The organism is Acinetobacter sp. AHP123 (assembly GCF_023757925.1).
Classification (GTDB): Bacteria; Pseudomonadota; Gammaproteobacteria; order Pseudomonadales; family Moraxellaceae; genus Acinetobacter; species Acinetobacter oleivorans.
This window is the reverse complement of sequence record NZ_CP092454.1, coordinates 3285967-3343637: the sequence shown is the minus strand read 5'-3', so window position 1 is coordinate 3343637 and position 57671 is coordinate 3285967. Positions and strand designations below refer to the sequence as shown.

The 57671-nt window shown below is 37.4% G+C and carries 56 protein-coding genes (2 of these 56 only partly in view); 32 read left to right on the top strand and 24 right to left on the bottom strand.

Translation table 11 applies throughout. The annotated features are described in order from the left end of the window. From MJX77_RS15885 to MJX77_RS15865, 5 genes are all read left to right on the top strand, one after another. A protein-coding gene (locus tag MJX77_RS15885) for a M3 family metallopeptidase (protein WP_252061349.1) crosses the window boundary here: on the top strand, window positions 1-1039 show its 3' portion. Its footprint begins 974 nt before the window's first position; the window shows 1039 of its 2013 coding nt (coding positions 975-2013); its start codon lies beyond the left edge, outside the window; it ends in the stop codon at window positions 1037-1039. Between the two features lie 12 nt (window positions 1040-1051). Further along, a complete protein-coding gene (locus MJX77_RS15880; protein ID WP_005304778.1) occupies window positions 1052-1990 on the top strand; it encodes an ABC transporter permease in 939 nt (312 codons plus the stop codon). A 7-nt stretch (window positions 1991-1997) separates the two neighbouring features. Next, a complete protein-coding gene (locus MJX77_RS15875; protein ID WP_107880070.1) occupies window positions 1998-3140 on the top strand; it encodes an ABC transporter permease in 1143 nt (380 codons plus the stop codon). 12 nt (window positions 3141-3152) lie between these two features. Next, on the top strand, window positions 3153-4886 hold the full coding sequence (locus MJX77_RS15870) for an ABC transporter ATP-binding protein (RefSeq protein WP_252059621.1): 1734 nt from the start codon (window positions 3153-3155) through the stop codon (window positions 4884-4886). A gap of 107 nt (window positions 4887-4993) precedes the next feature. Next, on the top strand, window positions 4994-5653 hold the full coding sequence (locus MJX77_RS15865) for an SOS response-associated peptidase family protein (RefSeq protein ID WP_252061348.1): 660 nt from the start codon (window positions 4994-4996) through the stop codon (window positions 5651-5653). Between the two features lie 58 nt (window positions 5654-5711). Here the strand turns inward: MJX77_RS15865 and MJX77_RS15860 are convergent, their stop codons facing one another. Continuing rightward, window positions 5712-6080, bottom strand: coding sequence for a hypothetical protein (locus MJX77_RS15860; RefSeq protein WP_252059620.1), 369 nt, complete (start codon window positions 6078-6080; stop codon window positions 5712-5714). Between the two features lie 296 nt (window positions 6081-6376). On the opposite strand from MJX77_RS15860, the gene MJX77_RS15855 reads away from it, so the two are divergent. Continuing rightward, a complete protein-coding gene (locus MJX77_RS15855) occupies window positions 6377-7234 on the top strand; it encodes a 3'(2'),5'-bisphosphate nucleotidase CysQ family protein (protein WP_252059619.1) in 858 nt (285 codons plus the stop codon). A gap of 57 nt (window positions 7235-7291) precedes the next feature. Further along, entirely contained in the window at window positions 7292-8026 is a 735-nt protein-coding gene (locus MJX77_RS15850) for a histidine phosphatase family protein (RefSeq protein ID WP_004792672.1), read from the top strand. 57 nt (window positions 8027-8083) lie between these two features. On the opposite strand, the gene rpsT is transcribed toward MJX77_RS15850, so the two are convergent. Further along, window positions 8084-8350, bottom strand: coding sequence for a 30S ribosomal protein S20 (gene rpsT / locus MJX77_RS15845; protein ID WP_004792670.1), 267 nt, complete (start codon window positions 8348-8350; stop codon window positions 8084-8086). A gap of 212 nt (window positions 8351-8562) precedes the next feature. Between rpsT and MJX77_RS15840 the strand changes: the two genes are divergently transcribed. The 8 genes from MJX77_RS15840 (at window position 8563) to MJX77_RS15805 (ending at window position 17823) form a co-directional block, all read left to right on the top strand. Next, complete coding sequence (locus MJX77_RS15840; protein ID WP_252059618.1) at window positions 8563-9228, top strand: NAD(P)H-binding protein; 666 nt, start codon at window positions 8563-8565, stop codon at window positions 9226-9228. Between the two features lie 12 nt (window positions 9229-9240). Then, window positions 9241-9747 carry a ribonuclease E activity regulator RraA gene (rraA, locus tag MJX77_RS15835; protein WP_252059617.1) on the top strand — a complete coding sequence of 169 codons (507 nt, stop codon included), beginning with the start codon at window positions 9241-9243 and terminating at the stop codon, window positions 9745-9747. Window positions 9748-9768: 21 nt separating this feature from the next. Continuing rightward, window positions 9769-10551 (top strand): glutathione S-transferase N-terminal domain-containing protein, encoded by a 783-nt coding sequence (locus MJX77_RS15830; protein ID WP_252059616.1) that lies wholly within the window; start codon window positions 9769-9771, stop codon window positions 10549-10551. 145 nt (window positions 10552-10696) lie between these two features. After that, window positions 10697-11629: a Dyp-type peroxidase gene (locus MJX77_RS15825; RefSeq protein ID WP_252059615.1), complete on the top strand. Its 933-nt coding sequence runs from the start codon at window positions 10697-10699 to the stop codon at window positions 11627-11629. A gap of 82 nt (window positions 11630-11711) precedes the next feature. Further along, window positions 11712-12068, top strand: a complete 357-nt coding sequence (locus tag MJX77_RS15820) for a hypothetical protein (RefSeq protein ID WP_252059614.1) — start codon at window positions 11712-11714, stop codon at window positions 12066-12068. Window positions 12069-12202: 134 nt separating this feature from the next. Further along, window positions 12203-15664: a transcription-repair coupling factor gene (gene mfd / locus MJX77_RS15815; RefSeq protein ID WP_252059613.1), complete on the top strand. Its 3462-nt coding sequence runs from the start codon at window positions 12203-12205 to the stop codon at window positions 15662-15664. A gap of 201 nt (window positions 15665-15865) precedes the next feature. Further along, window positions 15866-16300 (top strand): HIT domain-containing protein, encoded by a 435-nt coding sequence (locus tag MJX77_RS15810; protein ID WP_004792657.1) that lies wholly within the window; start codon window positions 15866-15868, stop codon window positions 16298-16300. A gap of 56 nt (window positions 16301-16356) precedes the next feature. Next, window positions 16357-17823, top strand: coding sequence for an adenylate/guanylate cyclase domain-containing protein (locus MJX77_RS15805; RefSeq protein ID WP_252059612.1), 1467 nt, complete (start codon window positions 16357-16359; stop codon window positions 17821-17823). A gap of 52 nt (window positions 17824-17875) precedes the next feature. Here MJX77_RS15805 and fdx read toward each other — a convergent pair whose 3' ends face one another. The 8 genes from fdx to MJX77_RS15765 all read right to left on the bottom strand — a co-directional run bounded on the left by fdx (window position 17876) and on the right by MJX77_RS15765 (window position 23985). Further along, window positions 17876-18214 carry an ISC system 2Fe-2S type ferredoxin gene (fdx, locus tag MJX77_RS15800; RefSeq protein WP_004792653.1) on the bottom strand — a complete coding sequence of 113 codons (339 nt, stop codon included), beginning with the start codon at window positions 18212-18214 and terminating at the stop codon, window positions 17876-17878. Between the two features lie 17 nt (window positions 18215-18231). Beyond that, the gene (hscA, locus tag MJX77_RS15795; protein ID WP_252059611.1) at window positions 18232-20091 is read right to left on the bottom strand and encodes a Fe-S protein assembly chaperone HscA; all 1860 of its coding nucleotides are present in this window, start codon (window positions 20089-20091) and stop codon (window positions 18232-18234) included. 38 nt (window positions 20092-20129) lie between these two features. Continuing rightward, complete coding sequence (hscB, locus tag MJX77_RS15790; RefSeq protein WP_252059610.1) at window positions 20130-20648, bottom strand: Fe-S protein assembly co-chaperone HscB; 519 nt, start codon at window positions 20646-20648, stop codon at window positions 20130-20132. An 82-nt stretch (window positions 20649-20730) separates the two neighbouring features. Beyond that, window positions 20731-21051: an iron-sulfur cluster assembly protein IscA gene (iscA, locus tag MJX77_RS15785; protein WP_004792648.1), complete on the bottom strand. Its 321-nt coding sequence runs from the start codon at window positions 21049-21051 to the stop codon at window positions 20731-20733. Between the two features lie 30 nt (window positions 21052-21081). Beyond that, window positions 21082-21468, bottom strand: coding sequence for a Fe-S cluster assembly scaffold IscU (gene iscU / locus MJX77_RS15780; RefSeq protein ID WP_004792646.1), 387 nt, complete (start codon window positions 21466-21468; stop codon window positions 21082-21084). A gap of 67 nt (window positions 21469-21535) precedes the next feature. Then, window positions 21536-22753, bottom strand: coding sequence for an IscS subfamily cysteine desulfurase (locus tag MJX77_RS15775; RefSeq protein WP_005304823.1), 1218 nt, complete (start codon window positions 22751-22753; stop codon window positions 21536-21538). A 1-nt stretch (window position 22754) separates the two neighbouring features. Further along, window positions 22755-23228, bottom strand: coding sequence for an Rrf2 family transcriptional regulator (locus MJX77_RS15770; RefSeq protein WP_004792640.1), 474 nt, complete (start codon window positions 23226-23228; stop codon window positions 22755-22757). A gap of 109 nt (window positions 23229-23337) precedes the next feature. Further along, window positions 23338-23985, bottom strand: a complete 648-nt coding sequence (locus tag MJX77_RS15765; RefSeq protein ID WP_013198050.1) for a hypothetical protein — start codon at window positions 23983-23985, stop codon at window positions 23338-23340. Window positions 23986-24193: 208 nt separating this feature from the next. Between MJX77_RS15765 and MJX77_RS15760 the strand changes: the two genes are divergently transcribed. The 3 genes from MJX77_RS15760 (at window position 24194) to MJX77_RS15750 (ending at window position 27087) form a co-directional block, all read left to right on the top strand. After that, window positions 24194-24649 (top strand): phasin family protein, encoded by a 456-nt coding sequence (locus MJX77_RS15760; RefSeq protein ID WP_252059609.1) that lies wholly within the window; start codon window positions 24194-24196, stop codon window positions 24647-24649. A gap of 168 nt (window positions 24650-24817) precedes the next feature. Next, window positions 24818-25090, top strand: coding sequence for a non-specific DNA-binding protein Hbs (gene hbs, locus MJX77_RS15755; protein ID WP_001043034.1), 273 nt, complete (start codon window positions 24818-24820; stop codon window positions 25088-25090). Window positions 25091-25221: 131 nt separating this feature from the next. After that, complete coding sequence (locus tag MJX77_RS15750) at window positions 25222-27087, top strand: SurA N-terminal domain-containing protein (RefSeq protein ID WP_107880057.1); 1866 nt, start codon at window positions 25222-25224, stop codon at window positions 27085-27087. A 48-nt stretch (window positions 27088-27135) separates the two neighbouring features. Here MJX77_RS15750 and MJX77_RS15745 read toward each other — a convergent pair whose 3' ends face one another. Beyond that, the gene (locus MJX77_RS15745) at window positions 27136-28080 is read right to left on the bottom strand and encodes a cupin domain-containing protein (protein WP_416662256.1); all 945 of its coding nucleotides are present in this window, start codon (window positions 28078-28080) and stop codon (window positions 27136-27138) included. Window positions 28081-28269: 189 nt separating this feature from the next. Here MJX77_RS15745 and MJX77_RS15740 point away from each other — a divergent pair, with 189 nt between their 5' ends. After that, a complete protein-coding gene (locus tag MJX77_RS15740; protein ID WP_252059607.1) occupies window positions 28270-29493 on the top strand; it encodes an alkane 1-monooxygenase in 1224 nt (407 codons plus the stop codon). Between the two features lie 108 nt (window positions 29494-29601). Here MJX77_RS15740 and MJX77_RS15735 read toward each other — a convergent pair whose 3' ends face one another. From MJX77_RS15735 to MJX77_RS15720, 4 genes are all read right to left on the bottom strand, one after another. Then, on the bottom strand, window positions 29602-30807 hold the full coding sequence (locus MJX77_RS15735) for an acyl-CoA dehydrogenase family protein (RefSeq protein WP_252059606.1): 1206 nt from the start codon (window positions 30805-30807) through the stop codon (window positions 29602-29604). 23 nt (window positions 30808-30830) lie between these two features. Then, window positions 30831-32114, bottom strand: a complete 1284-nt coding sequence (locus MJX77_RS15730; protein ID WP_252061347.1) for an acyl-CoA dehydrogenase family protein — start codon at window positions 32112-32114, stop codon at window positions 30831-30833. 229 nt (window positions 32115-32343) lie between these two features. Continuing rightward, window positions 32344-33717 carry an ABC1 kinase family protein gene (locus MJX77_RS15725; protein ID WP_005304840.1) on the bottom strand — a complete coding sequence of 458 codons (1374 nt, stop codon included), beginning with the start codon at window positions 33715-33717 and terminating at the stop codon, window positions 32344-32346. Between the two features lie 233 nt (window positions 33718-33950). Beyond that, a complete protein-coding gene (locus MJX77_RS15720; protein ID WP_004792622.1) occupies window positions 33951-34253 on the bottom strand; it encodes a hypothetical protein in 303 nt (100 codons plus the stop codon). 190 nt (window positions 34254-34443) lie between these two features. Between MJX77_RS15720 and ybaK the strand changes: the two genes are divergently transcribed. The 8 genes from ybaK to MJX77_RS15680 all read left to right on the top strand — a co-directional run bounded on the left by ybaK (window position 34444) and on the right by MJX77_RS15680 (window position 43116). Further along, window positions 34444-34911: a Cys-tRNA(Pro) deacylase gene (ybaK, locus tag MJX77_RS15715; protein WP_004792620.1), complete on the top strand. Its 468-nt coding sequence runs from the start codon at window positions 34444-34446 to the stop codon at window positions 34909-34911. A 630-nt stretch (window positions 34912-35541) separates the two neighbouring features. Then, complete coding sequence (mtlD, locus tag MJX77_RS15710) at window positions 35542-37689, top strand: bifunctional mannitol-1-phosphate dehydrogenase/phosphatase (protein ID WP_252059605.1); 2148 nt, start codon at window positions 35542-35544, stop codon at window positions 37687-37689. Between the two features lie 105 nt (window positions 37690-37794). Beyond that, the gene (locus MJX77_RS15705) at window positions 37795-38421 is read left to right on the top strand and encodes a 2'-5' RNA ligase family protein (protein WP_252059604.1); all 627 of its coding nucleotides are present in this window, start codon (window positions 37795-37797) and stop codon (window positions 38419-38421) included. Continuing rightward, window positions 38409-38927, top strand: a complete 519-nt coding sequence (gene cobU / locus MJX77_RS15700; protein WP_151822708.1) for a bifunctional adenosylcobinamide kinase/adenosylcobinamide-phosphate guanylyltransferase — start codon at window positions 38409-38411, stop codon at window positions 38925-38927. Before MJX77_RS15705 ends, cobU begins: the two co-directional genes overlap by 13 nt. A 1-nt stretch (window position 38928) precedes the next feature. Continuing rightward, window positions 38929-39984, top strand: a complete 1056-nt coding sequence (gene cobT / locus MJX77_RS15695; RefSeq protein WP_151822707.1) for a nicotinate-nucleotide--dimethylbenzimidazole phosphoribosyltransferase — start codon at window positions 38929-38931, stop codon at window positions 39982-39984. Beyond that, window positions 39977-40576, top strand: coding sequence for a histidine phosphatase family protein (locus tag MJX77_RS15690; RefSeq protein ID WP_252059603.1), 600 nt, complete (start codon window positions 39977-39979; stop codon window positions 40574-40576). Before cobT ends, MJX77_RS15690 begins: the two co-directional genes overlap by 8 nt. Window positions 40577-40700: 124 nt before the next feature. Then, on the top strand, window positions 40701-42269 hold the full coding sequence (locus MJX77_RS15685) for a histidine-type phosphatase (protein ID WP_252059602.1): 1569 nt from the start codon (window positions 40701-40703) through the stop codon (window positions 42267-42269). Window positions 42270-42375: 106 nt separating this feature from the next. After that, window positions 42376-43116 (top strand): adenosylcobinamide-GDP ribazoletransferase, encoded by a 741-nt coding sequence (locus MJX77_RS15680; RefSeq protein ID WP_252059601.1) that lies wholly within the window; start codon window positions 42376-42378, stop codon window positions 43114-43116. A gap of 48 nt (window positions 43117-43164) precedes the next feature. Here MJX77_RS15680 and MJX77_RS15675 read toward each other — a convergent pair whose 3' ends face one another. The 4 genes from MJX77_RS15675 to MJX77_RS15660 all read right to left on the bottom strand — a co-directional run bounded on the left by MJX77_RS15675 (window position 43165) and on the right by MJX77_RS15660 (window position 48073). Beyond that, entirely contained in the window at window positions 43165-45285 is a 2121-nt protein-coding gene (locus tag MJX77_RS15675; RefSeq protein ID WP_252059600.1) for a TonB-dependent receptor, read from the bottom strand. Between the two features lie 67 nt (window positions 45286-45352). Next, window positions 45353-45844, bottom strand: coding sequence for a hypothetical protein (locus tag MJX77_RS15670; protein WP_198307949.1), 492 nt, complete (start codon window positions 45842-45844; stop codon window positions 45353-45355). 135 nt (window positions 45845-45979) lie between these two features. Next, the gene (locus MJX77_RS15665) at window positions 45980-47089 is read right to left on the bottom strand and encodes a 3-deoxy-7-phosphoheptulonate synthase (protein WP_151826400.1); all 1110 of its coding nucleotides are present in this window, start codon (window positions 47087-47089) and stop codon (window positions 45980-45982) included. A 96-nt stretch (window positions 47090-47185) separates the two neighbouring features. Beyond that, on the bottom strand, window positions 47186-48073 hold the full coding sequence (locus MJX77_RS15660) for a sulfite exporter TauE/SafE family protein (protein WP_049836553.1): 888 nt from the start codon (window positions 48071-48073) through the stop codon (window positions 47186-47188). A 61-nt stretch (window positions 48074-48134) separates the two neighbouring features. Between MJX77_RS15660 and MJX77_RS15655 the strand changes: the two genes are divergently transcribed. Then, window positions 48135-48251, top strand: a complete 117-nt coding sequence (locus tag MJX77_RS15655) for a hypothetical protein (protein ID WP_252059599.1) — start codon at window positions 48135-48137, stop codon at window positions 48249-48251. Here the strand turns inward: MJX77_RS15655 and MJX77_RS15650 are convergent. The 4 genes from MJX77_RS15650 to MJX77_RS15635 form a co-directional block, all read right to left on the bottom strand. Further along, a complete protein-coding gene (locus MJX77_RS15650; protein WP_013198031.1) occupies window positions 48226-48507 on the bottom strand; it encodes a hypothetical protein in 282 nt (93 codons plus the stop codon). The two genes, MJX77_RS15655 and MJX77_RS15650, sit on opposite strands and share 26 nt — an antisense overlap. Next, window positions 48504-50060 (bottom strand): PepSY-associated TM helix domain-containing protein, encoded by a 1557-nt coding sequence (locus tag MJX77_RS15645; RefSeq protein WP_252059598.1) that lies wholly within the window; start codon window positions 50058-50060, stop codon window positions 48504-48506. The genes MJX77_RS15650 and MJX77_RS15645 overlap by 4 nt, the downstream gene beginning before the upstream one ends. After that, the gene (locus MJX77_RS15640; protein WP_004792597.1) at window positions 50053-50352 is read right to left on the bottom strand and encodes a hypothetical protein; all 300 of its coding nucleotides are present in this window, start codon (window positions 50350-50352) and stop codon (window positions 50053-50055) included. Before MJX77_RS15640 ends, MJX77_RS15645 begins: the two co-directional genes overlap by 8 nt. Window positions 50353-50418: 66 nt before the next feature. Continuing rightward, window positions 50419-52554, bottom strand: a complete 2136-nt coding sequence (locus MJX77_RS15635; RefSeq protein ID WP_252059597.1) for a TonB-dependent siderophore receptor — start codon at window positions 52552-52554, stop codon at window positions 50419-50421. Between the two features lie 220 nt (window positions 52555-52774). Between MJX77_RS15635 and lpxB the strand changes: the two genes are divergently transcribed. After that, window positions 52775-53950 (top strand): lipid-A-disaccharide synthase, encoded by a 1176-nt coding sequence (lpxB, locus tag MJX77_RS15630; RefSeq protein WP_252059596.1) that lies wholly within the window; start codon window positions 52775-52777, stop codon window positions 53948-53950. On the opposite strand, the gene eppR is transcribed toward lpxB, so the two are convergent. Further along, window positions 53947-54594 (bottom strand): error-prone polymerase regulator EppR, encoded by a 648-nt coding sequence (gene eppR, locus MJX77_RS15625; RefSeq protein ID WP_252059595.1) that lies wholly within the window; start codon window positions 54592-54594, stop codon window positions 53947-53949. The two genes, lpxB and eppR, sit on opposite strands and share 4 nt — an antisense overlap. A gap of 118 nt (window positions 54595-54712) precedes the next feature. Here eppR and MJX77_RS15620 point away from each other — a divergent pair, with 118 nt between their 5' ends. The 3 genes in view from MJX77_RS15620 to MJX77_RS15610 are tightly spaced (at most 10 nt apart) and all read left to right on the top strand, a layout consistent with a single transcriptional unit that may run on beyond the window. Beyond that, window positions 54713-55732: an HlyD family secretion protein gene (locus MJX77_RS15620; protein ID WP_252059594.1), complete on the top strand. Its 1020-nt coding sequence runs from the start codon at window positions 54713-54715 to the stop codon at window positions 55730-55732. Further along, on the top strand, window positions 55725-57488 hold the full coding sequence (locus MJX77_RS15615; protein ID WP_252059593.1) for an ATP-binding cassette domain-containing protein: 1764 nt from the start codon (window positions 55725-55727) through the stop codon (window positions 57486-57488). Before MJX77_RS15620 ends, MJX77_RS15615 begins: the two co-directional genes overlap by 8 nt. 10 nt (window positions 57489-57498) lie before the next feature. Next, window positions 57499-57671: the 5' portion of an ABC transporter permease gene (locus MJX77_RS15610; RefSeq protein WP_252059592.1), read on the top strand. It continues 952 nt past the right edge of the window; only the first 173 of its 1125 coding nucleotides appear in the window; its start codon is at window positions 57499-57501; its stop codon lies off the right edge, out of view.

The following is a 57671-nucleotide window of genomic DNA, read 5'->3' as shown; positions in this document are numbered from 1 at the left end:
CTTAGAGAAAACCGAGATCACACGTTGGAGTGAAGCTTACTGGAGTGAAAAACTTCGTAAGAATAAATATCAGATTGACCAGGAAAAACTTCGTGATTATTTCCCCACTTTAGCTTCTCAAAAATGGTTATTTGCTATTTCAGCTGACCTTTATGGCATTGATTTTAAACCTGTCAAAGTTAAAGCATGGCAGGATGAAGTTGAATATTACGATGTAGTTGACAAAAAAACAGGAAAGCTTCTTGGCGGCTTATATATGGATAAATTTCCTCGTGAAGGGAAGTATGGCCATGCCGCCGTTTGGGGAGTATACGGTGGCAGCACTTTAACCAATCGATTACCAGTTTCAGCATTAGTCACCAATTTTAACCGTAAAGGTTTAAATAGTGACGAGCTTGAAACTTTTGTTCATGAGTTTGGCCACGCTTTACATGGCATTTTATCAAATACACGTTATGCCAGCCAGTCAGGAACATCCGTAGAACGTGATTTTGTAGAAGCGCCATCTCAAATGTATGAAGAATGGGCACGCCGTAAAGAGACTTTATCTAAAGTGGCCGATTATTGTGATCCAGCATGTCCACGTGTTGATGACGAACTAATTGCCCGTTTAAAAGCTGTACATAACTATGGTCGTGGCTTGCGCTATGCGCGTCAGACTCTTTATGCACAGTACGATATGTCATTGCATACTGCTGATGCCTTAAAAGTAAAACCTTTAGAAAATTGGCAAAAAATGGAAGCTGCTACAGCCTTAGGTTATGTACCAACAACAGAATTTCCTGGACAGTTTGGGCATTTGATGGGCGGTTATCAAGCAGGTTATTACGGCTATATGTGGTCTGAGGTTTTAGCTTTAGACATGCTTTCTGCCTATGGGGACAACCTTAATAATCCGCAAGTTGGACAGCGTTACCGTCAAACTATTTTGTCGCAAGGTAGCCAAAAGCCGGCAGCTGAATTAGTTAAAGATTTCCTTGGCCGTGAACCTGATAACAAAGCGTTCTTTAATGAAATTACCGGACAACGGGTTAAATAAGGAATTATCACTATGCTGGCATATGTTATTCGGCGTTTATGGCAGATGATTCCAACTATGTTGGGGGTAGTCTTACTTATTTTTATTCTTTTTAACTGGGTAGGGGGCGATCCTGCTTATATTTTAGCGGGCAAGATGTCTAATCCTGAGCAGATTGAAAACATTCGTAAGCAGCTAGGTGTCGATCAGCCTTATTACGTTCAGCTCTGGATTTTTATTAAGCAGATTCTCACTTTTGACTATGGGGCGAGTTGGAGTACTGGTGAACCTGTTTCTCAAATTATTTTAACCCGATTGGGACCATCGCTCACGCTTTTAATTCCACTGACTATTTTACAGACGGTTATTTCAATTATTTTGGCATTGGCTGTTGCAGCTGTACGTGGTTCTCTAACCGACCGTATGGTCATGATGTTATGTACCATCGGCATGTCGATCAGTATCCTAGTTTACATTATTGTTTTTCAATATGTTCTGGCGTATCAGCTAAGTTGGTTCCCTGTACAAGGTTGGAGCGATAGCTTTACTGATAATTTATTTAAGTTTGCCTTACTGCCGATTCTAATCATGCTGGTGGTGAGTATTGCACCGACTTTACGTTTATATCGTAGCTTTGTACTTGATGAAATTAATCAGGACTATGTTCGAACAGCACGTGCTAAAGGTGTAGGTGAAAGCCGAATCTTAGGCGTACATGTACTGCGGAACGCTTCAATTCCTATTATTACCGATGTGATGTCAACTTTACCTGCATTGCTCATAGGCGCATTTTTAATTGAACGTTTTTTTGGTATTCCCGGGATTGGTCGAGAGGTGATTATTGCAGTTGAGCGGAGTGATTTTCCTGTTATTAAAGCAATTACAGTTTACATTGCAGCTGCAACCATGATTTTTAACCTGATTGCCGATTTGGTCTACAAAGTGGTTGATCCACGTGTACAGTTGAAGTAGGTGGACTATGCTGAGCGTTTTATCAAAAAGAAAACAACAAACAAAAGCCGAAGCTCATTCATCTGGCCTGTGGAAACTTGCCATGCGTCGTCTTCGGGCCGACAAGATCGCGATGTCATCGCTAGTGATTGTATTGCTTTATTTTATTATCTTGGTTCTATCAATGACGGGTGTGATTGCATCCGACTGGAATAAAGAGGTTGCAGTAAGTTATGCACCACCTACATTTATAGGCGCAGATAAGACAACCGGTGCAGGGCAAAATGCAGCAGCGATTGAAGAAGAGTTACCGATAAATCCTGTTGATCCTTTAAAAGATGTAATTCACCAACTCAAGGCTGAAATTAAACAAGAAAAGAGTGCGGGAAGTGCAATTGATTATTATGGTGTAGTTGACCCTTTAGCTGATGATATGAAGGCCATTGATCAGCAACTTGGTGGACATTTACTTGATCAGCAAAGTGAACTTAAAAGCACACTTATATTTGGAGCTGATAAATGGGGACAAGACGTCCTTAAAAAGACCATTAAAGGTGCTGAAACATCAATTATTGTTGGGGTGATATCGGCTTTACTTGCAGTAGGGATTGGTACACTTTTAGGTGCAATTTCTGGATATTTTGGTGGTTGGGTTGATGACATTCTCAACTGGTTTTATAACATTTTTACTTCAATTCCCTATTTATTATTAGTGCTTGCTATTGCTGCCGTACTTCAACAAAAAGGCATTTTATCCATTGTTCTGATTTTAGGTTTAACGGGCTGGACGGGTGTTTATCGTTTAATTCGTGCCGAATATATGAAACATACTGCACGTGAGTACGTTCTTGCTGCTAAAGCAATTGGCGTTGGACACTTTCGCCGTATGTTCATTCATATTTTCCCTAATGTCAGCCATATCGCTTTGGTCCAAATGTCAATTTTGGTGGTGTCTTTCATTAAATCTGAGGTCATCTTGAGTTTCTTAGGTTTTGGTGTGCCAGTAGGCGTAGTGTCTTGGGGGAGCATGTTAAATGAAGCACAAAGTGAACTTCTTTTAGGTAAGTGGTGGCAGCTTGTCGCAGCCTCTGTCGCGATGGCTGTTTTGGTAACGGCATTTTCAATGTTTACTGATGCACTTCGTGATGCATTAGATCCAAAACTAAAATAAGAGGAAATCCTAATGTCAGAACATGAAAATAAGAGTGCGCCGTTGCTTCATGTTAAAAATTTACGAGTAAGTTTTAAAGGTGAAGATAAACAATATATTGAAACCGTAAAAGGAATTAGCTTTGATATTCCTGAGAATACAACAGTTGCTTTAGTAGGTGAGTCGGGTAGCGGCAAATCGGTTACTTCTTTGGCAACTATGGGATTACTGCCTGTAGGTCAGAGTAAAATTGATGAGCAAAGTAAAATTATATTTGAAGGCAAAGATTTACTGTGCTTATCTCGTACAGAGATGCGTAAAATTTGTGGCAAAGATATTGCGATGATTTTTCAGGAGCCGATGTCATCATTAAATCCTGTTTTTACGGTTGGCAATCAAATTGCAGAAGTGTTGTGTTTGCATATGGGATTGAGCCGTAAACAGGCCCGACAACGCGTTTTAGAGTTGCTTAAAGAAGTCGGTATTCCTTCACCTGAAACTAAAATTGACGCCTATCCAAATCAACTTTCGGGTGGTCAACAACAACGTGTCATGATCGCTATGGCGATTGCTTGTGAGCCTAAATTACTCATTGCCGATGAGCCAACCACTGCACTTGATGTCACGATCCAAAAACAGATTATTGATTTACTTGAGTCATTGCGTAAACGCCGTCAAATGTCGATGCTTTTTATTACTCACGATTTAGCATTGGTTGGTGAAATTGCAGATAAAGTTATTGTGATGCGTCATGGTGAGATTAGAGAGCAAGGCGCTGCTAAAGAAGTTCTTGAACAGCCTAAAGATGTATATACGAGAGCTTTGCTCTATTGCCGCCCACAAATGTCACAACGACCTTATCGTTTGCCTGTGACTAGCGATTTTATGCGTCAAGAAGACAACATTTTGGTCGAACAAAGTTTTGATGCTTCAGAAATTCCCGAGCGCAAACGTGGCTTAAATGGTGATGAGCAAATCATCTTGGAAGTAAAAGACCTGAAAAAAAGCTTTTATAGCCGTAAAGGTCTATTTGGCAAAGAAGAGTTTCAGGCCGTTAAAGGAGTTTCTTTTAAACTCGCTAAAGGAAAAACCTTAGGTTTAGTCGGTGAGTCAGGTTCAGGTAAAACGACTGTTGGGCTATTACTCATGCGCTTACATCAGGCATCTGGTGGGCAGGCTTTCATCGAAGGTAAAGATATTCTTTCATTAACTGAAAAAGAGTTTGCAAAATATCAGCGAAAGATTCAGATCATTTTTCAAAATCCCTATGCCTCTCTTAATCCACGTTTTACCATTGGACAGATATTATTAGAGCCTATGCAAATTCATGGTATTGGTAAAGATGATGCTGAGCGCAAACAAATTGCGCTTGGTTTACTTGATAGAGTGAATTTACCTGAACAAGCTTATTATCGATACCCGCATGAGTTTTCAGGTGGACAACGCCAACGTATTGCGATTGCACGCTGTTTAACGCTAAAGCCTGAAATTTTGATTTGTGATGAATCTGTTTCAGCGCTTGATGTTTCAGTCCAAGCGCAGGTACTTAACTTATTACAAGATTTACAAGATGAGTTTGGGCTGAGTTATATCTTTATTTCACATGACTTATCGGTTGTGAAGTATATCTCTGATCAGGTGATGGTCATGAATCATGGTGAAGTTGTGGAAATTGCCAATTCAGATGAGCTCTATGCACATCCTCAACATGATTACACTAAACGTCTATTGCAGGCGATTCCTCAAGGGATTCAACACATTTCATAAGCGTAAAGTTATGTCGTTAAGGGCACTTTCGAGTGCCTTTTTATTTGGTTTATTGCCTAAATGCTTATAAAATAACAGAAGTAAATATAGAGTATTTTATTCTTGCTATGTGTGCCAACTTTAAACCTTTAACTCTTGCTCAATTACAGCAACTTCAGTTGCCTGTGGTTGGCTTTAGCTATGCCGAAGAGGTTTATCCTGCGGGAACAATGCCACTATTATTCAAATCACCACAAGGTCTTGAATGGCGTGAAGTCATGTTCGGCTTGGTTCCAAAGTGGGCTGAAGATACCAACATAGCGAAACATACTTACAATGCCCGTCAAGAAACGATTTTCCAAAAACCGAGTTTTCAAGAAGCTGCTCTTAAATGTAAGTTTGGGGTAATTCCAGTGACCGAGTTTTATGAAAGTAAATATATAAATGATAAGCCGGAACGATGGGGTGTACGCCGTAAAGATGGGCAAGCTTTTTTCATTGCAGCGATTTATGAAATTTGCAAAATTAATGAGACGGTTATTCGTTCTGCAAGCATGTTAACTATGGATGCCATCGACCATCCCATGATGAAAGACTTTCACGAACCAGGCGATGTCAAAAGATCAGTGATTGTGATTCCACATGACCGACTAGAAGAGTGGTTAAGTTTAGAATCACCTGATATTTCCAGCTTTATCGAAGGCTTTCCGGTTGAAGAATTTGAATGTTCTCATGTGCCAAAAGAAAAAGTTATAAAACCGACACCACAGTTAAGCATGTTTGACTAATCTATCTAAAATAAGATGAGGTTATTGATATCAACTCTGAATCAATAACCTATACTATTTATTCAATATTTTTACTGAATGTTTGTACTTCAGAATCCTGAGCTAGATAACTCAATTCAATGGGTGAAATAACAAAAATTGTATTATCTGAGGTTTGCTTAAATACAAAACCATATTCAAAAGACTGGCTACTTTTGTTTGGTAACCAGAATAGATAAGGACACCCTGTATAACTACCATCCCAACCCATTTCTCTTGCTAAAGCTAAAGCTGTATCTGATTTTGCAATGATTTCTTTAAGAGATTCTTTATCTCTTGTTGAAACATCACCATCATCATCTGCAAATGTTTGTAGGAACTCATTTAAGGGCGTAAGTTCTTCCCAGTTACGTTCTATTGTCGAGAAATGATATCCATATAGCATCATGTGCGCTTTCTTCCATCTTGTTATTGTGTGATTGAACATAACAAGAAATACATGAAAAGGAAATGGATGAATCTGATTTAAGTTGTTTATTTTTCATAACTTATAGATTGTTTTTTGTACATAATAATGGTTTTTTTAACATCATCATTTTTCATATTAACTATATAGTGTGCACACAAAGTTTTGTTCATCTAATCATTAAGATAAATTACTTTTTTAGTAAATCAAACTGTTGGCGAATATTGAATTGTTCATAATTCACCTATAATAGAAATGAAACTATGTAGAGCATATTTATGTTTATAACAACTACACGTCCACAAGATACTTTGATTAATCAGCTTCTTCCAGTCTTGGAACAAGCGAGCCAGATTCTATTACAAGAATATCAAAATTATTCTGCGGGTTATGAGTTTACTATTCATGAAAAACAAGATGATTCACCTGTAACTCAAGCAGATTTAAAAGTGAATCTTTTCTTATTAAAGCACTTGGCAGAGATTACCCCAGACTTGCCTGTTTTGTCTGAAGAAAGCGATTATAGTGCTCGCCATGACTGGTCTACGTGTTGGATGTTAGATCCGCTTGACGGAACTAAAGAGTTTATTCATGAGCGTGATGAATTCACGATAAACCTAAGTTTGATTAAGGGTAAAGAGACAATCTTTTCAGTTATTGCTGTGCCATGTGAACAAGTCGTGTATTTAGGATATCTGCAAGATTTACCTTTTAAATATAGTTTCAGTCAAAAGCAGTGGTATCAATATCAGATAACTTCGCCTTCGCTAGATGCACCTATACAAATAGGACTTAGTCATGGCAGTAAAAATCCGAAATATCAAAAATTTATTCAACCTATCGAAAAAGAACATAATATTATTCGAAGAGAAGCTGGGAGTGCCTATAAATTTTGCATGATGTTGGAAGGTGAAATAGATATTTACCCGCGATTCCATCCAACTTCTGAATGGGACACAAGTTCTGGTCAAGGTCTATTAGAGAGTATAGGCGGTGGTTTACTTACTCTTGATGGAAAACCTTTTGAATATAACCAGAGACACACGGTTTTAAATAAGGGCTTTATCGCATTTCGTGATCAGGAAAGCAAAAAAATAGCATTTGAAGCATTAGCCCAATCAGGTGTTATAGATTGAGAGTTATGCCAGACATGTTATAGTGGCAAAGTATTGAAAAAAGATGACAAGATAACAATGGCACTCGATTTATTGCCTAAAAGTATGTTTGAAGCAATTGATTTATTGCCCGATGCTTCAACTCCCGTGACCTTATTTACGCGCCATTCTCTAAGAGAACTTGTGGATGGGCAGGGTTTAGCAGGATATGACCTCCAACTTACTCCTCAAGGGCGTGAGCTTGCGCAGGCATGGGGTAATTATTTAATTAAAAATACAGATCGTGTTATCCAGCATTGTATTTCAAGTCCAATACAACGTTGTGTCGATACGGCTGCGCTCATGATTGAAGGGGCTGATGATGTAAGTCCCGAATCTAATACGCATACTATTGAAATTATTGAGCAAGGACTATTGGTTGAACCCGGTAGCTTTGTACTAGATATACAGCAAGCTGCTCCTTATTTTAAAAAACAAGGCGCTTTGGGTTTTATTAATAGTTTTGTTAATAATGCATTACCTGGCATGAAACACCCCATTACTGGTGTTCTAGACGTGCTAGAGCTTATTTACCGTACTCATCCCAAAACTCAAGGTGGACTTAGTTTAGCTGTCAGCCATGACACTATTATTGCTGCGATTGTTGCGGTAATTTCTGGTGAAAATAAAATTAAGAAAGAAGATTGGCCTGAAATGATGGAAGGCTTATTTGTATGGTTTGAAGGTGAAGAGTTTCCAAATTGCAAATTAAAATGGATTTGGAGAGGTAAGGCCTATGAGCTGAATGTAGCCAAATTTAACACAGGGTTATAAGCTCAAAAACGATAGGTAATAAAAAAAGCCCTATTGGGCTTTTTTTACATGCTTCAATTAGTTAGCTAACGCTTTAACTTGAGCATTTAAACGGCTCTTATGACGAGCAGCTTTATTTTTGTGGATGATGCCTTTATCAGCCATACGGTCGATTACAGGAACAGCTTTTTTGTAAGCTTCTGTAGCAACAGCATGATCACCACCAGCAATTGCACTTAAAGTACGTTTGATGTATGTACGAACCATAGAACGCAAGCTTGCGTTGTGTTTACGTGCAGTAACGTTTTGACGCGCACGTTTTTTAGCTTGAGCAGAGTTTGCCACTCTTGCACTCCTTGAAAATAAGTTGGTCTGGGCGGGCTGTGGTCAATCCAGTAAACTGGTGCAACCATCACCAGCCCGTAAACAAGTGCCATATTGTGATGAATAGACACCGTGAAGTCAAGCCTTGAGAGCATTTTAAGCGGTTTTAGGGGCTGCTAAAACCGTAAGAAAAGGTTAAATTTGATACAAACTTAAAGAGGGTTGGATAAAAAATGACTATAAGTACGAAAAAAGCAATTTTGATAGGTGCTACAGGACTTGTGGGTTTAGCTCTTGTCGAACAGCTTGAGCAAACACCAGAATTTGAAGTGATTACTGTTGTGGTAAGAAAAGAATCACAACTACTTAATACATATAAAAAAGTTAATCAGCTGGTTATAGAAGATTTCTTAATGTTGAATGATGAAGATGTGAACGGTCATACTCATGCATTTAGCTGTTTGGGAACAACATTAAAAAATGCAGGCTCAAAACAGGCCTTTTACGCTGTTGATTATGAAATCAATGCTCATTTGGCAGATTTGGTACAAGATAAACATATTCATTTATTGTTAGTGAGTGCACTTGGTGCAAATGCCAATTCACCGTTTTTTTATAATAAAGTGAAAGGACAACTAGAAGATTATATTGAAAGTCTACAACTCGAGAAATTGTCTATCTTTAGACCATCTTTACTTATTGGTAAACGCAGTGACGTACGATTTATTGAAGATTTAGGGCAAAGTCTATTTAAGTTTATTGAGAATAAATTACAAAAACCATTCAAATATAAACCTGTAACTGCGGAGCAATTGGCTCATACGATGGTCGTAGCGGCGCTAACGCAAATTGAAGCCTTTAAACGATATGATAATCTGAGCATACAGAAAACTCGATAAGGGAGAATAAAAGTGTCGACAGTGCCATTTGTAACATGTGATTTATTAGATGATAACCCTGAAAAAGAATTACAGGTTGTAATTCCTTCAATGGATGGAAAGTTCTTTCAAAGCTATGGTGCACGTAAAACTTTTGGGGGTCAGGTTGTAACAGTAAAGTGCTTTGAAGATAACTCACGTGTAAAAGAGTTATTGGCAACAGATGGTACAGATAAAGTATTAGTGGTAGATGGCGGTGCATCTATGCGCTGTGCACTCATGGGTGATTTGATTGCTGAGTCAGCAGTTAAAAATAACTGGAATGGTGTCGTGATTTACGGTTGTGTACGAGATGTAGATGCGCTTGCAACTTTGGATTTAGGCGTACATGCATTGGCTGCAATTCCGCAAAAAAGTAATCGTAAAGGCATTGGTGAAGTAGATATTAATTTGTATTTTGGTGGTGTCACAATTCAATCAGGTGATTTTATCTATGCTGATAATAATGGAATTGTGATTGCAAAAGAAAAATTAGTCTAATTCTCTAATATAAAGGAACGCATGATGGTGATTCATCAAATTAAAGTACTTCAAGCAGTTGTATCTGCAATTGCTGAAGGCGGTAGGGGCGTAACAGGCACTGCTTTTCCTCAGCAACCTGTAAAAGCTTTGAAACTATATGAATTTGAAGGTTCACCATTTTGCCGCCGCGTTCGTGAAGTGATTACACTTTTGAATCTGGATGTCGAAATTTATCCATGTCCTAAAGGCGGAACAAAGTATCGTTCAGTTGTAAAAGAAAAAGGCGGGAAATTACAATTTCCTTTTTTAATTGATGAAAATACTGGTGATGAGCTATATGAATCACAAGATATTATTCATCATTTATTTAAACACTACGGTAAGACTGGAAAGACACCTCAGAAATTTTCGAGTTACCCGAACATGCCGTATGTGGCATTTGCAGGGACCATATTAAATGGTGCTCGTGGAGTTTGGATAAATAAAAAAATTGTTGATAGAGCTGCGCCTGAGCAAAAACTTGAGTTATGGAGTTTTGAGGCAAGTCCTTATTCAAGAGTCGTAAGAGGTTTGCTCTGTGAACTTGAGCTTCCATATATTTTGCATAATGTGGCAAAAGAAAGATGGCAAGATCAGGGTCCAGCTATTCTTCGTTTAAAACCGGGTAAATATGTACCTTTAAAAGGTGGAAAAAGAGAAAAAATATTGCCTGTCATGCAAGGTAAAATGCAGGTCCCTTATTTGGTAGATCCAAATACTGGAGTGAAGATGTTTGAGTCTGCTCAAATCGTAAAATATTTAGAGAAACAATATGCTCGTTGATTAATTAAGATAACGTCTCGGAGTTTAATACAATTTACTTAGGCTCTGAGAAAGATCTGATTTTATAAGAGTATGTATGAAAAGAATATGAATATGCTAAATTAATAAAGATAAATACCTAAATAAGGCATATTTTATGGAATGTATGAGAATTCAGCCTGTAACGAGCGCTCCTGGTGAAAATGCATTATTTATTGTATTGGGACTGGCTCAAGGTGATTCTGTAATAGAAAAAGTAAAAGATTTTGCGGCTAATTTTTCAGCGCTAACCAGAAGTCTGTCTAATCGTTACCCAGAAAGTAAATTTAATGCGACGTTGGGTTTTAGTTCAAATGCATGGGATATTTTATTCCCAGAGCAAGCGAAGCCTCAAGAGTTACAACCATTTCAAGAAATTAGAGGCCCGAAATATACGGCTGTCTCAACTCCAGGTGATTTATTTTTTCATATTCGTGCCGATCGTCAGGCTTTATGTTACGAGCTGGGCAATATAATTAATCAACAGCTTGGTAAAGTAACGTATCCAATTGATGAAGTTCATGGTTTTCGTTATTTTGACGGACGTGCAATTATTGGCTTTGTTGATGGGACTGAAAACCCAGAACCCGTTATTGCAGCGCAGTGGGCATTAGTAGGTAATGAAGATCCTGATTTTGTCGGGGGAAGCTATGCTTTTATTCAAAAATATACACATGACATGGAAAAATGGCGTTCATTAACCGATGAAGAGCAAGAAAAAGTCATTGGGCGCAAAAAGTTCAATGATGTTGAACTCGGTGATGATGAAAAGCCTTTAACTGCTCATAATGTTGTAAGTAAAGCTCATGATGCAGAAGGCAATGAGCTTAAAATTATGCGAGCTAATATGCCTTTTTCAAATCCTTCTAGAAATGAATATGGCACATTCTTTATTGGTTACTCGCGTAAATTTAGTACAACCCGACAAATGCTTGAAAACATGTTTTTAGGTAATGAGGATGGTAATCTTGATCGGTTGCTTGACTTTAGTACTGCTCAGACTGGTACCTTGTTTTTTGTACCAACTGTCGATTTTCTCGATGATTTAGGCGATGAATAGTCGTTAAATTAGAAGGATTAAGTCATGGAAGTAGTTAGATTGCTTCCATGACATAAATTTAAAATTAATATGATGTGATGAAATGTTTAAGAAGATAACTCAGCTTTTTCAAGGCTCAAAAGAAACGCCAGAACAACTTTACTTACAAGAGAATCAATTAAAATTTGATTCTGAACGAAGACCTATCATTAACGATGTAGTAATCAATGAGAAATGGTCGGAACATCTTGAGTATTTCTCAAACCGCAAATTACAAAATTTTGATAATCTTCAGAAGTTGTTCCTCATTACTCCACAAATTAATGAAAAAATTGATCTGGAAATCGCAACCCAACGTTATGTAGAAAGATTAGGAAATACACAAGAAAAGCTACTTCAGCTTAAAGCGATTATACAAATATTAAATCAATATTACGTTTTGTTTTTGCGTGATAAATAATCATAGTTAATTGATTAAAAAATATAAAAAGTAGGGTTAACTAGTAGTTTGATTTTCAAAAAAATAACTCAATTCACTAAAAACATCATGCTACTATTAGGCCTATATCTTCTTAGCTGATAAAAGCCATATACATGTTTCAACAAGAAATCTCTCAATTGAATTTACAACAGCTCAAGGCCGGTGAAAAGCGTTGGGTGGGGTCGTTATTAGGTTCATCTGCTGCATTACTATTTAAGGAAATTGCTGTTCAGCATTCGTCTTTACTTGTTGTGGTTGCAAGAAATAACCAGCATGTAGCTCAATTAGAAAGTGAACTTGAATTTTATGGCATAAAACCAACAATTTTTCCTGATTGGGAAATCTTACCGTATGATCGTTTGTCACCTCATCAAGATATTGTCTCAGAACGCCTCGCAATTTTATCTAATATGCCTCAGAAGGGTGTATTGCTCCTTTCAGCAAGCACTTTAGCCCAAAGAGTTGCACCATATTCATGGGTTTTAGGTGAGCATTTTGATATTCGTGTAGGTCAAAAATTTGATTTAGAGCAACAGAAATTACGTTTGGTACAAGCCGGTTATCATTTGGTAGATACTGTTTATGACCACGGTGAGTTTGCTGTCCGTGGCAGTATTATGGATATTTTTGCGTCAGGACAAGAAGCACCTATCCGTATTGATCTGTTTGATGATGAAATTGATACGTTAAAATTCTTTGATCCAGAAACTCAAAGAACGACTACAGCTTTAAAAAGTTTTACAGTTTTACCTGCAAAAGAATTCCCGTTAAAAGAAGCTCGCTCAATTTTTAGAGATCGATATTCTGAACTTTTTCCTACTGCTAATCCTAAGAAAAACCCGATTTATCAAGATGTCTTAGAGGGAATTGCTTCACCAGGAATTGAATTTTATTTACCATTATTTTTTGATAAAGCACAAATGCAATCGCAAAGCACACTTACAACGTACTTACCAAAGAATTGCATTGTAATTACAACTACTGATTTGGATACCGATTTAACTAATTTTTGGAAAGAAGTTTTCCGTCGCTACGAAGACAGACGTCATAATGTAGATCAGCCAATTCTTCCTCCTGAAGAACTATTTATTGCTCCAAACCATTTGCTCAGTGCTTTAAACCAGTTTCCTCGTATGCTTGTAAGTGCCGAATTGGTTGAAGAAAAAGCTGGCGCATTAAATCTTAAGGCAGAACAGCCGCCAAAATTAGCAGTCGATCCGAAAAAGGAAAAACCGTTTACCGTCGTTAAAAAATATATTGATGAAGCAAATCATCCCGTTTTATTGGTTGCAGAAAGTGCAGGCCGACGTGAAAGCTTAAGAGATGGTTTACGTGCTAGTCTGGGAGATATCCCTAGTGTAGACAGTTTTGAACAATTTCAAACGAGTCAGTTTGCGATTGCTATTACAAATGCACCGCTCGACCGTGGCTTACTTTTAACAGACCAATTAACTGTTATTTCAGAAAATCAGTTATATGAACATCGGGTAGTTCAGCGTCGTCGTAAACGTCAGCAAGAAGTTTCAGAAGAGTTTTTAATTCGCAGTTTGACTGAACTCAGTATTGATGCCCCAGTTGTTCATATTGATCATGGTGTGGGACGTTATGCAGGATTAGTTACTTTAGCAATTGAAGGGCAAGATTATGAATTCTTGCAACTCAATTATGCTGAAGGGGCAAAAGTTTATGTTCCTGTGACTAATTTACATCTGATCAGTCGCTATAGTGGTGGAGATCCAGATTTAGCGCCACTTCATAAAATTGGTAGTGATGCATGGAGTAAAGCTAAACGCAAAGCTTTAGAGCAAATTCATGATGTTGCAGCCGAATTATTACATATACAAGCACGTCGTCAGTCAAAACCTGGTTTTGGTTTCGAACTCGATCAATCGCTTTATATGCAATTTACCAGTGGATTTGCCTACGAAGAAACACTCGATCAGGCGAATGCTATTGAAGCGACGCTTCACGATATGCAGCAAGCTAGACCTATGGATCGACTTGTTTGTGGTGATGTTGGTTTTGGTAAAACTGAAGTGGCAATGCGAGCCGCGTTTGTTGCTGTACAAAATGGCAAGCAGGTTGCTGTTTTAGTACCTACGACTTTACTTGCACAACAACATTATGAGTCTTTTAAAGATCGTTTTGCTGATTGGCCTGTGCGTATAGAAGTGCTATCACGCTTTGGCTCAAGTAAAACCCATACAAAAAATATTGAAGATTTAATTGCTGGTAAGGTCGATATTGTGGTGGGAACACATAAACTTTTACAAGAAAATGTGCAATTTAAAGATTTGGGCCTAATGGTTGTCGATGAAGAACATCGATTTGGTGTACGTGATAAAGAGCGTATCAAAGCGTTACGAGCAGATGTAGACATGTTGACGCTTACAGCAACACCAATCCCGCGAACTTTAAATATGGCTTTTTCGGGAATGCGTGATCTATCTATCATTGCTACACCGCCAGCCCGTCGTTTAGCTGTTAAAACCTTTGTGCAAGAGCATACAGAAGCCTCTGTGAAAGAGGCGATTTTGCGTGAGTTACTACGTGGTGGCCAAGTATATTTCTTACACAATGAAGTCGATACGATTGAAAGAGCTGCTGAAAACATCCGTGTTCTTGTACCGGAAGCTCGTGTGGCCGTTGCACATGGGCAAATGAGAGAAAGAGAGCTCGAACAAGTGATGCAGCAGTTCTATCACAAAGAGTTTAATGTATTGGTATGCTCAACCATTATTGAAACTGGAATTGATGTTCCAAATGCCAATACAATTTTGATAGAAAGGGCTGACAAACTCGGTTTGGCTCAATTACATCAATTACGTGGACGTGTAGGGCGTTCACATCACCAAGCGTATGCTTATTTGTTAGTTCCTTCTATAAAGCACTTGAAGGGTGATGCAGAAAAACGTTTGGATGCAATCCAACGTGCCTCTACTCTCGGTGCTGGCTTTATGTTAGCTACAGAGGATTTAGAAATTCGTGGTGCTGGTGAGCTTTTAGGTGAACAACAAAGCGGTTCAATGCAGGCAATTGGATATAGTTTGTATATGGAAATGCTTGAAAAAGCCACTAAGGCGATCCAGCAAGGAAAAACACCGAATTTTGATGCGCCTTTATCGCTGACTGCGGAAATTAATTTACATATTCCGGCACTGATTCCAGATGAGTATTTAGGGGATGTGCATCAGCGTTTATTGTTCTATAAACGTATTAGTAATACAGATACACAAGAAAAACTCGATAATATCCGTATGGAACTTATTGATCGTTTTGGGGTTCCGCCGCAATCGGTTAAACATTTGTTTACTGTCCATCAGATTCGCTTGAAAGCAGAGCAGCTGGGTATCACAAAAATCGATATTAATACTCAAGGTGGTAATATTGAATTCTCACCTGATACACCTGTTCAAGCGATTAGCATTATTCAGCTGATGCAGAAGCATCCGACCTATTATCGTATGGAAGGCGGACAGCGTTTAAAAGTTATGGTTCAGTTAGAAGAACAGGAAAAACGCATTCAATTTATTAATGATTTATTAGCTAAATTATTAAATGAATTACATGCTTAAATAGTGTTTCAAAGTGATTTTAATCTCATACAAATTTTTTAAAAGCTGATATCAGAATTTTATGCACGATTTCTCGGATCACAGGAGGAATAAGTGCATAAAATCATTGTTATTTGTAATCAAACCAGCCACTAGCAATACTCACATCAAAACTGATGTGATAGTATTAGCCATTATTGTTTATTGTCATTTATAAAAGATATGTTTAGTTTGCATCCACAACTTGCTCAAGATACTTTTTTTGTAGGCGATTTTCCGCTTTCAACATGTCGTTTAATGAATGATATGCAATTCCCGTGGTTGATTTTAATCCCTCGTGTACCGGGAATCACAGAATTATATGAATTGAGCCAAGCTGATCAAGAACAGTTTTTACGTGAATCAAGTTGGTTATCTAGCCAGCTAGCTCGAGTATTCCGTGCTGATAAAATGAATGTTGCAGCTCTAGGTAACATGGTACCTCAGTTGCATTTCCATCATGTTGTACGTTATCAAAATGATGTTGCATGGCCTAAGCCAGTTTGGGGAACACCTGCAGTTCCATATACAAATGATGTACTGGCTCATATGCGTCAAACCCTTATGCTTGCTTTACGTGGTCAAGGTGATATGCCTTTTGATTGGCGCATGGATTAAATCAATGCAATGCCACATTTATATGAATGTGGCTACATTGAGGTGTGGAGGACAGGGTGCAATTAGAGAGGTTTATCGATAGAGAGCCTAAGCAGTTTGCATATTTTCATCGTTTGATGGGATATTCAATTCTGTCCTTAATTTTAGTGATCTATGCTTTTACCTCACCTAATACAAATTATCAGATCTACGTTCCTCCTTTATTTCTCTTTTTACTTTTTATCAGTTCGAAGTTAGAACATTGGCTTCAATACCAATTTGATAAGAAAACTCAAAAAAGTGTCTTTTTTGCAATTGATGCAATTGTTGTAGCGGTTACCTTGGCAGGGCTGCATCTTAATTTAGTCCCTACATTTATTGCAGTATTTGCATTATTTTATTCTGCAATTAATAGTCGTATTTCTTTCGCAGTCATTTGTTTGACGAGTCTGCTAGGCGCGATTGTCTTTTATTTAAGTACTTTTTTCCTTTTTGGTTTTTATACATATTTTGAACCTACTAGCCAAGAGTTAACTGTAATTACACTCTTGGGTTTGGTCATGTTTATTACCATTGGAAATTACTACCAACATCGTTGGGTTAAAAAAATCAGTCAGCAGCGTCAACATTATTATGATCAAATGACCCGCTATATTGCTTTTGCTAATCAGTTAAGCCGTTATGCGCCACTACAGTTGTGGCAATCTATCATGCGCGGTGAGGCGGAGGCAAAAATTGAATATAAACGAAAAAAAATGACTGTATTTTTTTCGGATATTCAGGGTTTTACAGAGTTATCAGAAACTTTAATCCCTGATGATTTGGCATTTTTGCTTAATGACTATCTAAGCCATATGACGGAAATTGCCAAGCAGTATGAAGCTACTGTTGACAAATTTATGGGGGATGCCATCCTCATATTTTTTGGTGATCCGAATTCTCAAGGGGTAGAACAAGATGCAAAAGCCTGTGTAGAAATGGCAATCACTATGCGTCAGCAAATGAAATTACTGCGTGAGCGTTGGAAAAAAATGGGCTACTCAGCCTTACATATTCGCATGGGAATTAGTACTGGTTACTGCCACGTAGGGAATTATGGGGCAACACATCGTATGGCTTATACTATTGTAGGTCGTGATGTGAATTTAGCTGCTCGTTTACAATATGCTGCTGAAATTGATGAAATTTTAATTTCAGATGATACTTATCAATTAATTAAAAGTGATTTTCTTTGTGCTCCAAAAACCCCAATTTACTTAAAAGGTATTCAAGGGGCTGTGAAGACATGGCAAGTAATGGAGAAATACACAGGGAATAAGTCAGATCATCAGCAATGGTTCGACTATGAATATAAAGGCTTCCATTTAGTCCTTAATTTAGAAGAAGTACAAAACTATGAGTACCCTGAATTAGTAGAAGTGCTTGAGAAAATGATTCAACGACTTAAAGTTCAACAAACTTTAATTAATACTCAAGGTATTGCACATTTGAGACTTGAAGATGAAGTTAAGCCTATTGAAATTGATCAACAAGATCAGGTTTAAAGCTTAAAACATGAAGAAAAAAAAGCTGCTTTTAAAAGCAGCTTTTTTATTTTTAATGACTTTCGGAAGCGTGATTGATTGTATATTTAGGAATCTCAATTTCTAAATCTTCATCAACAATCTTCACTTGGCAAGAGAGACGAGAATCTGGTTCAAGACCCCAAGCGCGATCTAAAAGATCTGCTTCAACATCATCCATTTCTTCTAGGCTGTCAAAACCCTTGCGAACGACTACGTGACAAGTTGTACATGCACACGACATGTCACAAGCGTGTTCAATTTTAATTCCTCGATCAAGCAAACTTTGACAAAGATTTGCATTTTGTTCAACTTCAAATTCTGCACCTTCAGGACAGAACTGAGCATGAGGAAGTACTTTAATACGGGGCATATTGATCACCTATACCTTTAGTTTGAATTTGACCAATCTTCAAGTTTTGTACCTTTTAAGGCGTGGTCAATATGTCGATTCATACGTAGTGCGGCAAAAGCATCACTATGTACTTTAAGTTGTTCTACAGCTTTTTCAATTGCTTGAATATCATTGCCTTCAAGCTGAACTTTTAGCAAATTTTCAGCAGTTTTAAGTGCTTCAAGCTGCTCATCATTAAGCAAATCAGCATCAACTTTGAGAGCTTGTTCTAATGCTTCAAGTTCACGTTGGGCTTCAACTTTGGTTTCTTTTAAATGGCGTAGATTTTTATCTTCTTCCGCGTGTTGGAAACCTTCAATTAATAAGCGCTCAGTATCAAATTCTGATAAGCCATAAGATGGTTTAATATCAATTTGAGCCTGTACACCCGAAGTTGTTTCACGAGCTGAAACAGTGAGTAGACCATCTGCATCTACCTGGAAGGTAACTTCAATACGTGCTTGACCAGCAGTCATTGGTGGAATGCCGTGAAGGACAAATTTTCCTAATGAACGACAATGTTCTACCAAATCTCGTTCACCTTGAACCACATGAATAAGCATGGCAGTTTGACCATCTTGATAAGTTGTGAATTCTTGACGACGAGCAACTGGAATAGCAGTATTACGTGAAATAAGGCGCTCTACTAATCCACCCATGGTTTCTAGACCAAGTGAAAGAGGAGTCACGTCTAAAAGTAATGAACCGTCTTGACTGTTTCCAATTAATTGGTTGGCAGTAATCGAAGCACCAATTGCAACCACTTCATCAGGGTTGATCGTGCAAAGTGGTTCTTGATTAAATACATTCCGAACTGCTTGCTGAACAGCATACGAACGGGTAGAGCCACCCACTAAAACAACATTTTGAATATCTGATAATTCAAGTTTTGCATCACGCAAAACACGCTTACAAACACTGATTGTTTTATCTAAAGCAACTTGAATAATACTTTCAAAAGTTGGACGATCAAGTGTTAATACATTTTCAAGTAGTTTTAATTGAACTGATTCTTGAGTAGATAATTGTTCTTTAGCTTGACGAGCAGCAACAATAAATACTGCATAGGCTTCATCGCTCAAAGTATCAATATCTAACTGCTTTTTAGCCCATTTAACAATGAGACGATCTAAATCATCACCACCTAGAGCAGTGTGGCCACCTGTAGCTAATACTTCAAAGACACCTTGTGAGAAACGCAAGATTGATACGTCAAAAGTACCACCACCTAAATCATAAATTACGTAGTTATGATCTGTAGCTAAATTAGTTTCTTGGTCTAAACCATAAGCCACAGCAGCAGCGGTTGGCTCATTTAATAAACGTAGTACATTCAAACCAGCAAGTTGTGCTGCATCACGAGTTGCTTGTCGCTGAGCTTCATCAAAATAGGCTGGAACAGTAATAACTGCACCATTTACTGGATTTTGTAGGCTAGTTTCAGCACGATCTTTTAATTGTTTTAAAATTTCAGCAGAAATTTCAACAGGGGTTTTACGACCAGCACGGGTTTCAAAAGCTGGCATCTCATTTTCAGAACCCATTAATTCATACGGATGCTGAAATTTGATATCTGCTTTTGAACGACCCATAAAGCGTTTTACAGAAACAATTGTATTTTTCGGGTCGGCAATAAGGAAAGGCTTTGCTTCTTCACCATAGTGAGTTGCATCATTTCCATAGTGCACAATAGAAGGAAGGAGTCTTCTTTCTTTTTCATCATTGAGTACTTTAGGCTTGCCTGATAACACTGTCGCAACTAAGGAGTGTGTAGTTCCTAGGTCGATACCAATCGCAATGCGGTGTTGGTGAGGGGCACTGGATTGACCCGGTTCAGCAATTTGCAAAAGTGCCATGAGTTAAATCCCTTGAATATAAATTGGAAAAAGCAAAATTAAAAATCGTCGTCTAAATCAAAGTTTTCTTCGTCATCCAACATTTGATCTTCTGCTTTTTCAATATCATTAAGAACGCGCTGAAAGAACCGTAATTTACGTACAGTATCGCGAGCTTCACCCCAGTCTTCATCTGAGTAATCAATTTTAAATTCGCGAACTAAACTTTCTATCCATTGAAACACTTCTTGTTTAAGAGTGCTTAGATGTTCTGGGGAGGTTGCTTCATCCAGTTGCTCACGAAGTTCCAAAGCTGATTGTAAGAACTCAAAATCGCTAATAGATTGATCAAGGTGATGATCTTGCTTTTTTAATGCTAAAAGATAAGCTGCGCGGCTATCTACTTGCGATAATGTTTTAAAAGCTTGATTGATTTCACTTGATTTGATCAATGCCTGATTTTTATCTTCTGCTTTATCTGGATGATATTGCTGCTGCAAATTCAAGAAACTAGATTTTAAGCTCGCCAAATCGATATCGAGTTCTACGGGTAAATTGAACAACTCAAAATGATTCATTAGAAAGGAGGTCCACGTTAATTAAATACATTAAAACAGTGCTAAAAAGACACTGTTTTAATGAGAGATGGAAGGAGATGGGTTATACAGTGAAAGACTCACCACAACCACATTCGCCTTTTTTATTGGGGTTGTTAAATTCGAACCCTTCATTAAGGCCATTTTTGACGTAGTCCATTTCTAAGCCTTCTAAATAGACATGACTTTTTGGATCTACAAATACCTTAACGCCAAATTGTTCGAAAACTTCGTCATGTTCATCGACAGAGTCAACAAATTCAAGAACGTAAGCCAACCCAGAACAGCCAGAAGTTTTCACACCCACGCGAATGCCTTCACCCTTACCTCGGTTTTTGAGGTAATTGCTAATATGAGTCGCAGCATTTTCAGTTAAATGAATCATGAAAACTCCAACGTTTACAGTAATAACAAATTAAGCTTTTGATTTTTTAGTGCGGTAATCTTCAATCGCAGCTTTAATCGCATCTTCAGCTAGTACAGAGCAGTGAACTTTTACTGGAGGAAGAGCAAGCTCAGTTGCGATATCAATATTCTTGATTGCTTGAGCTTCATCAAGAGTTTTACCTTTTAACCACTCAGTTACAAGTGAGCTAGAAGCAATTGCTGAACCACAGCCATAAGTTTTAAAGCGTGCTTCTTCAATCACACCGCTATCGTTTACTTGAATTTGTAAACGCATCACGTCGCCACATGCTGGTGCACCCACCATGCCTGTACCTACATTTTCAGAGTTTTTGTCTAAAACACCAACATTACGAGGGTTTTCGTAATGATCAATTACCTTTTCGCTATAAGCCATTTCGCTTCTCCAAACCTCGGGGTCAGCCTAATATTAATATGAGGGTAAAAACACTGATTTCAATGAATTAGTGTTCAGCCCATTCAACTGTAGAAAGATCGATACCTTCTTTGTACATATCCCAAAGCGGAGAAAGTTCACGTAATTTCTCAACAGCGGCTTTGGTAATTGTAAGCACATGGTCAATATCTTCTTCAGTTGTGTATTTACCAAAACTGAAGCGGATAGAGCTGTGTGCTAGCTCATCAGATAAACCTAATGCGCGAAGAACGTATGAAGGCTCTAAAGTTGCAGAAGTACAAGCAGAACCACTTGATACGGCAGCATCTTTGAGCGACATCATTAAAGATTCACCTTCAACAAAGTTAAAGCTGACATTTAAATAGTTAGCAACGTTTTGAGTTGGATGGCCATTTAAGAAAACTTGTTCAAGATCTTGTAAACCATTCCAAAGCTTGTCGCGAAGCTTGCGAATACGCTCTTGTTCTGCTTGCATTCTTTTGCCAGCAATTTCAAAAGCTTCACCCATACCTACAATTTGATGAGTCGCTAAAGTACCAGAACGCATACCACGCTCATGACCACCGCCATGAATTTGTGCTTTTAAACGAACACGTGGGCTACGACGTACATATAATGCACCGATACCTTTTGGACCATAAATTTTATGAGCTGAGAAACTCATTAGGTCAATTTTCATAGTAGATAGGTCAATTTCAACTTTACCAGCAGCTTGAGCAGCATCTACATGAAAGAAGGTTTTATTGGCACGTGTTAATTCACCAATTGCTGCTACATCTGTAACTGTACCGATTTCGTTGTTTACCATCATAAGAGAAACAAGAACAGTATCAGGACGAAGGGCAGCTTTTACCATTTCAGGAGTAATTAAACCAGTTTGTGGTTCTGGTTCTAAATAAGTAATTTCAAAACCTTGGTCTTCTAATTCACGACAAGGATCTAGAACAGCTTTGTGTTCAATTTTACTTGTAATGATATGCTTGCCTTTAGATGCATAAAATTGCGCTACACCTTTTAGAGCAAGGTTATCTGATTCAGTTGCACCAGAAGTCCAAACGATTTCACGTGGATCAGCTTTAATTAAATTTGCAACTTGCTCACGTGCATATTCAACTTTCTCTTCTGCCTGCCAGCCATAAGCGTGGGAACGAGATGCAGCATTACCAAAGGTACCGTCGAAAGTTAAACACTCCATCATACGTTCTGCAACTTGCGGATCTACTGGAGTGGTTGCTGCGTAATCAAGATAAATTGGACGTTTCATATCAAATACCTGTACCCGATAAAAGAGCTGAATCTATGCCAGTCACATTTTGGCGTAATGCAACAGTTTGAACGTTGTCTCGGCTAATGAGGTCGGCAAGAGAGATTTTTGCTAAATAGTCGGCAATATGATGAGAGAGTTCTTGCCATAAATCGTGTGTGAGACACATTGCACCATTTTGGCAGTTACCTTTATGGTCGCAACGAGTTGCATCAACAGTTTCATTTACAGCTTCAATAATTTCTAACACAGTAATTTCATCAGCATTTCGGGCCAAATGATAACCACCATTTGCACCACGAACACTAGAAACTAACCCATGACGCTTAAGTTTTGCGAATAACTGTTCTAAATAAGCAACTGAAATGGATTGGCGAGCTGCAATTTCGGCGAGCGTGATCGTTTGTTCAGTTGGCTGCAAAGCTAAATCAAGTAGAGCAGTCACTGCGTAGCGACCGCGAGTTGTAAGGCGCATGATTCGATACACATGTTAAGACTAGATAATAGGATTTTATGAATCCCGACTAAAATAGTCAAGTTTTTTTATTTTTAATTCAAGTGCAGGAACAAAATGGAAAAATAATTTAAGCAACCCACAAATTATATATGAAATAAACAATAAATATCAGGCTAATTATACCAAAGGAGAAGTTAATATTCCGTTGACGCTGCTGTAAACGAGTAATTCGATTTTGATATTGTTTAATTTCTACATGAAGTGAATTGATTTCTGATCGTTGTTGATCAATTTTTTCAAGCAATGGGGCAATTCTTTTGCGTGAAGCAAGAGCTTCAGCTTCATCATCAGGTGTATTAAACCATTGCTTCCAGTCTGCTAAAAGTTTAGGCAGAGTAAGGTGTGAAATTAAGTCTAATAACTCTTTTTTAGTTTCTTCATCACCATCAATACGCATATTTTTAAGACTGCGCTGGTTTGAAAAAGCGAAAATCTTGATTAAGTCGATAAGAGTACTATTGATTTCAAGATCAATACGTCGGTCAAAAGAATGGATATCGAACAACAACCCCTTTTCTGTAAATTGAACATAAAAGTCAAAAAAAGGTAGATAGCTATTGATACGAATAGTCGTTTTGTTTGAGATAAACTTTTTCGCTTGCAAGCGAAGAACACCATCGTGGGTGAGAATAAATGAAAAGAAAGTTTCTAAAATAATTAGAACGATATTCAGCAACAGACGGGGATGTTTTTGTCTTTGTTGCGTTTCACTCATAAAAGTTTATCCTTACAAATAGCAGTTAACCGAAGAATGGGACATCCTATCCCAAACTTAACACAATGTCGTGTTAAATATATTTACATGACTTAATTGCTTTGTAGAACAGTTTTGTAAATGGATCAAGTCTTTACTTTGATATTATAGAAATATTTTGTGGTCAAATCAGTCATCATCTCTCTCATCTGATTAGGAGTTTAGATTAATGGATAATGCAAACATAGAGACACAAGCAGAAGAGTTAGAAGAAAAAAATAAATTAAAATCAAGAGGTTCAAGGAAATCAGCTTTGGATTTTAGAAAGTATACCAAGCAAATTTGGTTAGCTGGACTAGGAGCTTTTTCACGCGCAGAAGAAGAGGGCAACAAACTCTTTGATTCCTTAGTCAAAGTTGGTGAAGAACTAGAGTCAAAAACTGGAGACTTAGCAGATAACACTGTAGGCAAAGTCACAGAAAAAGCAAAAGAATCTGTATCTGAAACAAAAGATAAAGTAGAGAAAATTCTTGATACCAGTGTGAACCATTCTTTAAACCGGATTGGATTGGTCACTCCGAAGGATTTACAGCACATTGAACAGCTCTTGGTACAGCTTCATATTAAGGTGGATGCTTTAATAGAAGAAAACCAGCAATTGAAAGAAAAATTGAATAAAAAGTAAAAAATGTTGGGATTTAGCAAATATATAACAGTTTTTTAGCATTTATTTTCGCTAAAAGCCCTGCTCTAGTATTGCGTTTTCCCCCAAAGCATTGCTATAAAGGCGTCATGGCCTTTTAAACTATAGCCTTGGACCTTAAACAAACGATATTAAGAGGATGTTTTATTCATGAATAAATCAGAATTAATCGATGCAATTGCTGAAAAAGGGGGAGTATCTAAGACTGATGCAGGCAAGGCACTCGATGCGACAATTGCGTCAATTACTGAAGCACTTAAAAAAGGTGACACAGTAACTTTAGTTGGTTTTGGTACTTTCAGTGTTAAAGAACGTGCTGCACGCACTGGTCGTAACCCTAAAACTGGTGAAGAGCTTCAAATTAAAGCAACAAAAGTACCTAGCTTCAAAGCTGGTAAAGGTCTTAAAGATTCAGTAGCTTAATCTTTTAAGATGATTAAACGCGCCAATATAGGCGCGTTTTTTATTAAAAATCTGAATTGACCAATATTGCTCATTCATTGATTGTGGTTTTTCAGTTAAAATTCTCCTCGAAATAAAATATTGGAATACTTATGGAATCGTTTCGTACAGTCATTAAGGGTTGGCTCGGCAAAGTCCTTCTAATTTTGTTTTTGACCCCTTTAGCACTTGTAGGTATTGAAGGATATTTTAATAGGGGAAACAAGGCTGATGTTGCAAAAACAGTAAATGGCCAAGAAATATCTAAAAAAGACCTTGAAACTTTAACTCAGTCTTACAAAGAACAATATTTAGCTGCTGTTAAAGGCGATGAGAGTTTACTTAATTTGCCTGTTATTCAGGCTAAGGCACTCGATATTTTAGTGTCGCGTAATTTACTAATTCAACAAGCTGAAAAATTAGGTATCTCACTTAGTGATACTCAAATTGAGCAAATGTTAGCTCAACAGCCTAGTTTGCAAGAGAATGGACAGTTCTCGCAAAAACTCTATGAAAATTACTTACGTTCTATTGGTATGACAAGTCAGGGCTTAATTGCTAGTCTTCGTCAAGATCATGCTTTAAAAATGCTAACGTCAACTTTTTCTGATTACTCTTTAGTAAGTAAAGTTGATTTAATGCAAATTGCGAATTTGCAAACTGAACAACGTACATTACATTTGGCTAGTATTAAATTAGATGGTTATAAAACTGGTTTAACTGCTTCTAATCAAGAAGCTACAGATTATTACAACAAACATCAAAATGAGTTTAAACAACAATCTTCTGTTGATGTGGATTATGTGGTTGTGTCGCCATCACTAATGGCTAAACCAGCTCCTGCAACTGAAGCTGAACTTCAACAAGCGTATAGCAAGTTTGTTGAAACTCAGAAAAAAGATGCTAAACGTACTGTGAAGCATATTTTAATTACTACAGATGCTCGTGATGATGCCGCAGCTCAAAAACTTGCTAAAGAAGTATATGCGAAAATTCAAGGCGGTCTGACATTTGCACAAGCTGCATCTCAGTTCTCTGAAGATCCAAGTTCGAAAGCAAAAGGTGGTTTAGTTGAAGCATATGCACCAGGTGTTTTTTCCGATGCATTTGATAAAACTGTAGTGAGCTTGAAAAATGGACAGATTTCTCAACCAGTAAAAACTCAATATGGTTATCATATTATTGAGGCAGAAACTCAAGCTAATCAAATCCCTTCATTCGAAGCTGAAAAGGCGCGTTTAACTGCTGAGGTTGAAAAGAATAAAGTTGCGACTGTTTATTCAGATACTGTAAACAGTTTAAATGAAACGATTGTTGGTAATGACTCTTTAGAAGCTGTTGTACAAGAAGTAAAAGGTACAAAAGTTGAATCATTAAATGGCGTAACTTTAGCTACACAAAATCCATATTTAAGTGATCCAAATGTTAAAATTAAATTGTTTAATGATGACGTGAAAAATGGTGACCGTAATGCATCATCTAATATTCAGTTAGCGAATGGTGATACGGTATGGGTTAAAGTACGTGATTATCATGCTGCTGGTGTAAAACCTTTAGCGCAGGCGATGAATGAAGCAAAAGCAAAAGTTATCGATGAAAAAGCGCGTAAAGCTGTTCAAGCTAAAATTGCTACAATGCTAGCTGAATTTAAAACTCAACCAGCAGATCAAGTAGTTGCTAAAAATAAAGTAGCATTTGAATCGGCTGGCGTATTTAGTCGTTCACAAGGATTAAAGCGTGAAATTGAGCGCGCGGCATTTAGTGCAGCTACACCTAAGCCAGGTATGTGGTCTGTTACAACTGCAAATTTACCAAATGAGCTAGTTGTTGTTGCAGTTTCAAATGTAAATTCATCTGCTGCTAATGCTATTCCTGCTGATCAGTTACAGCAGTTAAAGCAACTTTATCGTCAGTCACGTGGCCAACAAATATTGGAAGATTACAGTCAATATTTAAAATCACATGCGAAAATTAAATAATAATTTGATTCAATAAAAAAAGCGCCTCGGCGCTTTTTTTATTGGCAGTTAATCTAAGCTGTGCCCAATATATTGCTGTCTATATTGTTTAGGAGATAGATCAAAAATTCGCTTAAATGCCTGACTAAATGCTGTTTCAGATGAATAGCCAACCTTATTTGATATTTGCTGAATTGATAAGTTACTTGTGCGTAAATACTGACTGGCTAAACGGAAACGGTAATGCTGTAAATAAGTTAGAGGTGGCTCACCAATAATACTACTAAACAAATTTGCAAATTTAGAACGTGACATACAGCATTGTTCAGCTAAAGATTCAACTGTCCATGTGACTTCTGGTTGGCTATGAATAGCAGATAGTGCATTGCTCAGTTCTGGATGAGTTAAGGCACTTAACCAGTTTTGTTGATCTGTCATCTGTTGAATATGATCACGAATACATTCAATGAGCAAAATACTGACTAAGTGATCAATAATTTTGTCGTGACCTGGCCTGATTTTTTGAGTTTCAATTGCTAGAAAATAAAGCCCAATTTGTAGCCATTCGGGTGGAGTAGTTTGATTTTCATGCTTAATATGCATGATGGACGGCAGGGCATTAATGAGTGGCCCAGCCATATGAGTATCGATTTGGCAGCGTAAAGATAGCAATAATGTATTATCTGGAGATGAAGTACCAAATTCGATGGCATCTTGTCTATGACCATTAAAAAGCGATGTTATATCTAAAGAATCTACCAACTTACTCGCTGTTGATTTTGAGTCAGTCGCACTATGTGCTTTCCCTGAAGGAATTAAAATAATATCGCCAGCAGTCGCAGTTATTTTTTCTGAAGTGTTAAGTTGAATATATACAGAACCAGTTAAAACAATATAAGCAAGTAGAGCAGATTGATCTTGTGTTTTAAAAGCCCATTCTCCTTGCGCTTTTAAATAGATGTATTCAGACTTATTCAGGTGAATATCATCAAAAAATTTACTTAGTGCATCCATATTTAAATGATCAATCATTATTTTAATAAAATTATAGTGAGCTATAAGAATAGATCAACATGTGTTTTTAGGACAGAAAAGTGGAAGAAAATGCCAAAGACTTTAACATAGGTTTTTTGGACGGTTACTACTGTTAACTAAACACTATTTCTTTAACTATATAGACATATAGAAAAAGGAAATATAGCTATGAATGCACCAGTAAATGTTCAGCACGAACTTATGCCAGTGCCTGCGTCTATGCGTGAAATAGATCGCAAACGCTTTTTATGGATGATTAGTCCTGCTTTACCTGCTATCGGTTTAGCTATTTTAGCTGGTTATCAGTTTGGTCCACGCCCTTTGAAAAAAGTCTTCGCATTAGGTGGCCCACTTTTATTACATGTTGTGATTCCTGCAATTGATACTATTATTGGGAAAGATGCTCGAAATCCGACAGATGAAGAAATTAAGCTTTTAGAAAAAGATCCATATTATTCACGTCTTGTGAAGAGCTTTATCCCTCTACAGTATGCTGCGAATGTTTATGCATGTTATTTAACAAGTCGTAAAACAACATCTTTTATTGATAAGATTTTACTTGGTATCTCAATGGGTGCAATCAATGGTATTGCGATTAATACAGCCCATGAGTTAAGTCATAAGCATGATCGTATAGACCATATTCTGTCTCATCTTGCTTTAGTTCCAACTGGCTATAATCATTTCCGTATTGAGCATCCTTATGGTCATCATAAGCGTGCAGCAACACCAGAAGATCCAGCTTCATCACGTATGGGTGAAACATTCTATGAGTTTTGGCCACGTACTGTTGTTGGTTCTTTTAAATCTGCAATAGAAATTGAAAAAAATCGTTTGAAACGTAAAGGTAAAGAATTCTGGTCTTCAGATAATGAACTATTACAAGGCTGGGGAATGACTGCTGCTTTTCATGGTTCTATGGTTGGAATCTTTGGTAAACGTACAATTCCATATTTAGCGACACAAGCATTTTATGGCATTAGTCTTTTTGAGATTATTAACTATATTGAGCATTATGGTTTATTACGTCAGAAAAAAGAAAATGGTCAATATGAGCGTACAATGCCAGAGCATAGCTGGAACAATAATAACGTTGTAACAAACTTATTCTTGTACCAATTGCAGCGTCATTCAGACCATCATGCTTATCCGACTCGTCCATTCCAAGCATTGCGTCATTTTGACGAGGCACCTGAGCTACCAAGCGGTTATGCCAGTATGTTATTACCAGCATTAATCCCTTCATTGTGGTTTAAAATAATGGATAAGCGAGTTTTTGATCATTATAAAGGTGATTTAAACAAAGCAAATATTTCGTCAAAACGACGTGCAAAAATCTTTAAGAAATTTGGTGTAGTTGATAAAGCGTTAGACAGTACAACTACCGAATAAATAAAAAATTTAATTCCTGAAATACGAAGCCCTCTAGTTTAATCGCTAGAGGGCTTTTAAGTTTTTACATAAAAAGCTAATAAAAGAAGGGGAAATTTCCCTTAATTATTATTTTAGTTCGCTAGAAGATTTACCCAGTTCTCGGCGGGCAATGATTAATTGCTGGATTTGCTGAGTACCTTCAAAGATATCGAGAATTTTCGAATCACGTGCCCATTTTTCAAGTAACTCATCTTCGTTATAGCCCACACTTGCTGCCAATTCGACACATTTTAAAGTGATCTCATTACCCACACGACCTGCTTTTGCTTTTGCAATAGAAGCTTCCTTAGAGTTTGGTTTTTTGTTATCTGCCATCCACGTTGCTTTTAACATGAGTAGGCGAGCGGCTTCCCACTCAGCTTCCATACGGTAGATTTGAGCTGCAAGGTTAGAAGCATGGAGGTAGGGGGTAGAGTAATTAGGATCGAGTTGATCTTTAAAAATCTCTTTAATACGTTCTAGTGAAGCTTTAGCGCAACCGATTGCCATTGCTGCAACTAAGGGGCGAGTATTGTCAAAAGTTTCCATTACTCCAGCAAAACCTTTAGCGACATCTACTTCAGCATTACCTAAAAGGTTTTCGGCTGGCACACGGCAATCAATAAAACTAATCACTGCCGTATCTGAAGCTTTAATTCCTAATTTATGTTCAAGACGTTCAACCTTCATTCCCAGTGTACCTTTAGGTACCACAAATGATTTAATCGCTGCACGTCCAAGTTTGCGATCAAGCGTGGCCCAAACGACGACAGAATCTGCACGTTCGCCAGAGGTCACAAAAATCTTTTCACCATTTAAAATATAGTCATTGCCATCTTTTGTTGCAGTGGTGCGGATAGCAGCAGAGTCAGAGCCACATCCTGGCTCAGTAATTGCCATTGCTGCCCATGTTCCGTTGAACCGCTCTAATTGCTCATCATTTGCGACAGCAGCAATTGCTGAGTTCCCAAGCCCCTGACGTGGCATACTCAGCAATAAGCCAGTATCGCCATAACACATTTCAATAATTCCAAGAGCAGTCGACATGTTGGTTCCGTTACGAACACTCTCACTGTCTGTATCACCGCGCTTTCCAGCACCTGCAGCTCCAGCATTAATACCTTCGCCACCTTCATTCATACCGTCAATGAGTGAAGCGAGCATATCGAGCTCTTTGGGATAAGCATGCTCAGCTTTATCATATTTACGAGAAATAGGGCGTAAAACATTGATCGCAACATCGTGTGCCTGATCAATCATCATCTTGAATTTTTTAGGATTTTGTAAATTCATTAAAGTATCCTCTGATTGATCATTTAAGCATGTAAGCCAGATTGTAAAATTGCAGTAGCGCGTAGATCGCGGTACCAGCGTTCAACTGGATGTTCTTTTGTGAAACCATGTCCCCCAAGAATTTGCACGCCATCCGTACCGATTTTCATGGATTTTTCAGCACAAAGTAGTTGGGCCAGATAAGCTTCGCGGTGGAATGACTTGCCTGATTCTGCAAGGCTTGCTGCGTTTAAAACCAGCATACGCATTGCATCAATTTCAATAGCCATATCTGCAATCATGAAAGCGACACTTTGGCGATGAGAAATTGGTTCACCGAAAGCAGTTCGTTCATTGGCATATTTAATACAATAAGCTTTAACAGCTTCACATGTACCTACAGCCATTGCACACCACATTAAGTTGCCCAAATCTAAAAAAGCAGTGTAGTCAAAATCTGTTGCACCTAAGCGTAGAGCAGGAGTGTGATTAAAGCGAAGAGTTGCAGTTTCTGTGGCTTTAAGGCCCATGGCCGGAGTATTTTTAATTGAAATTGTGTCACCGCATTGCACGACAAATACGTCTGGTTTGCCGTTAAAGTCTGCACTTACTAAAAATACATCAGCTAAATCACCTAAAATCACTAATGTTTTTTCGCCATCAATAAAAAACTGATCATTTTCAAGTGATGCTTTTGTTTTTAAAGCATAAGGATTAAATGCTGGAGTTGCTTCTTGAACTGCAAAGGTTGCTGTAATGTCTGAGTCTTCTGCAAAACATGGTAGATACATTGACTGAACTTCAGCAGAACCCCAACGTGTGATTGCATTGATAACGCTAAATGTACTGAGTAATCCTGCTGTAAGGCTAAAATCACCTTCAGCTAGTTTTTCAGCTATTAATAGATTACTTACAATATTTTGTTCGGTCGCGACACCACCTAATGCCTCTGGAAGTGCATAGTAGTTAAGACCTAAATCTTCAACATATTGCCAAAGACTTTCAGGAAACTGGGCATTCTGGTCAGCTTCATGTGCTAATCCTAATAAAACCTCTTGAGCAAATTGAGACATTGCATCAGAAGTCATTTGTTGTTCTTCAGTTAGGCTTAAATCAAATAGATTTTTTTGTTGGCGAGGTAATCGTTGTTGGGAGATCTGTTTAGGTTTAAATACTTTTTGAGTCTGGCTTAATGCTTTAAAACCAGCTTTTGAACCTTGATAAAGAGATTTTTCAACAAATTTACGCAACTTGAGTTGATCAAGTACATCGCTTCCAGCCAATCTGGTGATCAGCGATAAACCCAAACCCTGAGCTTTATTGATCATACTTGTCATGATTATGGTGTCCTAACACGTTGTTATTGTTTTATGCTGACACGCCTCATATTAAAAAACTATGTCGTTACTGACATTGAAAAAATGAGTAGATAAATGGCAAATAGAAAATAATAAAATTATAAGTTTTTGATTTTGTTTATTTAAAATTATTTAATTGTTGGGTGGATTGAGAGCTATTGACTAGAATGACATATAATCATTCTAGTCCTTTATTAAATTAAGCAAAGTTACGAATCATACGTCGCACATTTGTTTTTGCATCAATAACTGTCATAAACGTATAGGCCCCAATAAACTTACGGCTAATAAACATAAATTCTTTTGGAGGAACTGAGAAATAACGTGACGCCATTGATTTACTTGCTTGCTGCATAACACGGCTATGTAACTGACTTTTCTTCCAGTCATAACGTTCATGTTCATCCATAAGGCCAGCGGGCATATCTGGATTATTTGCAGGGGTACTAAATGCTTCTGTAGCGATTAGAAAAACATCGGCCATGCCTGGTTTAATGCTTTCAGGCATTGCATCAAAAAATTCATATCCAGTCATGGCTTGTACCATCGCATTTTTATCATGCTGATAACCTGCCTGAATGAGTTGACGTGCAACTGCTAAAAGGTGTTCATCAAACTGACGGATAGCACCAAAATCTAATAATACAATTTTGTCTTGAACGTCTTGGCCATTACCTAAACGAACAAGGTAATTACCAAAGTTAGGGTCAGTCTGCATTTCACCCCATTCAAAAATTTCACGAACTGCAATTTCAAGTGAAGCTTCACCAAGTTGATTACGACGCTCTTGAGGCAAAGACAACATCACAGGGCTATTGATTGGAACACCGCGTTCGAAAGTCATGCAAAGTACTTGATTAGTGCAGTATTCATCTACAATTGTCGGAACAATATAACGCTCGTCATCTTTTAAGCGTTCACCGAAACGACGGGTAGTGGCAGCTTCAACATCATAGTCAACTTCACGATGCATCATTTCACGTACTTCATCAAACCACTGATCGAATTCACGGGTTTGTGGCACCATACGTGTCAGTTTAAGCATGTTTTTAAATAAGCTCATATCTGAATCAATTGCATTTGCGACGCCAGGATATTGGATTTTTAAAACTAGCTCTAAGCCGTCTGATTTACGTGTTGCACGATGTACTTGTGCGAGAGAAGCAGTACCAATTGGTTCATGATCAATCGTTAAATCATTTAACTTAGCGCCTAGTTGCTCTTGTAAATGTGGCTTAATTGCAGGCCAATCTAAGGCAACGGTTTGGTTATTTAGGGTATTTAATGCTTGTGTAATCTCTTCTGGTAAAAAGTGTTCACCATAAAGAGCCATCATTTGGCCAATTTTAACAATAGAACCCTTAAGTTTACCTATTTCAGAAACCAGATAATTAGCTTGTTCGCTCATCGCTTTTTTGCGTTTCTTTTCTTTTTCTTCTTCATTAGAAAATAAAGAAGAGGCACTTGCAGTTGCCCAACGTGTTCCTGCAAGTAAAGAAGCTTTCGCGATTGATAAGCGTCGATCCATGGAAGAAGTTTTTAAACTCTTAAGCTTATCTTTCTGATTTGACATGAAAATAGAATCCTATGCGCATCATGCAGCCAAACGCTGGTGATCTAAAATTGTAACGAATATTACATGTTTTGAGCGTATTAAAATAGTTCTCTCAGACTGAATGATAGGCCGAAATGGTCATCTTTATTCCAATAATTCTTAAATAGCCTAAGTAATTTAGAAATTTAAGAAATTAAAACAATTCAGATGAGTAAAACTAAGATAAAACAGATCTTTGATAACAAAATGGATTACATTTTAAATTGAATCTTTAATTCAGATTTCTGCATCAAATGCAGACGATTGGTCTGAATATGTTGCAATAACATCTGTTTGACTGAATCATGCATAAAACCAAGTGCATGAGCTTTTACTATAATGATGCTAGGAAGGGTGTAAAAGAAGTACTTAACATCATCAAGAGTTGCGTTATTAAAAATACCTTGTTCAATTAACGTCTGCTGCAAAAATTGCTTTTCATTTAATACAGAATCTGATGATTCATCCCAAAAACGGTGACGCATAGCCATCAGATTGTTGTGTTTATAACTCATAAAATTGTCAGCTCAGACTTCAAATCTAAATAAAATATATGGAGTCGAGCAACGAATATCAAGTTGAGATTATTTTTTCTTCAGTTGCTGTTTGAATTTTTATGTAACTCTTGTAAATAGCCTAAGTAAATTTAAAAATTTTTCTAAAAAAACTATAATCGAAACAATTTCATCTATAACACCACTTATCATGACTCCTGCATGTAGATTGTTAAAAAGTAATAAAATCGAATTTTCTATTCATGAATATGAACATGATTCAAATGCTAAAAGTTTTGGATTAGAAGCAGCCGAAAAATTAGATTTAGATGTAAACGAAGTATTTAAAACTCTAATGGTAAGTGACGATAAAAATTATTTCGTTGCTGTCTTACCAGTTAATCATCAATTAAATTTAAAAAAAGTAGCTACGGCGTTTGGATGTAAAAAATTACAGATGGCTAATCCTAAAGATGCTGAACGTTTAACAGGATATTTAGTAGGAGGGATTAGTCCTTTAGGTCAAAAGAAAAGATTAAAAACGGTCATTGATGCATCAGCTCAAAACTTTAATAAAATTTATGTAAGTGGTGGAAAAAGAGGGCTGGATATTGGTTTAAATCCAAAAGATTTAGCTCAGCTTTTAAATGCTCAATTTGTTGATGTACTTGATCAATAATAATGGCTTAAAAACTTACTTTAAGAACTAACCATGATTCTCTATCTGTATTGAGAAAGTACTTTATTGCAGATCTTTTTTTCAAAAAAGAGAGAAGCACAAATAATGAAGAAAATGCTTGAACTATTAAATGAAAATGATTATCATTATTGTTAATGGCGATGTAGCTATTTTCTAATAAGGAGCAAAGACATTGGTTGTAATATCAATCTTATATTCTATTCGTTCATGCTCATTTTCTTACGAATTTTAGAGTTATACCAGAAGCACCAACAATGAGAATAGCGAAAGGTGAGTTGATTCCTGGTATGTGACACCTGCGTGACATTATAAAAATATGCGGGTGCAAGTAGCGGTAAATGGAACTAAGAAAAATAAATACTATCAGTGCAACAAAAAGAATAAACCAAGAGTGGCAAGCGAGGATGGCTTGCCACTCTTGTATTTACAGTTAGCTTCATACTTATTCATATTGTTCAACCTTTTTAGAGTTTTAACACTGCTCAGTAACAGATCTCTTATATTTTTGATTAAAAAATAACCACTAATGTTTCATTTATTAATATCCCGCCTTTTTAACCAATTTTTTGTATACCCTGAATAAAACATGATCAAAAAAGAGGTAAAAGCGTGCTTATTTTTCATGGAAAACCTGTTCATGGAGCAATTTTTGATATGGATGGGACAATGTTTGATACTGAGAGGTTGCGGTTTCAAACATTGCAACATGCATCTCAAGAACTCATTGGACAGGAGTTTTCACACGAATATTTAATGCAATGTTTAGGTTTAAGTGCAACTACTGCTGAACAATTGGCTCAACGTTTATATGGCGTAAATGTTCCCTATAAAGAAATACGAAAAAGAGCCGATGAGATGGAACTCGAATATATTCGAAAACACGGCGTACCGATTAAAAAAGGTTTAGTTCAAGTTTTAGAACGTTTACGAAAATCTGGCTTAAGAATGGCTGTTGCGACTTCAAGCCGTAGAGCAATTGCCGAAGAATATTTAATTAATGCGAATGTTTATAAATTTTTTGATGTGATTACCTGTGGTGATGAAGTCGAACAAGGAAAGCCGCATCCTGAAATCTTTTTAAAAGCTGCTAGTCAACTTCACTTGGATGCTAACCAGTGTCTTATGTTTGAAGATTCTGAAAATGGTTTAACTTCGGCTCACACTTCAAAAGGTTTGACGATTTTATTAAAAGATATTAAAGAACCAAATGATGAAATGCTGGAAAAAGCACATTTTTATTATGATCAGATGTATGACTTGTTAACTGATCTTGACCAATTTATTCCTGTTATGGATATGCCAGAGATGCAGGAGCCTTTTCCGCAAAGCCTAAATCAACTGACGGTTGGAATACATGGTTTCGGCGCTATTGGTGGTGGTTATATAGCGCAAATCTTGTCACATTGGGATGGGTACACAAAACCAAAGAGAATTATTGCTTCAACACGTAATAGTCTTTTTCGAGAAGCTGTGAATGCATTTGGAACTTATAGTATTCGCTATGGTCAATTTTCTTATGATGAACGTATTGAGAATATGACCATTGTTGATTCTGACAATGAACAACAAATGTTAGAGATGTATACACATTCAAGTTTGATTGCACTTTGCTTACCTGAGCAAGCTATAGAGGCTGAGTCAAAAATAATCGCAAAAGGATTATATGCACGTTTTAACTCGCCCCTTGAAACATGTATTGAACCGCTAACTTTTCTAATTATTTTAAATAAAGTCGGTGCGAAATATTTGGTTATGAAGCATCTTAGAGAAGCTCTACTAGAGTTAACCAATGATGAAGACGTAACTGAACATATTTTAAAAGAACATTACTTTTGCGACACCGTTGTAAACCGTATGGTTTCGAAACTATCTAATCAAAATTTATATCGTCAACTTCGCATTAAGCATCACTTTCTTGAACAGCATTTATCTGATGTCGAGCATGAAGAACAAGTCGAAATTGAAGATTGCAATAAACTGACTCAAGATCAGCAAAACCAGGCATCTTTATATGTTGATAACATGCGCCGTAATTTCCAGCCAGGTCATATATTACAAAGCATGGACCTAATTCTGTTTCATAGCGAAACGGATATGCCAATTTATGTAGAAAAAAGCAGTCCTTTACTCGAAAAGTTACGTCAAGTTGTCTTGGTTAATCAGATTACAGATATACAATTAATCAAAAACCGATTATGGAATGGCGTGCATGCCATGCTTGCTTGGTACGCATCTTTACTAGGTTATGAATCTATTGGTGTTGCCATGGGTGATCATTCAGTTAAAGCCTTTGCAGAAAACTTAATTAGAGAAGTAAAGCAAGGGCTTGCAATAGTATTACCTAACTATGCAAAAGATTTGGATCGCATGGCACAAAGTTTTCTAGACTCATGTGAATATGCTTTTAAAGACCCTTGTCAACGAGTTGCTAGAGATCCACTTCGCAAATTAACTCACAATGAAAGAGTAATTGCGTCAATTGAGGTGAATATAGGTCATGATTTGCCTTATAAAAACTTATTAAAAGGCGCTGCGCTAGGGTATGCGTATGCAATTCAATATTTAGAAATTGAAGAGGCTGATGTAATCAAACATTTACAACAGCAAATTCAAAAAATGGATATGAATACTACCCAAAAAAGACAACTTGAAGTTGAGTTAACGCAATTAGTTCAATATTTATTTTCTGAACAAGGCAAACAGCCTTTAAACATGAATACTACCAACTCCAAAAGTACGCGTACTCAGTATGCTTAAGTTCGTTTAAATAATTAATGTTCTACAACTGAAAGGCAAACGTGCTTTAATATGAAAATTGAATGATTTTGAATTAAAGCTGTGCTGCTAAAACCTTCGACGTTCATGGTGCCAACCTCTATACGGGATTATCCCGAATGGCATCTTGGGCGCCAAAATTATGCTTTATGGTATTTAGAAATTAATGATCAAAAAATAGTTGATTATTTAGATGCCTTGCGCGCGCATTTTTCAAAATTCTTATTAGAACCCAATAGCCGTCAATATCATATCACGCTGTTTATATGTGGATTTTTAACCCACAAAACTAGAATCTATCGTGATGACTTTAGTTTGAGTGAGTTGGAGCAGCAAAGGGAAATTTTAAGAAAAGAAAATTTTTCCTCATTTCAATTAAAAATTGGTTCTGTTGATAGCTTTAGTAGCGCTTTATTTGTAGAAATCCAAGATACCGATAATTTTTTATCTCACATACGTCAAAAATTAGGCATAGTTTCTAATGAAATTGCTGCTTTAGATTACTATCCTCATATCACGTTAGGCTTATATAAAAACATCTATAGTAGTGATTTGATTTTGCAAAAAATTTCTCAATTACCTGTACAATACAAAAACGCTGAATTTGAACTGAAAGTTGAGCATTTAACGTTTGGTTTTTATGAAGCTCAAACTTTACAAGGTAAGCTGTTTTCGTATCAGCATTTGTTTTTAGGTGATTCATGTTGCAACTGATTTTGGGCGGTGCCCGCTCTGGCAAAAGTCGACTCGCTGAACAAACGGCAATATCTACACAATTACCTGTGACTTATGTGGCGACAGCGCAAGCGCTTGATCCAGAAATGCAAAGTCGAATTGCACATCATCAAAATCAGCGTCCTGCACATTGGTCGTTAATTGAAGAACCATTATTTTTAGCAAATGCTCTGAAAAAAATTGATCAACCTAATCAAATTATTTTGGTGGATTGTTTAACGCTTTGGCTAACCAATTTGTTACTTTTAGATGATCAAAGTGTTCAACAACTTGAGTGTGAGCAACTATTAAAAGTTTTACCTACGCTTGAGTCAGAAGTTATTTTAGTAAGTAATGAAACGGGTTTAGGCGTTGTGCCACTCGGTGAGATAAGTCGACGATTTGTCGATGAAGCAGGCAGACTACATCAAGCTCTAGGGCAAATTGCAGATAAGGTTGTGTTTTGTGTGGCTGGTTTTCCCATGATTTTAAAAGGTGAGAAATAAAATGAACTGGTGGTTAGAGTCTGTACAGCAACCAAATTTGGACGCAAAACAACAAGCAGAGCAACATCAACTCCAACTCACAAAACCTACTGGTGCCTTAGGTGATTTAGAACTGATAGCAGTTAAACTTGCCAGTTTACAGTCAAATGCACATCCACAAGCTAACCATCCATGGATTACTATTTTTGCGGGCGATCATGGTGTGGTTGAAGAAAATATCTCTGCATACCCTCAAGCCGTAACCCGTCAAATGCTGCAAAACTTCACGACCGGTGGTGCAGCAATTAGTGTAATTGCCAAATATCATCAAGCTCATTTGCAAGTGATTGATTGCGGTACAGTAGGTGAAGCGTACGAATACGTAGGTGTTGAACGTCATTGTATTCGTGCTGGTACAGCAAATTTTGCAAAACAAGCTGCAATGAATACTGAAGAGTGTCGTGCTGCTCTAGAGTTAGGTAAAAATAGTGTAGACACAGCTAAAGCCGACGGCGCAGATATTTATATTGCGGGTGAAATGGGTATTGGAAATACTTGTTCCGCTTCTGCCTTAGCATGTCTTTTATTAAATGATACTGCTGAGCAATTAACTGGAGTAGGGACAGGAATTGGTGCCGATCAGTTAAGACATAAAATTGAAGTAATTGAACAAGCAATCGAACTTCACCATAAACATGTTACTGGTGATGCGTTCAAAACATTGTGTGCTGTAGGTGGATTGGAAATTGCAGCAATTGTAGGTGCTTATATTCGATGTGCGCAGATAGGCTTACCTATCATTGTGGATGGTTTTATTAGTTCGGTTGCTGCTTTATGCGCGGTACGAATGAACCCTAAAGTACGTGACTGGATGTTGTTTGGTCATCAATCGGCAGAGTATGGACACCGTCGTATTTTGCAAGAACTCAATGCAGAGCCGATTTTAAAAATGAATTTACGGTTAGGTGAAGGTAGTGGTGCAGGTACTGCTTTGTCATTAGTTAAAATGGCATGTGTATTACACAACCAAATGGCTACTTTTGCTCAAGCTGCCGTAAGCGGGGATAAAATTGGGTAAATTCAGAATTGATTTGCTCAGACATGGCGAGAGTCAATATAGCCATACTTTACGTGGACATTTAGATGATGAGTTAACGGCAAAAGGTTGGCAGCAAATGCAGTCAACCATTGAGCAAGTTGCAAATCAGTCATGGGATGTCATTATAAGTTCATCATTAAAACGTTGTGCTTGTTTTGCTGAGCAACTTGCAAAGACAACTCAATTACCTTTACTTTTAAATCATGACTTAAAAGAAATGTATTTTGGTGAGTGGGAAGGTATTTCAACTCAGCAAATTTATGAAACTTCACCAGAATTACTGGCAAATTTTTGGCAAAAACCGAGTCAGTATTGCCCACCTCGTGCAGAAACATTAATGCAGTTTCAAACAAGGGTTCTTAAAGGCTTTCAAGAACTACTCGTAGAAATGCAAAACCAAAACTGGCAACATGGATTGGTTGTTACCCACGGTGGTGTAATTAAGCTATTGGCTTGTTTAGCCAAGCAACAATCTTTAGATGATTTACTGAAAATGCCGGCAGAGCTTGGGAAATTATATTCATTCGAATTTTCTGAAACAGATGGTCAATTAACTTTCATGTTGAGATAGCAAATTTATATTTTTATACATATGTAAGTTATTATTTTTATAAAAATATTTGAGTATTTGTAATAGAGCTGTCATTGCTAAAAATTAAGCTATTGGCATTTCTTATTAATCACTCATCTGACTTATGAATATTTTATTTAAAACGACTGTGCTCGCAGCATCATTATTACTTGTGGCTTGTAACAATAATGATGATCAAGACATTCAAACAACTGCCCCAACAAATTCATCAAAATATTATCAAACTAAAACGCCTTACCAACCACAACAAGAAATAAAAAACTATGAACAAGCACCCAATGGGTTCCAGCCAGTTTTTACCGAGTTAGTGGCACGTCACGGTTCAAGAGGTCTCTCAAGTCTGAAATATGATTTGGCACTTTATAATTTATGGAAACAGGCAAAAGCAGAAAATGCCTTAACACCATTAGGTGAACAATTGGGTGCAGATTTAGAAGCAATGATGAAAGCCAATATCTTATTAGGCTATGGCGTGGAAGGAATTCGCCAGTACGGTTATGGAAATGAAACCATGACCGGTATTTTAGAACACCGTGGCATTGCAGATCGTTTATTACAACGCTTACCAAGTCTTTTAAATTCGCAAGCATCTATATTGGTACAAAGTTCTGGAGTGGATCGTGCAGTAGATAGTGCTAAATTCTTCACGGCTGAACTCATTCAACAACAACCGCACCTTAAAGATAAAATTGTGCCAACGTCTTATACTGATTTATCGAGTGCAAGCGTTCCAAGTATTGAAGATGGTGGTGTTGATCGTTTTAAACTCTATTTTCATAGTTTGAATGCAGATGAAGATTTACCTCAGCCATTAAGTCCTAATCAACAAAAAATTTATGATGCTAGTCAGGCCTATCAAGATTTTGAAGAAAATAATAAAGATTTAGCCCAAAAGTTAGATGAGTTATCAAAAAATACAGAAGCTGAAAAAACAGCCCAAACTGTACTTAATCCGATTTTTAAAGCAGACTTTATTAAAAAACTGGGCACAACAGGTTATAGCTTTAGCAATACCGGATCCTTTACAGTAACTTCACCTAAAGGTGAGCAAATTACAGAAAAAGGTAAGGGTAAAAATACAATCGCCAGTGCAGTTGATGCAGCAGCTTATATTTATGAGCTCTATTCAATTTCTGGTGGTATGAAAGATGAGTTAAAGGGTATCGATTTTGATAAATATATGCCGTTAGATGCTGCGAAATTCTACGCTGAATTTAATGATGCAAACGATTTTTACGAAAAAGGTCCAAGTTTTACCGAGTCAAATCAAGTCACAAGTGAAATTGCTCAAGGACTTAAACAGGACCTGTTCCAACAAGTTGACGCCGTAGTGAATAAAGCTCAGCCTTACAAAGCAGTTTTACGGTTTGCCCATGCTGAAATTATTATTCCTTTGGCAACGAGCCTAGATTTACATAATATGATGCAGCCTTTACCACTACGTCAGACTTATAATTACTCAACCAGTGCATGGCGCGGTGAAGTAGTTTCACCTATGGCGGCAAATGTCCAATGGGATATTTACCAAAATAGCCAAGGCAATACTTTGGTTAAAATGCTTTATAACGAAAAAGAAACTTTGTTCAAATCTGCATGTAACTATGCACGTTATACACCAATTAGTTTTTACTACGACTACATTAAATTGAAACAGTGTTATCAAATGCAATAGATTTTCAGTTTTTGGAGTCTTTAATGGGAATAGGGATTGCTATTCCCATTTTTATTTCTTCATAATCCAATTTGTTTTTAAATATAGATCAGTTAGAGACTTGGATATGACACCTTTTTGGATTGCATTGCAATTTTTAACTGTTCTGCCTATTGAGCTAAAGACAATGCCAACGGCGCAACAAAATGGTCGAGCTATTTTGTTTTATCCACTGGTTGGGCTGATGATTGGTGGAGTTCTCTTTTTTATTGCTTTTCTTTTTGCCAAATTACCCGTTCTTTTACTGGCTGCCATCATAATGACTTTATGGATTTGGCTGACAGGGGGATTACATTTAGACGGGCTAGCAGATACGGCAGATGCGTGGGTAGGCGGTTTTGGAGACAAACTACGTACCTTACAAATCATGAAGGATCCAAGTTGTGGTCCAATTGGCGTGCTAAGTTTAGTTATTATTTGTTTGCTCAAGTTTGTACTGATTTATGTGTTGATTGAACAGCATCAAACGTTATTTTTAGTCTTTGTTCCCGTACTTGGGCGTATTGTGCCGTCTATTTTGTTTTTAACTACGCCATATGTCCGTGAAAAAGGTTTAGGCCGTTCGTTGACTGATCATTTACCTAAAACAGCCTCATGGATAATAACTACGATAGCTTTGTTATTGGCTTTATATTGGGAATGGCAAGGGCTCATCGCCATTATTGGTTTTTTAATTGGCCTTATTTATTTAAGACATTTGTTTATTAAAAGAATTGGCGGTATTACAGGTGATACAGTAGGTGCAGCAATTGAGCTTAGCGAAACCGTGCTACTTTTTGCTTTTGTGGTGAGTTATTTTTATTTATAGCTAGATAAAAGCTTGTGGCCAAATTGATGACCACAAACTTAAAATTGATTAATCACCAAAGTGATAGCGTAGACCTAATAAATAAGTACGTGGTGCAGCTGGTGTATAGTTCACTTCATTATTACTAAAAGAAGTACTTTCAGCATAATGAGTATCTGCCACATTTAAAATCTGACCATATACCTCATAAGCTTTTTTACGATAGTTCGCACGAAGATTAAGTACTGTGTGTCCGTCATATTTTTGTGTATTAGCATCATTAATCCAATATGAACCTACATAGACACCTTCTGCTGAAAGTAGTAGTTCGGGAATTGGTTTAATTTGATATTCCAGTGTACCAAAAGTTTTTGGGGCACTTGGCATATCATTACCACTATAGTCGATAGTGGATGATGGTTGAAATTGTTCATAACGATGGCGAGCCCAGCTACCTGATAGTTTCAGTTTTTGGTCAAGCTGATCGGAAATTTGCCAAGTTGCACCCACTTCAATACCTTCGTGACGAGTTTTACCCGCATTCCGTGGTTCACGGCTATTATCTGGCTTGGTGTAACTAATTACTTCATCTTCACCATTTAAACGATAAAGCGTAATTTCACCATCCAAACGATCATTCAATGTTTTAAAGCGAATACCTGCATCAATATTGGTAAAAGTTGCTTCAGTCAAATTTGGTGTGACTAAATTTGCGCCGTAAAGGCTACTAACTTCTGGTGGGACAAAGCCTTGTGACCAGTTTGTATAGAAGTCAATTTGTGGTGTTACGTTCCAAATTGCACCTAGTTTCGGACTGGCCTTATGAAAGTTTCGCGTTTCATCAGGTGCGCCCGTAACATTAGATGGAGTTAAATTATTTTGATAATCATAACGAATCCAGTCATAACGAGCACCTCCGACTAAGTTTAAAGTAGGTAGAGCTTGCCAGTTAGCTTGGGCGTAGATTGCTTCATTATCAACATCGACATCAAAATCACGTAAAAGTTTTCGCTGTTTAAAACCGGTATAAATACGGGTAACTGGATCTCGAAAAACTTCAATGTCATTGGTTCGACCTTGGGTCGGAGAATGCTCAGCCATGCCACCGACAACTAACTTAACTTGGCCTAGCGTTGCTGAATGCTGTAAGTTAAGCCCATAGGACTGAAAACTATTGTATGTTGTTTGTCCGCTGTATGTTCCTTTTGCAACTCCATCTTTCTTATCTGTTTTTATGTTATAGCTTGGGTTTTGCTCAGTTGTATTGTCTCGATAATATAAAGTAATTTGGCTTTGTTGCTGATCATTCCAGTCATGGCTAAGCTGGGAAGACAATCGAGTTGCATCTACTTCACGGTAGGTAAATGTCTGATAGCTATAGCCAAGGCGTTGACTATAATCTTCAGCATTTAAACTACCTGTCATATCTGCATATAAGTGGTTATAACTAAAAATGTTTTTCAGTTTAGTTGTGTCTGAAATTTGCCAATCATGACGTAAGGTAACGCTTTGTTTATCTGATTCGGCATGATCTTGCCAGCTATCACCGCGATCACTGGCATAGGCAGAAATTCTTAAACCATGTGTTCCGTTGTTTGTATCAAAAGTATCAGATGCCCCTACATCTACACGGCGATAACCTTCGCTACTCGCACTCAGGCCAATATCAGCTGTTGGTGTTGTACTTGGCGCCTTTGTTAAAAAATTAATAGTTCCGCCAATGGCATTGCTCCCATAAACACTACTCGCAGGTCCACGCAAAATTTCAATATTGTCCACGCCAGCCATATTCATTTCGTATAGGGCATTGTGGTTAAACACGCCTACAGGACGAATTGAAAGACCATCTTCTAAATATTGATATACAGCTGCGGTTGTCATGGGTTGGCGTATAGACATCATGTGCTGCTCATTACCAAGGTCATTCATTAAAACCCCTGGTGTCTGGTTCACAAGTTGTCCAATAAACGTGGCATGTTTATTTTCAATTTGGTCATTATTAATTTGGCTAATCGCTGCTGGTGTTTTATTGAGTGTTTCACCTTCACGGCTTGCTGTGACTACAATCGTAGTTAATTTTTTTGTGTCACTATTTGCTGGTGTTAAATCTTCAGCAAAAATAATAGGGCTGGCTGAGGCAGAAAAGCACGCCGCACTTAAAACAGATAAGCGGAATTTGAGGGATAACATATTTTGACCCTATAAAAAGCAATAAGTTTTGAGTCCTTGAAAATCAAGGATGGTAAAAGTTGCGTTTTTACAGAGCAGCAGGTGGGGCGTGTTTAATCGGTAAAATATAGAAGGTAGGGGGAAGTTCTAGCTGTATTGTCCACGTATGGCACAGGCATCGTACACGGGTAAACCAACGTAAAATTAAAACAAAAATCAAAGCAATTAAAGGAATTAAAATTGCTGCATCTAGACCATGCGTACAAAGCGGACAATGTTTCATGATTTGAGTAGCTAGAGCAAAAACTTCTTGAGCATGCGAACTATGAAATTTATCTTGAACAGATTCCATATGGTGATGGGCATGTGAAGAGTGATGCTGCTGAGTATTGAAATTTTGTTGGTGAAATGAATGCTCTAGCGTGACTGGCTGACAGTGACTAGGCATGGTGTATAACTCAGGTACGATGCCAATTTGCACTAAAGTAGGCAAAAAAATGTGCCATAGTAAACACAGCAAAGTGATAGCACTTAAAAGCGTGCGCCACTTCAGCAAATGTTGACGAAAACTCAGCACCATATTCTAGGCGGTCGTAGTGGAAAAGCTCGCCGAAGTATAATCAAAAAAGAAAAGTCATCATAGCTAAATTCCGACAAAGAAAAATAAAAAAGCCCTCAAAAATGAGGGCTTAATTGATCTTCTTAAAAAGATGAATTAACGATTTGGTAAAACGTCTTTTAAAGATTCATGCATTTCAAGTAATGTTTTTTCAGTCGTTTCCCAGTCAATACAGCCATCAGTCACTGATTTACCATATTCGAGATCACAAAGATTCTCAGGAATATCTTGGCGGCCGCCTTTTAAGTGACTTTCAACCATAAGACCAACAATTGACTTATTACCATCTAAAATTTGTTCAGTAATATTTTTAAGAACAAGTGGTTGTAAGTACGGGTCTTTATTTGAGTTTGCGTGGCTCGCATCAATCATGATTTTAGTGCTAACTTTTGCCTTTGCTAAAGCATTTTCTGCTTCTTCAACAGAGCCAGCATCGTAGTTTGGCTTGCCATTACCACCACGTAATACTACGTGTGCGTAAGGGTTACCGCTTGTATTAATAATCGAAACTTGACCGTCTTCATTAAGGCCTAAGAAGCTATGACCATATTTAACAGACTGCATCGCATTGGTTGCAACAGTTAAACCGCCATCTGTACCATTTTTAAAACCTACTGGTGATGATAGACCAGAAGACATTTCACGGTGAGTTTGGCTTTCGGTTGTACGTGCACCAATTGCAGACCAAGAAATTAAGTCTTGGTAGTACTGCGGAGAGTTCGGGTCAAGTGCTTCAGTTGCACATGGTAAACCTTTTTCATTTAATTCAAGCAAAAGCTTACGACCAATGCGTAAACCTTTTTCAATATTAAAAGAGTCATTCATGTCAGGGTCATTAATTAGACCTTTCCAACCAATTGTTGTACGTGGTTTTTCAAAATAAACACGCATAACTAAATACAATGAATCTTTAACCTTTTCACTTAATGCTTTTAAACGATCGGCATATTCGTGAGCAGCTTTTGGATCATGAATAGAGCAAGGACCAATAACGACAAACAAACGCTTATCTGAACCATCTAAAATATTACGAATGGTATCGCGACCTTTTAGGACAGTTTGTGAAGCAACATCAGATAAAGGAAGTTCTGACTTAAGCTCAGCTGGTGTTACAAGAGTTTGAATGCTTTTAATATTAACGTCGTCGATATCTGGCTTTGAAACGGAATTTGAATGTGTAGTCATTGCTGTCACTGGTTCGATCATACTAAAGGTTGTTTTGTGTACTGAATATACCATGAAATAATTATGAAAATCCTACATCTCATGGTATTTCAGTTTGGAAAAATCTTATTGATTTTGCTATCTTTCAGTTGAGTTGCTTGTTTTTTCGGCAACTACAGCTTGTTGTTGTACCACAGGTGCTTTCGGTTTTGCTTTGACTGGGTGAACCATAAAGTTAACACCGAGGGCAAATAGGGTAATCCCTAAAATTTTTCGGATTAATCGTTCTGGCATACGAGAACTAATTAGCGTACCAACAATAATTGCAGGAATTGAACCCACCAATAACCACATAAGAAGCGTAAAGTCGACGTTACCAGCACTCATATGTCCAAGGCCAGCTACTAAAGTAAGCAATACGGCATGTACAACATCTGACCCAATAATTCGAATCATTGGTAAGTTCGGGAACATGATCACGAGTGCCATAATCCCAAATGCACCAGCACCGACTGATGAAAGCGTTACGAATACACCTAAGATGATACCCATAACCACGATAAAGCTACGTTTCTTATGGATAGCTAAATGCTCAGTCTCAGTTTGAGTGACTTCTTTACTTCTAAAACGACTAAAGAACTTCTCAATACGAGAGCGGAAAATGATAGATACACCAGTTAAAGTCAGCATAAAACCTAACACCATGGTGAGTACAGCTTTATAGTGTGTTGACTGACTTAAATAATGCTCAAGTACCCATGTAGTACCGAAAGATGCAGGAATACTACCTACTGCTAACCATAAAACAATTGGCCAGACAATATTGAGCTTTCTAGCGTGAACCATTGATCCACAAAATTTTGAAATTGCGGCATAAAGTAAATCGGTACCAATTGCGATATGAGGTTCAATTCTAAAAAGGCCAATTAAAATTGGTGTCATTAATGATCCACCACCAACTCCTGTAATCCCTACACAGAAACCAACTAACATACCCGCTAAGATAAATTCAAAAGCACCAGACATCTTTATCGCCACTTATCACGAAACGCACATATCTTATTCCTTTTAGAGATAACCGGTTGTCATGAATAATGATTTGCTTATGCAAAAAAAAGCTAAGCAATCAAAATATTGCTTAGCTTGTTCTATTTTTCATCATTTTTTAAAGAAAATGATTATTTTGATGACTTTAGAGGATTAACTAAAAGTATAAGAATAAAAGTTAATGGCGTTGCAAAGATCCACCAACTGACAAAACCAATTGAAAATTTATAGTGTTGAATAAGAATAAATGCACATAAACCAAATAGCATGAATGCAGCTATCTTAATGTGTCGGTAATATTTTTGAGCTAACGATTTGAAATGACCTGTTGATTTCGGCGATCGATATTTTTCGCTCGCCATAAATAGTAAATACATACCTAATAAAATTAAGATGAAAGCTATAAGAATCATGAGCTCACCTCAGTATCTAGTTTATTCAGCTTTTTTTGAATCTTTGCGACAGCTTTATGCTGGATAGGTTGAATTTTGCAGAATATAAAAATTGCTAAAGCTGCAAAGATCCACAAAAATACATCTACACGTGCAAAGGTCCAATAATCTCTGAGGCTTTGAACATACTCATGTTGAAATAAATAACTTAGATTTAAGATGGGAAGTGCAATACAAAGCATAATAAAAACGCAAAGTTGAGTTCGCCACAAATGCTGCTTTTTAGTGATTAAAGCAATGATCAAGCTGATTAGCCAAACTAAGAAAAAACTATAAATTTCATAATTGATCGTGGTTGAAGTGACTGTAAACAATCGATTGGCGCTTAAATAGGCGACAGTTGCACAAGGTAATCCAACAAACGCTACAACATTTAATCGGTCAACTAAATAGTGCCCAAAATGAAACTTACTATTCTTATTTTGAATTTGACGTTTAAGACTCCAAAGTAACAAACCAGAAGCAATCATTACACAGCCTAAAATGCCTGAGAAAAAGAATCCTAAACGAAGTAAAGGCTGAGCAAATGTCGCCATATGTAGCCCATAGACACCCGCATTCAATGTCGCAATAGGACTATTATTACGTGTGTCTTCTAAGACTTTGCCAGTTAAGGCATTTAATGTAATTTGAGCTTGATTACGAGTAATAGAGCGGTCTTCTTGCTGAATAAATGTAATTTGCGCCTGGTTGGTATTCGGATTTTTTACACTAATCGTTGATAAAGGTTGATTACCCCAACTTTGTTGAACTTGGTTCAATAGCTTATCAATAGCTAAGTTTTGAGCAGGCTGAATTGATTGATTCTCAAGTACAGTCTTTGTGCGTATCTCGGTAAAATATTGATAAGGGTTTTCAGGGTAAAGCTTTTGCATTCCCCAAGGCAGATATAAATAAAAGAAAATAGCTAAGCCCGTAAATGTAATGGTTAAAAAGAAGGGCAGTGCAACGACAGAAGAAATATTGTGAAAGTCTAGCCATGAACGCTGAGACTTAAATGTGCGTAAAGTAAAAAAGTCAGTGAATATTTTTTTATGGGTAATAATGCCCGAAACCAAAGCAATCAGCATAATAAATGCTGCAAGACACACGACTAATCGCCCAACTATTATTGGAATGCCAAAAAGTTGGTAATGGAAACGGTAAAAAAAATCGCCGCCTAGAGTTGCCGAAAGTTGAAGTTCTTTTCCCGTGTTAGCATCAAGTGTGGCATTGCCATAACCGCCGTCAGCTTTTTCCCAATACATAGTGTTGACGGGACTTTCTGGTGTAGCAACTGTTAAATACCAAGATTTGGCATCTGGAGCGTTTTCTTGTAAATATTGATATGCTGTTTTAATGGCAATATCTTGTTTTACTTCATATTGTGCAAGTGCAGGCTGCATCCATAAATTAATTTCATGGCGGTAATAGGACAAACTTCCCATTAAGAAAATGGCAAATATGAGCCATCCAAAAATTAAGCCAGTCCATGAGTGTAGCCATGCCATAGATTGACGTATACCTTTATGCATAACCCACCATACGCGTCATAAAAAAGAAAAGGGCACACAAAACAATTGATAGCCCAGTGAGTTTCAAAAGTGATTGAACGCAGAAACCAACAATCACAAAGATGACGTAAAATAGAATTGCTATAAATGCTGCGAGATATATAGCTTCAGCTTTGTCGAGGGTCAAAAGGAAAATTCCAATGAGTCCAAGGCTTAAATATGCCATACAGGCAAAGCCCATACCGAAAACTAGCAAGAATCGATAGAAAACTTTTATACGATATGATACAGGGAGGTTTACAGTTTTGGACATCTTTACTGACACATACACAAACAATAATAAGTAAAGCCAATCCCTAAATTGGGATTGGCTACGATATTAATATTTAAACTTCACGGCAACTGTATAGTTGGCTGAAGGACCATAAAAAGCTTGGCCATCTGGAAAACTATTTAAATATTTCTTGTCAAAAATATTATTACCATTTGCCTGAAGCGTAATATGATCGTTGATTTCATAGCTCGCCATTAAATTAACTAGAGCATATGCATCTTGTTTAATCGTACTGTTAATATTTGAATCATATAACTTTATACCATCTTGCCATTGTAAGCCTGCGCCAACTTTTAGCTTCGGTAAAACTGGTGGTGTGTAGGTGGTTAACACGTTAAGTGTCTGGTTTGGATTATAAGTTCTTGCCTCGCCGCCATTTTTAATATCTTTAATACTAAATTGAGCATAGCCGAAGGAAAGATTCACATTATTTGTGATTTGACCTGATAAGCCGACTTCTACACCTTGTGACTCTAAATCACTCGTTGGTACTTTTCGATTAAGTGGATTTCCATCAGAGCTGCGTAGAGGGTAATTATTTTGTTCAGTTTTAAATACTGAAAGAGTTCCTGTTAAACGGTCCTCTAACCATGAACTTTTTATGCCCATTTCATAGCTTTTACCATCAATAGGTTTTAAAGCTTGATTGGTATCTTTATCAATACCAGTTTGAGGACGGAAAATTGAGGTGTAACTCATATAACCTGTATATTCAGGTGTAAAGTTATAAGTTAGTCCAACATAGGGTGAGACTTTACTTTCACTATATGACATTGGTGAACCATAACTTTCACCTTTACTTTCAGCTTGGACATAGTTTGCACCAAGTAAAAGTTTTAAATCTTCATTAAGATGTAAGCGTGTCGCAGCATAGATGGAATTAATATTCTGCTTATAGTTTGCAGCTTCTGTGAAATCTGACCAAGTTATAGATTGCGGTGTCCAACTTGACCAATCCGTAGTGGTTGATTTTATAACGTTACTATCGTTAATCGTTCCTGTAGATTGTTTATCTTGCTGATGACTACGTACATAGCTATAGCCTAAAGATGCCTCATGTTCTCGATTGAAAAGTTTATATGTTCCTTCGAGATTAAAGTCGACAGCATGTTTTTCTTGGTGCTCTTGACCACCCCAAGGGGTTAGAGAAACACCTGATCCATCAGCTTTTGGATAACCATAATAATAAAGAAGACGACTATTATGCTTGGTATCAAGATAGTTATAGGTCAGCTTAGCGGTCCACTGATCATTAATTTTTTGCTTTAATTCAGCAAAAGCATTTTGTGTTTCATTATCCCAGTGTGCCCAGTCAGGGTTTGGGTTATATGAGCGGTCATATGAAATTTGTTTACCATTGGCATCTAACAAAGGCAGAGCACCCCAGTTGTTTGCATTGGGTTTATTTTGTTCTTGGCTATAACCTGCGGTCAGTAAAGTACTATCTGTCAAATCAGCTTCAATAATACCTGCGAAACCATTTCTCTCTGACGAATATCGATCAAGGTAAGAATCACCAGTTTGCTCATAGCCCATAATACGGCCACGTACTTTTCCACTCGGTATTATTGCACCAGAGACATCAGCTTCATAACGCTGCGTATCCCAAGAACCATAACTTACACCGCCACTTGCTTGGAATTCTTGAGTCGGGCGTTTTCTAATATTGTTGATTGTTGCACTTGGATCACCGAAGGCGTTAGTTAAAGAATCAGCACCTTTAACGACTTCTACACGATCATAGAAATAAGTATCAGGATTCGTATTGTTATAGTTATAACCTGAGAGGGGAAAACCCACGCCGTCAGTTAATATATTTGAAATCTCGAAGCCGCGAGCCATATAAGTAGTTCGCTCAGTTTCTTGATTAGATACGGTTACACCGGGAGTATTTTTTAAAACATCTCGTGTACTGGTAAGTCCGAAATCTTCAATTTGCTGACGAGTAACGACATTAATAGTTTGAGGAGTTTCTTTAGCCTCAATATTAAGCTTGGTTGCGCTACTTGAGTTCTTAACATTATATGCTTTGGTTTGTTCAGAAGACTGCTCAGCATTTGATGCTTTAACTTGGATCGTCTGTAAAGATTGTACCTCTGAGTCTTGAGCATAAGAGAGGTTCGCATAACAAATCGCGCAGGCGATTACAGTAAGCTTAAATGGTCGAGGTGGGATATTCATAAGATTAAGGATAATGTAAATAATTCTCATTTATTTTATTGTTTGTAAATGTAAGCTACAATTCAAATTGCATTGTTAATTTAGATTAAAATATGGTGAATGAATGTAATTTTAGATAGCTTGTGCTGTAGCTGCTCTTGGTAAGTACATATAGATCAAGTTCAAGATTGATAAACCTCTATGCTAGAATGCATTATTTCAAATTCTTGGGTAAATCACCTTGGCAAACCGAAAACTTAAAATAGGCATTGTAGTTGGGGAAGTTTCTGGAGATACGCTTGGTGTGAAACTTATGCGTAGTTTTCGAGAACAAGGAATCGATGCCGAATTTGAGGGAATCGGTGGTCCTCAAATGATTGCTGAAGGTTTTAACAGTTATTACCCAATGGAAACTCTGTCTGTGATGGGGATTGTTGAGGTATTAAAAGACTTAAAAAAATTATTCGCCGTGCGGGATGGTCTAATTAACCAATGGACTCAAAATCCAGTTGATATTTTTATTGGTATTGATGCACCAGACTTTAACCTCAGACTTTCTAAAAGTATTAAAGAAAAGAATCTTCTAATAAAAACAGTTCAATATGTCAGTCCTTCTGTTTGGGCGTGGCGTCAAGGACGTGTTCATGGCATTAAACAGAGTATAGATTTAGTACTTTGCTTATTTCCTTTTGAAAAAGTTTTTTATGAACGATATGAAGTTCCAGCAGCATTTGTAGGCCACCCATTAGCTAAACAATTGCCACTTGAAAATCCAATTCAAATTGCTAAACAGCAATTAGGTCTTAATGAAAATCAAAAACATATTGCTTTGTTACCAGGTAGCCGAAAAGGTGAGGTAGAACGACTTTTGCCTATGTTGCTTGGAACTGCCAATATTCTGCACAAGAAATATCCAGATATTCAATTTTTAATTCCCGCAATTAACGATGCCCGTAAGCAACAGATTGAGCAGGGTGTTGAACAATTAGCGCCTAATTTAGAAACTGTAATTCATATTTTAGAAAATACAGATAGCGAGTCTAAAGTTGGTCGTATGGTTATGAATGCAAGTGATATCATTGCTTTAGCTTCTGGAACTGCAACATTAGAAGCCATGCTCATGCATAGACCAATGGTCACTTTCTATAAATTGCATTGGTTGACCTATATAATTGCTAAGCTTCTAGTGAAAATTCCTTATTATTCTTTGCCTAATATTATTGCGGGTAAGAAAGTCATTGAAGAGCTGATTCAAGCTGATGCCACACCAGAAAATTTAGCCGCTGAAATAGAAAAACTAATGAATGTTGAAACAGCTCAAATTCAAGTGATGCAACATTTAACCATGCATAAACAACTTATTTCTGGAAATACAGAAGATCCAGTGCAGGCAATTTTGCAATGTTTAAATAGCTAATTTTTAAGATTTGATTGGCTAATTGCTTTTAAGCCAGCTAATGAAAATTTCTTAAAATGCTCAACTAAATCGTGTAATGGCATCTGAGCAATATTTTTAAGTGGCTCAGGTGCTTGAGCATTAGGTCCTGCAATAATGAGCATCATGCAAGGTGTCATCACGCTTAAAATACAAGGCAAAACAGCCGGATCATTTTCATCTAAACCAGCAACTTGACTAATGAGCTTACGAATAAGAAAAAATTTTCTCATGCCTGCAAATTCAATAAAATTTAATAAATGCTCAGAAGGTGAAAAGAGTTCACGAATAAAGACTTTGCCATGCCAAACATCTTTTTCAGTTAACTTATGCAGCAAGGTCTCAAGTAATAAGCTTAGCTTTTCTTCTGGTGACTGAGTGCTTTCAACAAGTTCTAGTAAATATTTTTCATCTAGATAGTGAGCGTGAGCTTCCACTAACACAGCTTGATACAGCCCATCTCGACCATCAAAGTGATAATTAATTGCAGCCAAATCGACATTCGCAGCGTTAGCAATTGTTTTGTTCGCTGTCTTTGCAAAACCATATTGTGCAATTAAAGGTCCTGCTGCCTCAATAATTTTGGACTTGGTTAAGTCACCATCACTTCGTCTAGATCTGGGCATATTTAACCCTAACTTTGATTCACCATAAAAGTATATCTTTTATTCAAAGATTGGAGTAATTTAAATTTAAATTGAATTTAAACTAATAAAATTTGAATTTAATAAGAAGGCCAATAAGATGAATAAAAAAGTGATTGCCGTCGTCTTGGTTGTTATAGCTGTGGTTATCATCGGCTTTTGGGTATGGGGATATCATAATAAAAATCAAAAAGATAATGTATTAACTTTATATGGAAATGTTGATATTCGCCAAGTTTCACTTGCATTTGAACAGTCTGGTCGTATAGAGAAACTGTTAGTTCAAGAGGGTGATAAAGTTAAAGCTGGTCAAGTACTAGCTGCTCTTAATACCAATGCACTACACATTCAGGCAAAGCAAGCTCAAGCACAACTTAAAGCTCAACAAGAGGCAATTGTTAAACAAGATGTGGGAGCTCGCCCAGAAGAAATTAGTCAAGCAAAAGCACAACTTGCATCTGCCCAAGCCGAGCTTGATAAAACCAACAAAAACTTGCAACGCTTACAAATTTTGGTAAGTAGTACTGATGGTCGGGCAATTAGCCAACAAGAGCTAGACTATGCCAAAAGTAATAAAGATAGTGCTGAGGCAGCGGTCCGTGAAAGACAAGCTAATTTAGAATTGATCATTAAAGGTGCCAGACAAGAAGATCGTGAAGCGACCAAAGCACAGTATGAAGTAACTAAGGCTAATTTAGATCTAATTAACTATAACCTTACTCAAGCTGAATTAAAGTCTCCTGTAAATGCAGTGGTACGAGCTCGGTTACAAGAAGTTGGCGATATGACAACTGCGCAAAAGGCCGTTTATACATTAGCTTTGACCGATCCAAAATGGATTCGTGTGTATGTAAACGAACAAGATTTAAGTTCTATCAAGATGGGTGGCACGGCCCAAGTTATTCGTGATTCTGATCCTAATCAGCCCATTAATGGAAAAATTGGCTATATATCTTCAGTAGCTGAATTCACGCCGAAAACAGTACAGACCGAAGAGATTAGAACAACACTAGTTTATGAGGTTAGGGTCTATGTAAATGATCCGAATGATCAATTGAAAATGGGTCAACCTGTGACTGTAAAAGTACCACTTGCTTCAGGTGAGAAAGCTCATGACTGATGAAAAAGTAGTGGTTCAAGTTAAAAATTTATTCATGACTTTTAAGGCTGAGATTAATAAGGCAGAAGATATTAGTGCAATTGTTGATTTGAATATGCAAATTAACAAAGGAGAGCTTACAGCTTTAGTTGGTCCAGATGGTTCGGGAAAAACAACTTTATTAAGATTAATTGCAGGACTATATAAAGCAACTTCTGGTTCATTAAATGTACTGGGAATTGATGTGAGTAAAAATCCGCAAGCTGTACAAGACCGTATTAGCTATATGCCACAACGCTTTGGACTCTATGAGGATTTAAGCGTACAGGAAAATTTAGATTTATATGCCGACTTACATGGCGTTTCAAAGGATGTACGGGGGCAAAGATTTAAACGCTTATTGGAAATAACGGATCTTACTCAATTCACTCAACGTCTAGCAGGCCAACTTTCTGGTGGGATGAAACAAAAACTAGGGCTGGCATGTACTTTAGTTCGTTCCCCAGAATTGCTCTTACTTGACGAGCCTAGTGTTGGAGTGGACCCCTTATCAAGACGGGATTTATGGATCATTATTGAACAGCTTGTTCAGGAAGAAAACTTAAGCGTAATTATAAGTACTGCTTATATGGATGAAGCAGAAAAGTGCGCCTACGTATATATCATGCATGAAGGCAAAATTTTAAAACAAGGTTCCCCAGAGCAGTTAAAAGAAATAGCACGTGGACAAACATGGAATATTAAACCTTCAGAGCAGATGAAAGCTCGGACATTACAAGCCCACTTACTTGGTAATTCTGTCGACGTTATTGATGCTGTTCCAAAGGGTGAACAAGTCAACTTTATTAGTCGTCAAAAAGAGCTATCAGCCGATACTTTATCCGAGGGACTAAAAGCCAATGCGCGACCACCTGAACTTGAAGATGCATTTATGATGCTGTTGCAGCAGAATCAAAAGCAACCAAAACATATACCTATTTCTGAGCAAGCTTTTCAATTAGAACAAAACGATAATTTAAAGTCAGAGCAACCTATCATTGTAGTTAAAGATTTAGTCCGAACTTTTGGAGATTTTACTGCCGTTGCCAATACATCTTTTGATGTGCAGCGTGGTGAAATATTTGGATTACTTGGGCCCAATGGCGCGGGTAAAACGACAACATTTCGAATGTTGTGTGGATTGCTACCAGCAAGTAGCGGGTATTTGGAAGTTGCTGGTAAAAATTTACGGACAGCTCGTGCTGAGGCAAGAGCCAAAGTGGGATATGTCTCTCAAAAATTTGCACTGTATAGCAATTTAACTGTCTTAGAAAACTTGAAGTTTTTTGGTGGAGCCTATGGGCTATCTGGTAAAAAACTAAATCAACAAATTGACAAAGCCTTACAGCAATACGATTTAAAGCCTCATAGTAAAAGTGGTGATTTACCGGGTGGATATAAACAACGGCTATCAATGGCTGCTGCACTATTACATGAACCAGAAATTTTATTTTTAGACGAACCCACGAGCGGAATTGACCCGCTTGCACGGCGTTCATTTTGGTACAGCATTGGTGAACTGGCAAATCAGGGCATTACCATCATTATTACCACGCATTTTATGGAGGAAGCAGAGTATTGCGACCGCATTGCCATACAGGATGCCGGAAAGTTATTAGCCTTAGGTTCACCCCAACAAGTACGTAATCTGGCAAGTAAAGATAAACATATTGCTGATATGAATGAGGCTTTTATAGCAATTGTGGAACAAGCACGCGCGTTAAGGCACGCTGGTTAGGAGGTCTACAATGAGCTTTGGATTTTGGAATCGACTGACAGCATTAGTTCGTAAAGAAACTAAGCAGCTCATTCGTGATAAAAGTAGCCTCGGGATTGGACTCGTTTTGCCTGTTATTTTAATTCTACTGTTTGGTTATGGACTTTCCTTTGACTTAAATCAGGCCCGAGTCGGTGTTGTCGT

Excerpts from the sequence above, each read along its gene's own strand:
- MJX77_RS15750 (WP_107880057.1), top strand. The coding sequence starts at position 25,222 with ATGGAATCGTTTCGTACAGTCATTAAGGGTTGGCTCGGCAAAGTCCTT.
- MJX77_RS15730 (WP_252061347.1), bottom strand. The coding sequence starts at position 32,114 with ATGATCAATAAAGCTCAGGGTTTGGGTTTATCGCTGATCACCAGATTG.
- eppR (WP_252059595.1), bottom strand. The coding sequence starts at position 54,594 with ATGCCCAGATCTAGACGAAGTGATGGTGACTTAACCAAGTCCAAAATT.
- MJX77_RS15875 (WP_107880070.1), top strand. The coding sequence starts at position 1,998 with ATGCTGAGCGTTTTATCAAAAAGAAAACAACAAACAAAAGCCGAAGCT.
- MJX77_RS15675 (WP_252059600.1), bottom strand. The coding sequence starts at position 45,285 with ATGTTATCCCTCAAATTCCGCTTATCTGTTTTAAGTGCGGCGTGCTTT.
- MJX77_RS15655 (WP_252059599.1), top strand. The coding sequence starts at position 48,135 with ATGAATAATGATTTGCTTATGCAAAAAAAAGCTAAGCAATCAAAATAT.
- mfd (WP_252059613.1), top strand. The coding sequence starts at position 12,203 with ATGTTTCAACAAGAAATCTCTCAATTGAATTTACAACAGCTCAAGGCC.
- MJX77_RS15865 (WP_252061348.1), top strand. The coding sequence starts at position 4,994 with ATGTGTGCCAACTTTAAACCTTTAACTCTTGCTCAATTACAGCAACTT.
- hscA (WP_252059611.1), bottom strand. The coding sequence starts at position 20,091 with ATGGCACTTTTGCAAATTGCTGAACCGGGTCAATCCAGTGCCCCTCAC.
- MJX77_RS15635 (WP_252059597.1), bottom strand. The coding sequence starts at position 52,554 with ATGAATATCCCACCTCGACCATTTAAGCTTACTGTAATCGCCTGCGCG.
- MJX77_RS15660 (WP_049836553.1), bottom strand. The coding sequence starts at position 48,073 with ATGTCTGGTGCTTTTGAATTTATCTTAGCGGGTATGTTAGTTGGTTTC.
- MJX77_RS15825 (WP_252059615.1), top strand. The coding sequence starts at position 10,697 with ATGAGAATTCAGCCTGTAACGAGCGCTCCTGGTGAAAATGCATTATTT.
- MJX77_RS15880 (WP_005304778.1), top strand. The coding sequence starts at position 1,052 with ATGCTGGCATATGTTATTCGGCGTTTATGGCAGATGATTCCAACTATG.
- MJX77_RS15645 (WP_252059598.1), bottom strand. The coding sequence starts at position 50,060 with ATGCATAAAGGTATACGTCAATCTATGGCATGGCTACACTCATGGACT.
- MJX77_RS15765 (WP_013198050.1), bottom strand. The coding sequence starts at position 23,985 with ATGAGTGAAACGCAACAAAGACAAAAACATCCCCGTCTGTTGCTGAAT.
- MJX77_RS15830 (WP_252059616.1), top strand. The coding sequence starts at position 9,769 with ATGATGGTGATTCATCAAATTAAAGTACTTCAAGCAGTTGTATCTGCA.
- MJX77_RS15770 (WP_004792640.1), bottom strand. The coding sequence starts at position 23,228 with ATGCGCCTTACAACTCGCGGTCGCTACGCAGTGACTGCTCTACTTGAT.
- MJX77_RS15670 (WP_198307949.1), bottom strand. The coding sequence starts at position 45,844 with ATGGTGCTGAGTTTTCGTCAACATTTGCTGAAGTGGCGCACGCTTTTA.
- MJX77_RS15665 (WP_151826400.1), bottom strand. The coding sequence starts at position 47,089 with ATGATCGAACCAGTGACAGCAATGACTACACATTCAAATTCCGTTTCA.
- MJX77_RS15685 (WP_252059602.1), top strand. The coding sequence starts at position 40,701 with ATGAATATTTTATTTAAAACGACTGTGCTCGCAGCATCATTATTACTT.
- MJX77_RS15760 (WP_252059609.1), top strand. The coding sequence starts at position 24,194 with ATGGATAATGCAAACATAGAGACACAAGCAGAAGAGTTAGAAGAAAAA.
- MJX77_RS15620 (WP_252059594.1), top strand. The coding sequence starts at position 54,713 with ATGAATAAAAAAGTGATTGCCGTCGTCTTGGTTGTTATAGCTGTGGTT.
- MJX77_RS15640 (WP_004792597.1), bottom strand. The coding sequence starts at position 50,352 with ATGTCCAAAACTGTAAACCTCCCTGTATCATATCGTATAAAAGTTTTC.
- MJX77_RS15705 (WP_252059604.1), top strand. The coding sequence starts at position 37,795 with ATGGTGCCAACCTCTATACGGGATTATCCCGAATGGCATCTTGGGCGC.
- cobU (WP_151822708.1), top strand. The coding sequence starts at position 38,409 with ATGTTGCAACTGATTTTGGGCGGTGCCCGCTCTGGCAAAAGTCGACTC.
- MJX77_RS15745 (WP_416662256.1), bottom strand. The coding sequence starts at position 28,080 with ATGGATGCACTAAGTAAATTTTTTGATGATATTCACCTGAATAAGTCT.
- MJX77_RS15840 (WP_252059618.1), top strand. The coding sequence starts at position 8,563 with ATGACTATAAGTACGAAAAAAGCAATTTTGATAGGTGCTACAGGACTT.
- MJX77_RS15740 (WP_252059607.1), top strand. The coding sequence starts at position 28,270 with ATGAATGCACCAGTAAATGTTCAGCACGAACTTATGCCAGTGCCTGCG.
- MJX77_RS15855 (WP_252059619.1), top strand. The coding sequence starts at position 6,377 with ATGTTTATAACAACTACACGTCCACAAGATACTTTGATTAATCAGCTT.
- MJX77_RS15735 (WP_252059606.1), bottom strand. The coding sequence starts at position 30,807 with ATGAATTTACAAAATCCTAAAAAATTCAAGATGATGATTGATCAGGCA.
- ybaK (WP_004792620.1), top strand. The coding sequence starts at position 34,444 with ATGACTCCTGCATGTAGATTGTTAAAAAGTAATAAAATCGAATTTTCT.
- MJX77_RS15850 (WP_004792672.1), top strand. The coding sequence starts at position 7,292 with ATGGCACTCGATTTATTGCCTAAAAGTATGTTTGAAGCAATTGATTTA.
- iscU (WP_004792646.1), bottom strand. The coding sequence starts at position 21,468 with ATGGCTTATAGCGAAAAGGTAATTGATCATTACGAAAACCCTCGTAAT.
- MJX77_RS15720 (WP_004792622.1), bottom strand. The coding sequence starts at position 34,253 with ATGAGTTATAAACACAACAATCTGATGGCTATGCGTCACCGTTTTTGG.
- MJX77_RS15810 (WP_004792657.1), top strand. The coding sequence starts at position 15,866 with ATGTTTAGTTTGCATCCACAACTTGCTCAAGATACTTTTTTTGTAGGC.
- hbs (WP_001043034.1), top strand. The coding sequence starts at position 24,818 with ATGAATAAATCAGAATTAATCGATGCAATTGCTGAAAAAGGGGGAGTA.
- hscB (WP_252059610.1), bottom strand. The coding sequence starts at position 20,648 with ATGAATCATTTTGAGTTGTTCAATTTACCCGTAGAACTCGATATCGAT.
- fdx (WP_004792653.1), bottom strand. The coding sequence starts at position 18,214 with ATGCCCCGTATTAAAGTACTTCCTCATGCTCAGTTCTGTCCTGAAGGT.
- MJX77_RS15680 (WP_252059601.1), top strand. The coding sequence starts at position 42,376 with ATGACACCTTTTTGGATTGCATTGCAATTTTTAACTGTTCTGCCTATT.
- MJX77_RS15775 (WP_005304823.1), bottom strand. The coding sequence starts at position 22,753 with ATGAAACGTCCAATTTATCTTGATTACGCAGCAACCACTCCAGTAGAT.
- MJX77_RS15615 (WP_252059593.1), top strand. The coding sequence starts at position 55,725 with ATGACTGATGAAAAAGTAGTGGTTCAAGTTAAAAATTTATTCATGACT.
- MJX77_RS15860 (WP_252059620.1), bottom strand. The coding sequence starts at position 6,080 with ATGATGCTATATGGATATCATTTCTCGACAATAGAACGTAACTGGGAA.
- MJX77_RS15650 (WP_013198031.1), bottom strand. The coding sequence starts at position 48,507 with ATGATTCTTATAGCTTTCATCTTAATTTTATTAGGTATGTATTTACTA.
- iscA (WP_004792648.1), bottom strand. The coding sequence starts at position 21,051 with ATGATTCATTTAACTGAAAATGCTGCGACTCATATTAGCAATTACCTC.
- MJX77_RS15725 (WP_005304840.1), bottom strand. The coding sequence starts at position 33,717 with ATGTCAAATCAGAAAGATAAGCTTAAGAGTTTAAAAACTTCTTCCATG.
- MJX77_RS15870 (WP_252059621.1), top strand. The coding sequence starts at position 3,153 with ATGTCAGAACATGAAAATAAGAGTGCGCCGTTGCTTCATGTTAAAAAT.
- cobT (WP_151822707.1), top strand. The coding sequence starts at position 38,929 with ATGAACTGGTGGTTAGAGTCTGTACAGCAACCAAATTTGGACGCAAAA.
- MJX77_RS15820 (WP_252059614.1), top strand. The coding sequence starts at position 11,712 with ATGTTTAAGAAGATAACTCAGCTTTTTCAAGGCTCAAAAGAAACGCCA.